The organism is Photorhabdus sp. RM323S, from assembly GCF_042879375.1.
In the GTDB taxonomy this organism is placed as follows: Bacteria; Pseudomonadota; Gammaproteobacteria; order Enterobacterales; family Enterobacteriaceae; genus Photorhabdus; species Photorhabdus tasmaniensis.
On sequence record NZ_JBHFKZ010000023.1, the window covers coordinates 1 to 57671 of the forward strand.

The 57671-nt window shown below is 44.1% G+C and carries 49 protein-coding genes and 2 pseudogenes (1 of these 51 running past the window's edge); 35 read left to right on the forward strand and 16 right to left on the reverse strand.

Annotated elements, in window-relative coordinates; translation table 11 throughout:
- The 3 genes from ACGF7G_RS11430 to tssI all read right to left on the reverse strand — a co-directional run.
- Positions 1 to 183, reverse strand: a 183-nt coding sequence (locus ACGF7G_RS11430; RefSeq protein WP_387465571.1) for a hypothetical protein, incomplete at its 3' end; no start/stop codon positions are given.
- A gap of 35 nt (positions 184 to 218) precedes the next feature.
- Positions 219 to 1052 carry a DUF4123 domain-containing protein gene (locus tag ACGF7G_RS11435; protein WP_387465573.1) on the reverse strand — a complete coding sequence of 278 codons (834 nt, stop codon included), beginning with the start codon at positions 1050 to 1052 and terminating at the stop codon, positions 219 to 221.
- A complete protein-coding gene (gene tssI, locus ACGF7G_RS11440; RefSeq protein WP_387465575.1) occupies positions 1045 to 3018 on the reverse strand; it encodes a type VI secretion system tip protein TssI/VgrG in 1974 nt (657 codons plus the stop codon). Before tssI ends, ACGF7G_RS11435 begins: the two co-directional genes overlap by 8 nt.
- Positions 3019 to 3494: 476 nt before the next feature.
- Here tssI and ACGF7G_RS11445 point away from each other — a divergent pair.
- Positions 3495 to 3818, forward strand: a pseudogene (locus ACGF7G_RS11445) (transposase); the annotation flags it as partial.
- 176 nt (positions 3819 to 3994) lie between these two features.
- Here ACGF7G_RS11445 and ACGF7G_RS11450 read toward each other — a convergent pair.
- From ACGF7G_RS11450 to ACGF7G_RS11505, 12 genes are all read right to left on the reverse strand, one after another.
- Complete coding sequence (locus ACGF7G_RS11450) at positions 3995 to 5110, reverse strand: ATPase, T2SS/T4P/T4SS family (protein WP_387465577.1); 1116 nt, start codon at positions 5108 to 5110, stop codon at positions 3995 to 3997.
- A gap of 14 nt (positions 5111 to 5124) precedes the next feature.
- On the reverse strand, positions 5125 to 6222 hold the full coding sequence (locus ACGF7G_RS11455) for a type II secretion system F family protein (RefSeq protein WP_387465579.1): 1098 nt from the start codon (positions 6220 to 6222) through the stop codon (positions 5125 to 5127).
- A 6-nt stretch (positions 6223 to 6228) separates the two neighbouring features.
- Positions 6229 to 7791, reverse strand: coding sequence for a GspE/PulE family protein (locus ACGF7G_RS11460; protein ID WP_133814593.1), 1563 nt, complete (start codon positions 7789 to 7791; stop codon positions 6229 to 6231).
- Between the two features lie 22 nt (positions 7792 to 7813).
- Positions 7814 to 8353 (reverse strand): type IV pilus biogenesis protein PilP, encoded by a 540-nt coding sequence (gene pilP, locus ACGF7G_RS11465; protein WP_387465581.1) that lies wholly within the window; start codon positions 8351 to 8353, stop codon positions 7814 to 7816.
- The gene (pilO2, locus tag ACGF7G_RS11470) at positions 8340 to 9602 is read right to left on the reverse strand and encodes a type 4b pilus protein PilO2 (RefSeq protein WP_387465583.1); all 1263 of its coding nucleotides are present in this window, start codon (positions 9600 to 9602) and stop codon (positions 8340 to 8342) included. The genes pilP and pilO2 overlap by 14 nt, the downstream gene beginning before the upstream one ends.
- Before the next feature lie 36 nt (positions 9603 to 9638).
- A complete protein-coding gene (locus tag ACGF7G_RS11475) occupies positions 9639 to 11240 on the reverse strand; it encodes a PilN family type IVB pilus formation outer membrane protein (protein ID WP_387465585.1) in 1602 nt (533 codons plus the stop codon).
- A gap of 4 nt (positions 11241 to 11244) precedes the next feature.
- Positions 11245 to 11586 carry a toxin co-regulated pilus biosynthesis Q family protein gene (locus tag ACGF7G_RS11480; RefSeq protein ID WP_387465587.1) on the reverse strand — a complete coding sequence of 114 codons (342 nt, stop codon included), beginning with the start codon at positions 11584 to 11586 and terminating at the stop codon, positions 11245 to 11247.
- Between the two features lie 82 nt (positions 11587 to 11668).
- Positions 11669 to 12193: a hypothetical protein gene (locus tag ACGF7G_RS11485; RefSeq protein ID WP_387465589.1), complete on the reverse strand. Its 525-nt coding sequence runs from the start codon at positions 12191 to 12193 to the stop codon at positions 11669 to 11671.
- A gap of 66 nt (positions 12194 to 12259) precedes the next feature.
- Positions 12260 to 13879 carry a shufflon system plasmid conjugative transfer pilus tip adhesin PilV gene (pilV, locus tag ACGF7G_RS11490; protein ID WP_387465591.1) on the reverse strand — a complete coding sequence of 540 codons (1620 nt, stop codon included), beginning with the start codon at positions 13877 to 13879 and terminating at the stop codon, positions 12260 to 12262.
- A 99-nt stretch (positions 13880 to 13978) separates the two neighbouring features.
- The gene (locus ACGF7G_RS11495) at positions 13979 to 14776 is read right to left on the reverse strand and encodes a prepilin peptidase (protein ID WP_387465593.1); all 798 of its coding nucleotides are present in this window, start codon (positions 14774 to 14776) and stop codon (positions 13979 to 13981) included.
- 177 nt (positions 14777 to 14953) lie between these two features.
- Entirely contained in the window at positions 14954 to 15529 is a 576-nt protein-coding gene (locus ACGF7G_RS11500) for a type 4 pilus major pilin (RefSeq protein WP_387465595.1), read from the reverse strand.
- Positions 15530 to 16141: 612 nt separating this feature from the next.
- Entirely contained in the window at positions 16142 to 16399 is a 258-nt protein-coding gene (locus tag ACGF7G_RS11505) for a hypothetical protein (RefSeq protein WP_387465596.1), read from the reverse strand.
- Positions 16400 to 16671: 272 nt separating this feature from the next.
- Between ACGF7G_RS11505 and ACGF7G_RS11510 the strand changes: the two genes are divergently transcribed.
- Positions 16672 to 17883 (forward strand): hypothetical protein, encoded by a 1212-nt coding sequence (locus ACGF7G_RS11510; RefSeq protein WP_387465598.1) that lies wholly within the window; start codon positions 16672 to 16674, stop codon positions 17881 to 17883.
- Positions 17884 to 18495: 612 nt separating this feature from the next.
- Positions 18496 to 19398 carry an Rpn family recombination-promoting nuclease/putative transposase gene (locus tag ACGF7G_RS11515; RefSeq protein ID WP_387465600.1) on the forward strand — a complete coding sequence of 301 codons (903 nt, stop codon included), beginning with the start codon at positions 18496 to 18498 and terminating at the stop codon, positions 19396 to 19398.
- Positions 19399 to 19671: 273 nt separating this feature from the next.
- On the opposite strand, the gene ACGF7G_RS11520 is transcribed toward ACGF7G_RS11515, so the two are convergent.
- The gene (locus ACGF7G_RS11520) at positions 19672 to 19839 is read right to left on the reverse strand and encodes a hypothetical protein (protein ID WP_387465602.1); all 168 of its coding nucleotides are present in this window, start codon (positions 19837 to 19839) and stop codon (positions 19672 to 19674) included.
- A gap of 307 nt (positions 19840 to 20146) precedes the next feature.
- On the opposite strand from ACGF7G_RS11520, the gene ACGF7G_RS11525 reads away from it, so the two are divergent.
- The 32 genes and pseudogenes from ACGF7G_RS11525 to ACGF7G_RS11680 form a co-directional block, all read left to right on the forward strand.
- Entirely contained in the window at positions 20147 to 20596 is a 450-nt protein-coding gene (locus ACGF7G_RS11525) for a phage tail protein (protein WP_387465604.1), read from the forward strand.
- Positions 20597 to 20658: 62 nt separating this feature from the next.
- Positions 20659 to 21750, forward strand: coding sequence for a phage tail sheath family protein (locus ACGF7G_RS11530; protein ID WP_387465606.1), 1092 nt, complete (start codon positions 20659 to 20661; stop codon positions 21748 to 21750).
- Between the two features lie 11 nt (positions 21751 to 21761).
- Complete coding sequence (locus tag ACGF7G_RS11535) at positions 21762 to 23171, forward strand: phage tail sheath family protein (RefSeq protein WP_387465608.1); 1410 nt, start codon at positions 21762 to 21764, stop codon at positions 23169 to 23171.
- Positions 23172 to 23225: 54 nt separating this feature from the next.
- Entirely contained in the window at positions 23226 to 24434 is a 1209-nt protein-coding gene (locus tag ACGF7G_RS11540; protein WP_387465609.1) for a phage tail sheath C-terminal domain-containing protein, read from the forward strand.
- A gap of 18 nt (positions 24435 to 24452) precedes the next feature.
- Entirely contained in the window at positions 24453 to 24911 is a 459-nt protein-coding gene (locus ACGF7G_RS11545; protein ID WP_133814579.1) for a phage tail protein, read from the forward strand.
- Positions 24908 to 25087, forward strand: a complete 180-nt coding sequence (locus ACGF7G_RS11550; protein ID WP_133814578.1) for a DUF5908 family protein — start codon at positions 24908 to 24910, stop codon at positions 25085 to 25087. Before ACGF7G_RS11545 ends, ACGF7G_RS11550 begins: the two co-directional genes overlap by 4 nt.
- Complete coding sequence (locus ACGF7G_RS11555) at positions 25074 to 25757, forward strand: hypothetical protein (protein ID WP_387465612.1); 684 nt, start codon at positions 25074 to 25076, stop codon at positions 25755 to 25757. The genes ACGF7G_RS11550 and ACGF7G_RS11555 overlap by 14 nt, the downstream gene beginning before the upstream one ends.
- Positions 25754 to 27355, forward strand: a complete 1602-nt coding sequence (locus ACGF7G_RS11560; RefSeq protein ID WP_387465614.1) for a phage baseplate assembly protein V — start codon at positions 25754 to 25756, stop codon at positions 27353 to 27355. Before ACGF7G_RS11555 ends, ACGF7G_RS11560 begins: the two co-directional genes overlap by 4 nt.
- A gap of 12 nt (positions 27356 to 27367) precedes the next feature.
- On the forward strand, positions 27368 to 27814 hold the full coding sequence (locus ACGF7G_RS11565) for a GPW/gp25 family protein (protein ID WP_133814575.1): 447 nt from the start codon (positions 27368 to 27370) through the stop codon (positions 27812 to 27814).
- Entirely contained in the window at positions 27811 to 28227 is a 417-nt protein-coding gene (locus ACGF7G_RS11570; RefSeq protein WP_133814574.1) for a hypothetical protein, read from the forward strand. Before ACGF7G_RS11565 ends, ACGF7G_RS11570 begins: the two co-directional genes overlap by 4 nt.
- 83 nt (positions 28228 to 28310) lie before the next feature.
- Positions 28311 to 30167 carry a hypothetical protein gene (locus ACGF7G_RS11575; protein WP_387465617.1) on the forward strand — a complete coding sequence of 619 codons (1857 nt, stop codon included), beginning with the start codon at positions 28311 to 28313 and terminating at the stop codon, positions 30165 to 30167.
- On the forward strand, positions 30160 to 33519 hold the full coding sequence (locus ACGF7G_RS11580) for a hypothetical protein (protein WP_387465619.1): 3360 nt from the start codon (positions 30160 to 30162) through the stop codon (positions 33517 to 33519). The genes ACGF7G_RS11575 and ACGF7G_RS11580 overlap by 8 nt, the downstream gene beginning before the upstream one ends.
- A 101-nt stretch (positions 33520 to 33620) precedes the next feature.
- On the forward strand, positions 33621 to 34844 hold the full coding sequence (locus tag ACGF7G_RS11585; RefSeq protein WP_387465620.1) for a tail fiber protein: 1224 nt from the start codon (positions 33621 to 33623) through the stop codon (positions 34842 to 34844).
- A 56-nt stretch (positions 34845 to 34900) separates the two neighbouring features.
- Entirely contained in the window at positions 34901 to 36556 is a 1656-nt protein-coding gene (locus tag ACGF7G_RS11590) for a contractile injection system tape measure protein (protein WP_387465622.1), read from the forward strand.
- A gap of 9 nt (positions 36557 to 36565) precedes the next feature.
- Positions 36566 to 38650, forward strand: a complete 2085-nt coding sequence (locus tag ACGF7G_RS11595) for an ATP-binding protein (protein ID WP_387465623.1) — start codon at positions 36566 to 36568, stop codon at positions 38648 to 38650.
- A gap of 24 nt (positions 38651 to 38674) precedes the next feature.
- Positions 38675 to 39346 (forward strand): annotated as a pseudogene (locus ACGF7G_RS11600) (DUF4255 domain-containing protein); the annotation flags it as partial.
- Positions 39347 to 39451: 105 nt separating this feature from the next.
- Positions 39452 to 40465: a cytotoxic necrotizing factor Rho-activating domain-containing protein gene (locus tag ACGF7G_RS11605; protein WP_387465625.1), complete on the forward strand. Its 1014-nt coding sequence runs from the start codon at positions 39452 to 39454 to the stop codon at positions 40463 to 40465.
- Positions 40466 to 40555: 90 nt separating this feature from the next.
- Positions 40556 to 41551, forward strand: coding sequence for a hypothetical protein (locus ACGF7G_RS11610; protein ID WP_387465627.1), 996 nt, complete (start codon positions 40556 to 40558; stop codon positions 41549 to 41551).
- 407 nt (positions 41552 to 41958) lie between these two features.
- The gene (locus tag ACGF7G_RS11615; RefSeq protein WP_387465629.1) at positions 41959 to 42852 is read left to right on the forward strand and encodes a hypothetical protein; all 894 of its coding nucleotides are present in this window, start codon (positions 41959 to 41961) and stop codon (positions 42850 to 42852) included.
- A 613-nt stretch (positions 42853 to 43465) separates the two neighbouring features.
- Complete coding sequence (locus ACGF7G_RS11620; protein ID WP_021326062.1) at positions 43466 to 43915, forward strand: phage tail protein; 450 nt, start codon at positions 43466 to 43468, stop codon at positions 43913 to 43915.
- 173 nt (positions 43916 to 44088) lie between these two features.
- Positions 44089 to 45171, forward strand: coding sequence for a phage tail sheath family protein (locus ACGF7G_RS11625; RefSeq protein ID WP_387465631.1), 1083 nt, complete (start codon positions 44089 to 44091; stop codon positions 45169 to 45171).
- A gap of 11 nt (positions 45172 to 45182) precedes the next feature.
- Positions 45183 to 46571, forward strand: a complete 1389-nt coding sequence (locus ACGF7G_RS11630) for a phage tail sheath family protein (RefSeq protein ID WP_387465633.1) — start codon at positions 45183 to 45185, stop codon at positions 46569 to 46571.
- A 54-nt stretch (positions 46572 to 46625) separates the two neighbouring features.
- A complete protein-coding gene (locus ACGF7G_RS11635; RefSeq protein ID WP_387465635.1) occupies positions 46626 to 47795 on the forward strand; it encodes a phage tail sheath family protein in 1170 nt (389 codons plus the stop codon).
- A gap of 18 nt (positions 47796 to 47813) precedes the next feature.
- A complete protein-coding gene (locus tag ACGF7G_RS11640; RefSeq protein ID WP_387465637.1) occupies positions 47814 to 48272 on the forward strand; it encodes a phage tail protein in 459 nt (152 codons plus the stop codon).
- Complete coding sequence (locus ACGF7G_RS11645; protein WP_036848631.1) at positions 48269 to 48448, forward strand: DUF5908 family protein; 180 nt, start codon at positions 48269 to 48271, stop codon at positions 48446 to 48448. Before ACGF7G_RS11640 ends, ACGF7G_RS11645 begins: the two co-directional genes overlap by 4 nt.
- A complete protein-coding gene (locus tag ACGF7G_RS11650) occupies positions 48435 to 49118 on the forward strand; it encodes a hypothetical protein (RefSeq protein ID WP_036840752.1) in 684 nt (227 codons plus the stop codon). The genes ACGF7G_RS11645 and ACGF7G_RS11650 overlap by 14 nt, the downstream gene beginning before the upstream one ends.
- A complete protein-coding gene (locus ACGF7G_RS11655) occupies positions 49115 to 50716 on the forward strand; it encodes a phage baseplate assembly protein V (protein WP_387465640.1) in 1602 nt (533 codons plus the stop codon). Before ACGF7G_RS11650 ends, ACGF7G_RS11655 begins: the two co-directional genes overlap by 4 nt.
- A gap of 12 nt (positions 50717 to 50728) precedes the next feature.
- The gene (locus ACGF7G_RS11660) at positions 50729 to 51175 is read left to right on the forward strand and encodes a GPW/gp25 family protein (protein WP_387465642.1); all 447 of its coding nucleotides are present in this window, start codon (positions 50729 to 50731) and stop codon (positions 51173 to 51175) included.
- Positions 51172 to 51588: a hypothetical protein gene (locus tag ACGF7G_RS11665; RefSeq protein ID WP_132352037.1), complete on the forward strand. Its 417-nt coding sequence runs from the start codon at positions 51172 to 51174 to the stop codon at positions 51586 to 51588. Before ACGF7G_RS11660 ends, ACGF7G_RS11665 begins: the two co-directional genes overlap by 4 nt.
- 100 nt (positions 51589 to 51688) lie before the next feature.
- A complete protein-coding gene (locus tag ACGF7G_RS11670) occupies positions 51689 to 54394 on the forward strand; it encodes a hypothetical protein (protein WP_387465644.1) in 2706 nt (901 codons plus the stop codon).
- Positions 54387 to 57287, forward strand: a complete 2901-nt coding sequence (locus tag ACGF7G_RS11675; RefSeq protein ID WP_387465646.1) for a hypothetical protein — start codon at positions 54387 to 54389, stop codon at positions 57285 to 57287. The genes ACGF7G_RS11670 and ACGF7G_RS11675 overlap by 8 nt, the downstream gene beginning before the upstream one ends.
- Before the next feature lie 150 nt (positions 57288 to 57437).
- Positions 57438 to 57671, forward strand: partial view of a hypothetical protein gene (locus tag ACGF7G_RS11680; RefSeq protein ID WP_387465648.1) — the 5' end (the start) only. It continues 1053 nt past the right edge of the window; only the first 234 of its 1287 coding nucleotides appear in the window; the start codon lies at positions 57438 to 57440; its stop codon lies beyond the right edge, outside the window.

Consider the following 57671-nt stretch of genomic DNA (forward strand, 5'->3'; position numbering starts at 1 on the left):
AAAAACGGTGTTGGAGCCACCGGCAATTATTCGTGAATGGGACGAATGAGACGCCAAAATATCCCCCTGACGAGCCAGAGGAATACCATCGGCTTTTACACTGGCAGCGCCCGAAATAATTGGCGTTGCTTGACAATCATCATGCGCCGTACCGATATCACCTATTTTTACCGCATTACCCATATTCTCCTCCTCATATTTCACCAGGTTAAAAATAATTAGTCCTTAAACTGGAACCAAGGTGACGATGATCTCTTTAACTCCTGAAATAACAGTTTCTCAGCCCGAATATGCCCCGGCTCACCGATATTATTCAATATACGTTTATAGCGGACAGGCGATTCTTCAACAGATCGGTATCTTTGTGAAAAGAATAATTTTAAGATCCCCCGGATACTGTGATCATCCGTGATACCGATATTTTTTAATTCGGTAATCAGGGCTCGGATATAACCAACGTAATCAAATCCCTCAATAACTTCCCATTCGATAATTAATGCCACTAATGTCTGTACATAACGCTCAGCAAAAGCAGCATCAATTTTTTCCAATTGTTCTGGCGTAATCGACAATAGCTTTCTTTTATTACTGGCACCTTGTGGGTATTGTTCTCTGGCCGCGAGAAAATCATGGCATTGAATATTGCCCTGATAATCAGTGGCAATTTTATCTATCGGCCCCATAAAGCAGTGAATTTCCCAGTCACTGAGTACGTTGAGAAAATCCCAGATATTACGCGGATCATAAAACCGGAAGAAGACCGGTTTATCCTGACCGGGTAATAATACTTGTAAATGCTTACGCAGATGCCGACGTAATGTTTTCATGTCCGCCTGAGTACTCAAGTAAATTCCCCAGGGGGTTTTCCACTCTTCCAAGTAGAGTTTAAATTTTTCTGTTACCTCCACTAAATAAGGCGCAACCTTAAGTAATTCAGGCGATAAAGATTCATCGTAAAGACAAGTGTAAGGGGGCTTAAAATGCCCCAATATAAGCAGCAACTTCGATTCTGTTGCAGCGTCAACGACAGCATAAAGTTTTTCTTTAACCATTGTGACTTTTCTCCATCGGACAATGTGCAACAAACATTGAACCGGCATGAGCGGCACTTTGCAAAATAGCCGGATTAACCGGTTGTAATAAGACGCCGGGATTACCCCCCGAATTCAGGTTAATAGACGACCCCTTAATATCCACACCACCCGCATGAATGACAATAAAATTACTGCCCACTTTCAGGGTGATTTTGCCGCCGCTTGTTACGGTGATGTCATCACTGGTATCGATACTGAATACGCCCTGTATTTTCTGTATCACATCGCCTTTAACCTGCAAGGCTTTGTCACCGTCAACCTGAGCAATATAATCACCGGTGGTTTTATGTTCCTGTTGTCCCTCAACGGTCACTTTGCGGTTATTGGCAATTACCAGTTCGTCATCATGTCCAATCGTGGTGGTGCGGTTGTAATTAATTTTCTCATCCCGGGAATTGCGCACCTGGATCGCCAGATTTTTCTGCGCATGAATAAACACCTCTTCCCGGTCTTTTTCATCCTCAAACCGCAGTTCATTAAACCCCTCGCCTTTATGGGTTTTTGAACGAATTGACATCTGGGTTTTTGCTATCGGCAACCGGTTCGGCACAATATTGCTGGCATGATAGGTGCGCCCAATAATAATCGGCTGGTCCGGGTCACCATGTAAAAAATCCACCAGCACTTCCTGACCCACACGCGGAATGGCAATCATGCCCCAGCGCTGGCCAGCCCATGCCTGGCTGACTCTGATCCAGCAGGAGCTGTTATCATTAAATTTGCCGTATTCGTCCCAGGCAAACTGCACCCGTACCCGCCCATACTCATCACAAAAGATCTCTTCCCCTTCCGGGCCAACCACCGTCGCAATTTGCAAGCCGTCAATGCGCGGTTTCGGGTAAGGTGACGGACGCCATACCCGATTACAATCACCAAAGGTGAAGCTGTTGGTTAACGTGGTCCCTGTCTCACCAAAACGGGATTCATCGGCCTGCGGTTGCCTGCCATGGTGACTGATTTCAATCACTTGCCAGAGAACATTAAATTTCTCTTTCGGGTGATCGGTAAGCGTAAACCCCGAAGCCGCCGAAAGGGCAAAACAGTCACTTTGCCCGTGACCGAGCATGGCGTCACGGCGAAGAGCTTCCAGACGATATTGACTGATCCGCTGTCCTGATTCGTCTTTATAGCGCCCGGGAAAATCGTAGTAATAGTAACTGTGCAGATCTGAGCGTTGATGGTTAAGCTGACGTTCGTGATAGAAATATTCAGCCGCCCAAACGGGATTTTTAAAGGTACGATCGCGCAAAAAAACACGGGCAATGCCAACCTGTTCACGCCAGCGAAATTGATTGATACTGCATTGGCTTCCTGTCGCATCCCATCCGGGATGATAAGGCAGTGAATGGTTGCCGTTTGTTCGATAGGAATCAAAAAAAACCACTAACGGTTCATCCGGCTCCTGGTTGAACGCAAAGTAATAAAATATCCCTTCATCCGCCAATAAGCGCTGGAGAAACACCAGGTCGCTTTCATCATACTGAACACAAAATTCCCGCTCAGGATGGTCATATCGCAGGTTACACACGAAGTTCCTGACACCATTTTCTTTCAGCAATTTTCCAACAATATCGGTCACCGACTGGCGCTGAAAAATACGGGAATTAACCCGTAATCCCGCACGCCATAAACCCGGATGCAGGGTCAGGGAATAATGACTGCGATGACGACCGGTCGTGCTTTGTTCAAACAGCGTCACAATGCCGGTCACACTGCGCTCCGGTTGTCCGTCGCGATAAACGGTCAGTGTGGCGAAATTATCCAGCACATCAGCAAAGTCAATATCCGGGTCAGCGCTGGTTAACGTGGCTTCCAGGCAGAATAACGTTGACAGTGCTTCATTCAGGGTAAATTCAACCACAGCAAAAGTTTGCGCCGGGAGATTACCTACGGTGAGGGTAAAAACCCGTCCTGGATCTGCCATTATTGACCTCCTAACTGAGCGAGGTTGACGCTCAGGAAATGAAAGAAATTATTAACCGCCATCGGTTTAGTTAATAACCATATAAATGGGAGAATAGAAAAGGGAAGAAATAAAACACTTATTTTGTTTTAATAACAGAATTTTATTCTGTAAAAATGAGTTTTTTTGCGAGATGTGACAAATAACGATAAGAAATTTAATGGGTTAGAATTAACTGCCTCAATGTGATTAAGCAGGATCGCTGACCTGAACCCGCGATAAAACACAGTAGCAGACCTTTAGCACTTCTACATATATCGCACCTTACCAATACCACATAACGCTATTTAATCTGAGATTTTCTTAGATAATGTCGTCATAAACGCAAAAAATAAAGCTAACTAACCCGAATTCTGGATAAGAAATTGACGTGAAGCCTGTTCCTGGAGCAATGTTTTGGTGCACACCTAAACAGCTCCGGGGAGGAACAGGCCATGGTTTACGCCGACAAGGATTATCTCAGCCAGGAACTCGCTGACGATTTAGCCAAAACCGGGATCACCTTTATCACTAAAAAACGCCGTAATATGAAAGCCCACCGCCTTGCTGAATGGGATAAGATAATGTTATCAAAACGATTTATCATCGAGACGAGCAATGGGCAATTAAAAACCCTTTCTCAAATAGAGCATTCGCGCCACCGAAGTATAAAAGGATTTATGTTGACCGTGTTAAGCGGTTTGATTGTTTACTGTCTTAAATGGAAGAAGCCATCACCGAATGTTTTCTATTCGGAAGACGATTTTTCAGTGACGGCTTAAACAGAATTCGGGTTAACTAAATGCACATACCATTTATTACGCTAAAATAGCCATTTAAATGAAGACAAAACAAAAAACTATTAACCTATTAACCCGTAAAACAAATCTCTTTTTAAAAAGTAAAAACTTTTTATTTAAAACTGTGCTTTGAGAAATCTGTAACATCAAATCCAACCTCAAATACGTGGCTTGAATTCACAATGACCATTACTCTGCAAGCACAAGACATTCATGTTGTAACGATCATTCATAAACCCAGAAACTTCACAAATTTCCGTCACCACTCGTCCCGGTTCCGCCACTATCTTTTCTATCACTATCACCAGATTCACACTCTTGGCGATCATCCAACCGATCGTCTCAGACGTGAAACTCTGCGCGGCTTCATCTTCATAAATGTAATGCGAAAGTTTTTGCAGCCCCTCCTCAGATGAGTTGGCATGTATTGTTGTTACACCTCCAGGGTGCCCGGAGTTCCAACTCTTGAGCAATGTATAGGCTTCACCACCGCGAATTTCGCCTACCACGATGCGGTCCGGACGCAAACGCATCGTCGTCCGCAGTAAGCGGCGCATATCCACATCCTTACTGGTTTGTAACAGTGCACGATTAGCATTGTTAAGCTGCAATTCCATCGTATCCTCAATCGCCACGATACGGTCACTCGGGCATTGCAGACTAATCTCATGCAAAATAGTATTTGTCAGCGTCGTTTTCCCGCTACCGGTACCGCCAACGATCAAGATATTCTTGCGCATAACTACAGCTTCACGAATTGCCTCAATCGGGTGCTCAAAGCTGCGTTTGTGGATCGCTAGCCCGGAAGTCTGCCGCATGGCGGTAGCGCCTATCGGCTTAATAATGCCGCTTTTCCGGTAATCAGACAGCAATAATACAACGGGAGAGTGTTTGCGAATGGCGATAGCAGGCGCATTTGCCAACGGAGGCAGTACGCCGGCAATGCGGGCGCGGCCCAACGGGAATTCACCTTCAATCAGGCCCATATCGGTACCAATAGCCGATTTTTGCAATGAAGCAGAAATAAGCAAAATCCGCTTCGCCGCCTCTGACGGAAAATCGGATTGAGCTTCATTCATGCTCTGGTTATGCAATTCAATCCACAGTTTTCCATCAGGATTAATAATGATTTCTATCACATTCTTGTCATCAAGCGCTTGAAGGATAATCGGTCCGCAAGCCTGTCTAAGCTCATCCAGCATTTCCTTACGGCATGTACCATCCGCTCCCTGACCTTCACGGGTTTCAGTTTCAATGTCCTGTCTGATTTTCATCGTTAATCCCAATATTAGGCAGATGGTAAAGATAGCGACTGTTCAATGGCATTTTCAATGCCAGACACCGCCGTGACGACCAGCATCAACATGCCACCAATCATCAGGATCGAAGCCAGCAGGAATCCACGGGTGACTATCTGAACCTTGACTATCGTTTCATCCAGCCAGTGCCGGGCAAACTTCGCCATCGACTGATCAAAACCCTGCAACCGTGACAATAGCCTCAGATAACTGATCGCCTCGTTATCGGGAAAACGATAACCCGTATCGCGCAACGCCTCGCCAAAACCAGCCCCCATTGAAATATGTTCAAGCGTGGCAGCAATACGTACATACAACCAACGCGAACCCGCCTGTTCCAACAGCAATTCCAGCGCCGATTGCAACATCATCCCTGAGCGGATTAGCAACGATACATTCAGTATGAACATGCTGCCATGAATAGTTCTGTACAGTGACCACGGTGGAAACCGGTCAAGGACTGTTCGCAACCGCCCGCCCAAAAAAGACATTGATAATGACAATAGCACTATCAATATCACCAGAAATATCAGCGAATACAGCCCATAGTCATTGACAAATGTTCCCATCACATAAAGGGTATAAGCGGCACCATCCCAAGTTTCCGGCTTAGAAACAGCCGCCAGTTTGGGAACCAAACTACCCGCCACAATGTGCAACAAGGCGCATATCATCCCAATCAGCACCGCCGGATAAATAGAGGCACCGATAACCGCATTGCGGATCTTACTACCCGCTTCGATCATGGCGATCGCATCCATGAAAGCACTATGTATGTCGCCGGAGCGCTCGCCCGCAGCAATCACCGCGACTTCATTAGGTCCAATCCATTGCTGCAAGCTCTCTGCCAAAGTGCTGCCCTGGCTCACAGATTCATAGCAACTACTCAAGACCAACGCATAACCACTGTTGGGTTTCTGGCCTTCATCGCTGGCGATGTTATACATCTCGTGTAACGCATCAATCAGCATGACACGATTTTCCAGCATCATAATAAGATGCCCATAGAAACGAACCCGCGCTTTTTTACCGAACTGTATCTTCACCATTCGATAGTTCAGTCTTTCAACAAAATCGGTCAGGAACATGGTGTTTTACTCCATTTGATGGATCGTGGGGATAATCGGCCCCATTACGCGTTCTCCAGCACGAGGATCGATGATTCCGTCATTTATTTTGCGAATAAGCGCGTCAATCTTGCTTAAGCCATCCATCTCCGTAATCCAATACCGGGTTGCTGCGTGATGATGACCGGTTCGATAGGCTTGCATTAAGCCCGGAGAAGTGTGTACCACTTCAGCGACTACCGTTCGCCCCATAATGCCGCTCTGCTTGCAATAATCACAGCCTTCCCCCTGTAAGCAAACCGATTCCGGCCGGCAATAAAGATTCAGCCGTTTTAACAGACGCTCGGAGACTTCCTGTTCATGCCCTTGTAAGGAAACTTTGCAATGAGGACATAACACCTGAACCAATGATTGACTGACTAAACCAATCACCAATCGCGGATCCATCAACAGTGATTCCATTACCGCCTCATCCTGCAAACGGGGCAGGATCGCTAAAGCATCGTTTGCATGTATCGTGGTCCAAATGAGATGGCCTGTCATTGCGGCGCGGAACGTCATCTTTGCGGTAACCGCATCACGTATCTCGCCGACCATGATCACATCGGGATCGAGCCGCATAGCATCAGCGATTGCCATTGCCCATTCTTGTTCAACAACCACGCTATCACCACGATCGCCGGTTATGGGCGACTGGTTAGCGCCTTCAATCTCATATTCAGGTGGATCTTCAAGCGTGAGCAAATGAATCCCCGCTTGTTCAGCTATCAACTTCTGCATCACAACTTTCAGGGTAGTGCTCTTGCCGCTGCCAGTCGCACCGGACAAAAGGACAACCCCGGCCCGATGGTCCATCAGCTCTTCCAATATCTGACACTGTTCCGGCAAATAGCCAAGATCGCTCAAGGTGCACACCGTACCGGGACTATCCGCATACAGCAACCTCAGTACCATTAACATGCCACGATCAAGCGGACGGGTATTAATCCGCGCCCCAGAAAGCCCGCATTCGGTAAGAAATTCATCCTTCATGCGCGCACGCTGTGCCTGCATCGGCTTAAAAGTCGGCTCTGCCACGTCACACATACTTTGGTAAATCGTCGCACACAGTCGTAATCCTTCTTCCGGACGCAACTGCTCCACCGGCCGCAAATAACCATCAATACGACACCGGATCTCACAATAATTATGGCGAGCGACGATATGTAAATCCGATGCTCGCTCCTGCGTGGCTTCACTGATTAAGCGAATGATATAACGCTGAACATCGGACTCAGTGCCTCCCAACCCATGGCTATGGTGATGACTCTTGCTGAGACGGTACAACTCCAATATGTTCCCCATCCCACAGGTGACTATCTGATAAATGAAACCGTGTCTTTTAACCGTTTCCTCATAAGCCAGTACATGGGGATCGAGCCGGTGAGAGGCGGACACAGCAAGCACGCATTGCCCCTGTTGCTGAGGTAACTCAATAAGACATATCAAACTGCGATTCGCCAACTCTATTTCAAGTGCGCCGCTCAAGGCGGATAACACTTTCGCCCCCTGCCTGACCATACACAGCAGATCGGAACTTGTTATTACCATAGGAATTTCCACCTATCAGCAATTAACGACTTAACGGCAACGGCGGTGCAACCATTAAATCCAGACTATCCAATAACGATGCATCATTCGTCGCAGTTAGTCCCACATCATAAAATCGCCCCTGTTTGGTAAAAGTGACCACTCCGTTATTAATGCGGATAACTTGGTAACCATTCGGTAACCGATCACCGGCTTTCACATCCATAATGCCTCCCGAACGAAACCGCAGCGTGGCAATCAGAGCATTGCTGCGCCCAAAGATTGACTTAACTAAAGGCAGATCATTATTAGCCGCACCGCTTTTATTCACGACGCTGGAAATTTTATCGAGTTCAGCCTGCGCATTTGCTCTAGCCGTCTCAGCTTTAAGTAGCATCACCTCGGTCTGTAACTTTGCCAATTGTTCAGCAACACTGTCAGTCGTTGCTGTCGGCAATGCCGGTTTCTGCACAACGGGTTTTGCCTGAACCGTCGAGATCTCAGCAGGTGATGTTTGTGCATATGCCAGGGAAAATACCGACACCACAAAGACACGGATCATAAACTGACTAATTTTTTGCATAGAAAACTCCACTAAGCTCCCACTGAGGAAAACCATCAGATAACACAATTCTGGCACTGGTGACCCTCAATCCAGGGAGTGGCTTACCTGAAAACAAAGCATCTGGCGGTAATTGAGAAGAGAGCGTCCAGCTATAAGTCTGCCAGTCAGGGTTAGCCCACACATGAGTCTCTCCTTCTACCGCAGGAGGAGGGGGTGGCAGAACAGAAGCGCTTTCAGTTAAAACCGGAGGCGGCAAACCCAATGCCTGGAAATAAGACATTAACCCAATCAGCGCCTGATCTGACGACGGCAATGCGTCGTCGTCGCCTTCCGGCAGATCCTCACTCTGCTGATTGAACGGTATTAATACTTGTGCCTGCTCTCCCCCATTGGAAATCACAGGGCCAGACCGGAATATATTGATAGCAGCAACCTGAAAAATATTGATCGGCATCCCTTCATGACGCTGGTAGCTCACGGAAACCGTATCCGTATCCAGGAGAATGGATTCAACCTGCCAACCAGCAAGGAATAAGGGAACCCTGGCTAAGGCTCTCTTCCATGCGGAGAACTGCCATTCCATTCGTGGCTGTGCAAGCCACGGATGCGGCGGTGGAATTTCCACTTCATTGGGTAAATCCGGGATGATCAATACCGTATTCTGCTCATAAATGTGCCACCCCCACCAGCCGCCGACCAGCAAAAGCACTAAACCTGTGATCATGCCAAAGAGCTTAATTTGATACTTCGACATTTCACCCGTTAAACTTTCTAACTGACCGACAGATTTCTTCAGTGCGGATTTCGGCAACAACTGTGCCAACGGCATCTCCGGCCACAACGATTCAAACTCTTTCGGCGCATAAATCGCATTCCATACCCCGTTAGCTCCCTCTACCAACTGGACCGTATCACGCAACTTCGCTTCGATCTCTTCGCGGGGTCCGATCAAGTCACGCCCAGCCATGATTGCGCCCTGATGTACCGCGACTAACGCATAATGCCCATCAGACAAACGAAACGCCCCTATCCAGTTAGGTTTATCTACCACTTTGGCAAGGGCCGCGGCCAATGAATAATCACCCGGCACCCCAGTCTCCTTTGGTATATAACCGACCTGAATACCTTGCCCGACACGATGCCGGACAACCAAGGTAAACCCCGCCGCAATCCCATTTCTGCGCATGTTAGAACGCGCTAACCCAGTTACCGGTGGTCGCCAGATGATGCCGGCCACCAGAGTCTTACCATATAACTTGATTTGCATGACGTGCTCCACGTCTGTCTCTGTCTTGGTCAACTTTCAATCTACCACTATAGGGGTAATCATGACCACGATCACATTATGATTTGTTTTACCCTCGCGACTCCCTCCCAGAATCTGATTATCCGGGCTGCCCAAACCACTGCGTTCACTGGTATCCGACTGTTGCTCGAATCCTGACAGCACCAGGGTTTCACCTGAATGCAGCCGCACCTTCTGACTGAATGCACGTAAATCTATTGTCGGCAATTGCACCTGACCGGTCTCTTCCTTGCCAAATTTCGCCAGCTTTTTCAAATCGCTCAAACTAATGTTGTATTGCAACAATATTTGCTTGTCGGCCATGGCATAAGGCAGCATCAACATATTAAAACCGGTCGTCACTGTCGCGGGTTCAATCCCCACCGAAGTACCGATTTGTGGTGTCAGCGTGCTAGAAATTGATGAAACATAACCGGTCTGGGTTGCCACCTGCATCGGTACCGCCTGCAAATTCAATGTGGTAACCGAGGGTTGCGTCACTATGGATACTTTGCCTTGAGCCGATAACGCCTTAATCAGCAAAGTGCTGTCACTGAATGGTCCTTTGAGAATGTGGATATTGGTATTGATACTTCCCTCATCAATCACACTCGAGTTCTTATCACCCAATCCTATGTGAGCGCTTTTATAAGCCAACGACCAATCGACACCATACTGATCATCCCGATCAAACGTCAGATTAAGGATCTTGACATTAAGCACCACCTGCGTAGTCAGCAATTTATTCTGCTGATCAATATAATCCTTAACTCTGTCGAGTATTTCAGGTGAGTCGGTTACTGCCAATGATGCTGTTGCCATAGACAAAGTTAGATTACCTCCATCCGGCGTTAGCATCCCTGACACTGTTTTTTGGATCTCATCCATCACTGAGCGTGTCAAAGAAGTCGCAAGGGTTTGAGTACTACCGCTGTTACCACTATCAGTCCCACCGGCTCCACCACCGAACGTCGCACTGGTCGTCGCGGTCACGCTGGAAGACAACGCATCTGTACCCGGCAATGCATATATTTGAAACACCCGCGTCTCTGTTTTGAAAATATACACTGCGCCATTATGTACTTTCCAATGCAACCCTGATGATAAAATGACTGAATCGAGCAAACCCGCCAGAGATCCATGCCAATTGACATTGATTTTCAACGCTTCCGGTTCACTACCTTCAGAGACTGACTGTGTACCTGAATTGACAACCACCACTCCCCGCTCACTTCCCTTTTCACCCGATGACGAACTGGGATACGCCGCAAGCCGTGCATCAGCACTGATCACGACCGATACACCGCAAATGCGTTTGACCTTGCCGGCAAATTCATTCAACGTCATCGGCTCTGCTTCCTGCAAGGTCAAGTTACAGGAGACAGTTTCACTCTCCTTCTTCGATGGGATCTCCTTGGTTGACACCCAATAACCATGCTCATGAACATGTACCGCAGTGGTGGCGGCACTATTGCGTAATCCCTTAATAATTTCGGTCGCATTCGCCATCTCAGTATCCGCCTGATGATCGACTTTGTTGATTGCCGCACAACCTGACAGACCCGCGGCTATGCAAGACAACAATATCAATCTGGGAAACGTCAAAAACTGGATATACATGTTATTACCCCTGAGCTTGTACATGAACAAGCCGCTGTTCCTGATAAATATCAACAGTAAAAGGACGGTTCGCCATCGTGTAAGCGTCGAATAGCTCACTCATCGCCTGAATAAATGTCCCCTTAAAATGCAGGCCAGCCCGGATCGGAAAATCATAAGAGGCATCCCATACCACTTCATAGCCGGACCTACTCGCCCATGCTTGCGTAACATCACGCAGAGTTTGCCCCGGAGTTGCTGTCCACTCCGCAGCCAAAGGAGCCCGCGTTGGCACAGGTGTTGCGTAAACGGCGACATTTGATAGACAAACAACAGCCGTAAAAACATATGCGATTATTTTGTTCATGAGATCTTTCCAAAGAAAAAGAAGCAGACAAAAAACTTACTAATCAGTCAGTTAGATGAAAAATCCATTTACCGAACAGCAATTACAGTATTTCCACCAGCGCGCCGTCAGACACAAATTTCCGGACACCATCGGGTAATTGTCTGGCAAGCAGGCTGCCTATTCGTTTTCCCCTGCCATCGATCAGCCTGGAACCGTTCTTGAAACCGATCTGATCGGGTTCCGCCCCCCATCTCAGCAATTCCGCAAAAGCGCCATGTAGCAACACATTGTCACCGTAGCTGATATTTTTACGGAAAATATAGACATGTGACCCTGAGATAAATGCTCCCCAGAGACACTTACCAGAAACGTTGTCACACCAAGCATCGGTGTTCACCCACTCCATGTGCATCGCAGTCAATACCTGCCGCATCTTCCGACGGCTGACCTCTCCCTGAGAATGATGATGAAGCAATTGCTCACTGGCTGAAGCATAACTACGAAACAACGCAGCCACATCCGTTCTGGCACGCACCGATTGCACACGGACTTCATACAATAACTCGCCAAAAATCAGTTGCATAAAAAATACGATGACGATCCCAACAATAGCTAATGACCACATTTTTGTTCTCCTGCAAGTTAAAGACAGCAGAAATTCACTAAACCAAATTCATTAATTCCAAATTCATCAATTCCAAATAACAAGGCGCACGGGATGCGCCTGATCATCCGTTAGCATTTCCCAAATAGGATCGCTGTTTTTAGAAGAGTGAAACACGCTGGTAATGTTATATTTGCGGTGCGGCCCGGCAATGAATGTCACAGCACAAGTCCCGGCATTCTGTAGGTTTATATTGGTACTGCCTTCCAGATAATCCGTCAATCCAGAACTCTGAGAAACTATAGGTAAATCAAATGGTTGACTATTGCCATTTTTATCCGCTTCATACACTGCTAATACGCAACGCATATGATAACCATCAGAAAGCGGTGGCGTGGAGGCGGTGACTGGCACCGAAGAATCCGAATTATTGAAGAAAGGCTGACTGTTTGCCTTACCCCCACTGCTAACATAAGAGGTCGCTATCTCCCCCGTCAATTCAGGTTTCACCCCCGCCGCAGACCAATAGCCGCTGCCGATGACCGTCTGTTTCGCAAACAACCTCCTGCCGCCTCCGGTAGCCTCTCTCCATTGCAAAGCCGGAATACGGGCGCTTATTTGCTGACACACCAACAAATCTCCCTGCTTACTCATGGATACACTACCCAACGCCGGACAATCACCACCGGCAACGCTTCCGGTTTTGGTGTTTATCACTAAATTGTTGCCGACAACCACATCCTTATCTGCATGAACATCACCAACGGCCAAGGTACCTTTCTTATTAGAACTGGCGTTACCATCCAGGATAAACAACGTACCATGCGCCGGATTGACAACCATTTCCCCATCATCACCTTGCGCGACATAAGATTGTTTTTCCTGAAAATGGGAAGAAAAAGCCATCTTATTCACACCATTAACAACACCAGCACCTTGCATCGACAGCGTATCCACCTGATCGAGTCTATTGCCGCCCATATTGATGCTGGTTTCCATCCGATTCCACTCAGGATGAGCGTCTATCTTTTGTCGGTGAAGCAAATCACCGGCTAATGTACCTGGCCCATAGGTTGACGCGTCCCGGATGAACGGAGCATAAAAAATGCGTCCGATTTCATTAGGTTGCTCATGGAAAAAACCGGCAAAAGATTCAGGCGCATTGACCTGACCATAGCTGTTCCAATAAGTAGCCGGATTATGGCTGTCACGATCCCTGTAATCCAGGTAGAGACCGCCAACACCAATCAACTGCGCGATTTTCATCGAATGACCCGCAACATCCGGCGGCTTGCCGTCAGCCATTGCCGGAACGGTGTAAATCAACGGATCAATGCGTTTCTTGCCATTAGGCAACATGACAACACGTAATACGCCATCATATTTCTGACCCAGCGGATTGACCGTATTTTGGTCCAGTCCCGGAGGTAAATAGGGGAGCATCTCTGCCCAATTGATAGATGCCGGAGTGGGCCCCTGACTTAAAGCGGTGTAATTATCATTCACATAATCCACCACTGCATCGCCTAGATGCTGGATCTGCCCGGCAACCACTTGATTAACCAACATATCACTCTGCCTGTTCAGATAAACCACACCAACCACCATCATTGACGCGAGCACCATCAGTGCAACCGTCACTTCCAGTAAAGTGAAACCGGCATTACGGCGACGTATTGTTAATATGGACACAGATTCATCATGCATAAATAGCCCTTCTTAAAAGTATGAACATTTATTTCATCCGATGAATTCTTTACCCAAAAGAGATCCCACCCAAGAGCGCTGCGCCGAGCTCATATCCGGCTATCTATGGAAAAACGCCACAATTAATCCAGCCATCGCCAAACCTGGCCCGAAAGGTATCTGTGGGACCGTTTTAATTTTGCGTCGCCAGCGGATCACCAGATAAGTTATCAGCGTAAACTCTGCCGCCAGCAAAACCACTGATGGAAGCGCTTCCACCCCCAACCAGGCACCCAGCGCCGCCAGGAATTTGGCATCCCCCATTCCCAATGCATCACGTTGAGTCAATTGCCGGGCGACCCACTCAACCAACCTGAAAAACAGATATCCACAAGCCGCGCCACTCACTGCCAAAGGCAGTGCCACAAATCCGGTAGATTGCAGATTGAACAGCAGCCCTAGCCACAACAAAGAAAGTGTCAGTTGATCAGGCAGCAACATATATTCGAAATCAATGACTGCCAATGCCACCAACAGCGAACTGAACACCAGCAACCCCAACAGCGAATAGCTCCAGCCCATATCTAAAGCCAGCAAGGAAAAAAGCACCGCTACCGTTCCCTCAACCAGCGGATAACGTATTGAAATCATCCCGTTACAATATCGACAACGCCCTTTCTGATATACATAGCTCAACAGCGGAATATTATCGCGGACCGCTAACGCATGACTGCAACGTGGACAATGCGAACCAGGAAAACAGAGGTTAAAGCCAACCGCCTCATGATTGATTTCAGAGAAAATCATGATCGGCAGACGGCAGATCACCACATTCAAAAAACTGCCGACACACAATCCCAGTAACCCCGACGCCAGGACCAAACACCCCACAGAAGATTGCAGCCACCCTATTACCATGATGATCTCCCGACACATTTAGCGCGAAACGCGCCCCATTCAGTAAGGAAAATAAGCAGTGAGGAAACACCAACAAAACCAAAGCAGACCGGTCATTTTCCTGCACCACAGCAAGTGTAGCTTGAGAAGTCTTCAATAAGACGACCAAGCTACACATCACATATAGACTTAATAGACCTAACTGGCAGAAACAAACGTCACCGTATTAGCATCATTGGCATTACATGCGGTATTAATCTGAGCCAAAGTTGAATCCGGCTTAATTTCCGTGGCCGACTGTTGCCCCTTCCCGCCACCACCACCACCGACGGTCATTTTCGACCAACCCGCCACGCGCAACTTCAACGAAAGTTGCTGGCAAGCCTCATCAGGCACATTCTGATACTCAATCTTAAACGTCTGAGCGGTAGCATCTCCCGGCGAAATAAGCACCTTGCCATTCCAGCTATTAAAAATAATCCCGCTGGTCCCATCCTGAGTCATATTGGCCGGAACAACCTTATAATGGATGGCAATCTTGTTATCCAAGCTGTCATAACCTTTAGCGCCGTTTTTAATTGATTTCAAATTTGCGGCCATCTGAGTAATATTCGACGACTCTGTTGAAATTTCCGACGCTCGGAACAACTTACCAATCCCCGCTGCGGCTGCGGCCAAAATCACAATGCCAACAATCATCACAACCAATGCTTCAATCAGCGTAAAGCCCGATTGATGCTTGGTTCTGAGTAACACACTGACTTTCTTATTCATGCTGATAACTCCAAAATCAAAATGATAGACGCGCTACAACGCGCGACTTCAGAACTGCCGCCTGAACTGAAAACTCACATGCTTACAAAAATAAATAAAACATATACGTTATAATCACATTAATCAAAATATTTATAAAATTTAAATATTTCGAATTGAAATAAATCTTATGCGTTATAATTTGAAAAATAAAATTGTTTAAAACGTTCAAAAATAATACTATCGATCGTTAAAAACTATCAAATATATTAATTTCCATCGTGAGTGTCGATTAAAATTAATGATATAGCTCATTAAAAAACCAAAGGATTTTATTCTGTCAATTAGTTAGAAATGATTATTTATAAATATTTTTAATTTATTTAGCGGTGTTGTTGTTAAGCGTTACTGTTGTGACGTATCTGTCACAGATCACATTTTGGTGAAAATGGGGGGTGAGATATTTTCCTATTATCGGCAGATAAAACCCACCAACTTAATGCAGGAAAAACCGTTGAGCAGGATTTTGAAGCCACCAGAAACTCGTCAACTGCCAAAAATGATGTTTGAAATTTTCTATGACTAAAAAACAACCCCTATCCTTTCAATAGGGGTTGTCAACAGTCTGAGATATCAATTTGCTATCGATACCTTTCTTTGCAGATTATTATCACCGACTAAAACGCCACCAGCAAAAAGCAAAGCATCTTCAGGTAACAATTCACTTTTATCATCTGTTTTTTCTAACACGAAATTATATACGTCTAACGGATCTGTGTTTCTCAATTTAACTGAGCTAAGAGTAGTTTGACCATCACGTGTATATATTGTATCACCAGCCTTAAGTTCATCGGCTTTGACTATTCCTCGTAATCTTTGCCTTACATGCACCACCAGTCTCACGTCCAATCAACGACAAATCCGCGCCTATTGATAACCTATTGGTTCCCTTAGGCTTTTTATTCTCATCAATCAGAAAGTGGATCTAATAACAGAGCCAGATACAGAAAATAAAGGGTGCTTATAAGGGATTCAGAAAATCAAGTCTTTTAAAAAAAGGAGTTCAGGTACAAAATGATGCTATTGATTTGTTGGAATCAGACGTCATTAGATATAGTAAGTTGCCCGATAAATGGAAAGTTCCCGATCAGGGATTTGAACTAATGACGGAAGGAACCAGTGATGGTCGGTTTGAAAACATTTATAAGTTACGTACTGATAATGCCGGTGTCAATATGCAGACAAACTATTATATTAAACAATACGGAGATTTCTGGCAGGTACGTTGGGATAATGATAACCGAACATGGAGGATAATGAACCCGGCCAATCCTGGTAGATTTAATTATGCAATTCCCGTTAAACGAGATAATAACGGGCTCTGGATTAAACATTCAGATGTTGGTTTAAGAGGTGGTGCTCTGCGGAGCAAATCGGCACCAAAACATATACAGAATATCGAGAAATCCCAAGCTAAAAGTATTAGAAATTTAATGTCGGATGCAAAAAGTAAGGCAATAAGAACATTAGAAAATAGTATAGAGACAATTGGGAAGAAGGAGCCAGAAACGATAAAAAAAGTGAACCGTGTGTTTGATATATTCCTTGGTGATCATTCTGATGGAGTTAAAAATAAAATAATGGAAAAATTAGAAGATCAAATCTCCTTTTTAAAAAAATTAAGCACAAATGATAATACTTTATATTCAGGGGGCTATGATAGTGATAAACCTATTACGATTCTTCAAACTACAGATAATTCTGCCGCATCTTCATATTTCCAAAAAAGAGAACCCATATTGACAGTTTATGCAAATGCTCTCGTTGATGGAAATAGACGGCTGGGTTATTTTGAGGATAAATTTAAAAATTTTATGTCTACTGCATTAATACATGAAAGTTATCATGCAATTAATCAATATGCGCCAGATATTGCTTACGCTAGAGTAAAAGATTCCTCACTGGATATATCTGATATTGTAAAATTATCAGAGCCTAAGCTTAGAGGAAGAGAAAATAATGAAATTATGTTAAAAGAAGGATTAACAAAGGAAGAACTTAGCAATAAATTAGAATTTTCAAATAAGAGAGTGCTAGAAAATCCCGATAACACCTCATATATGACAACTCTTATCAGCTATATCGACAATAATGATCCTCTGTATTTCGACTTTATTAAAAACTACGAAAAATGGAAAGAAAATACAGAATTGCCATTATTATGGAATTTTGAAGGGAATACAGCAGGTAAACCGTTAGTACTTAAAAATACCGATCTTGGTGAGTTAAGACACGGTAATATAGCACCTTTGATAGAAAAAGGTTATTATCAGGAAATAAGATCCATAATATTGGCCTTAATTTTGATTATATAAGAAATGACAAGGTTGTAAGTGCCATGGAGACTGCTAATCGTTTTTCAATGGATGATATTACTCACGTTACAGATAATTTACACGGAGTTTTAAGTACACGGAAGCACTAATAACCCAAGATTAGGGCTAGCTTATGCTCTCATCACAAAAGATGCTGGTGAAATTAAAATAAAATCTTATTCAGAAGATCTGTCATTTCCACCTAATAAAAAATTTTATAAACTAAGTGGAGCAGAAGTTTTGTTGCTGCCTAAATAACATTTAAAAATAATAGATCATCTGAATGGAACTCAGTCCAATTTTTGCGTTCTGAACATCCAAGATTAACAAAAATATAAGTAATCGATATTTTGACGAGGAGGGATTATTATTATGCAAATGCAAGTTAAAAACTGATTTAAATGAATGGCTTTCATAAAGTAATTATTGTAAATATAATGTTTTTTCTCGTTTTTCCTTTTCTGATATTTTATTCTTTAGGCTCTTCTATATAATGCATTCAGTAAAGATTTGCCTGAGGAAATCTGAGACAATGTTTTTTGTAACTTGGTAGAAATACTATACCTTGGCAATGAGTAGTAATAACTACCTGATAAGACAGAGAAACAGATTGTGGCAAAGAAAGAAAAACGGCCTCACCATGACGCGCTATTCAAGCATTTTTTAACGCAACCCGAAACGGCCAGGGAATTTTTATCCCTTTATCTGCCCGAAGAGATCCAGTTGTTGTGTGATTTAGCCACATTGAAACTGGAGCCCGGCAGTTTTGTGGATCGGCATTTACGTCAACTGCACAGTGATGTGCTCTACTCGGTTGAAACGGCCCGGGGACAAGGTTATATTTATTGCTTGATTGAACATCAGTCCACCCCTGACCCGTTGATGGCCTGGCGGCTGATGTATTATGCCATGTCAGCTATGGCGGCCCACCTGAAAAAAGGCCATACTGAACTCCCTTTGGTGGTGCCTCTGCTGTTTTATCATGGGGAAGTTCAGCCATATCCTTACACAAACCGGTGGCTGGATTGTTTTACGCTCCCTGAACAGGCTGCCCGCTTATACCGTCAGGCGTTTCCGTTGGTGGACGTCAGTGTGCTCAGCGATGAAGAGATCCTGACGCATAAAGGGGTTGCCCTGATGGAACTGGTGCAAAAACATATTCGTTGCCGGGATATGCTGGAATGGGTCCCCCAATTAGTGAAACTCCTGAATGCAGGGTATAATACAACCGAGCAGCGCAATGTGGTGTTACGCTATATTTTACTGAATGGACATACGCTGGATCTCTCCCAATTTGTCCATCAACTGATTGAACAATCTCCGGAGCATGAAACGATGTTGATGACTATTGCAGAACAGCTTGAACAAAAAGGGCTTGAGCGAGGTATTGAACTAGGCCGAGAGAAAGGTAAAGTGGAAACGGCTCGAGCCCTATTACGGCATGGCGTGAGTTTGGACATTATTGTCACCAGTACCGGACTGAGCCGGGATAAAATTGAAGCGTTAAAGCATTAAATTAATCTTCTCTTTTACAATAAAATGCCGATTTCAAAATCGGCATTTTTGTTCTTATTTATACCCTATGGATTTCAAGATGCATCGCAACGGCAAGGGAGTGAATCCCCAGGAGCATAGCAAACTATGTGACCGGGGTGAGCAAGCGCAGCCAACAAAGAGGCAACTTGAAAGATAACGGGTATATAATAGATGTATTATCTGTCGCCCTAAAGAAACAATCCAACTTCAAACATGATTTCATTTTATCTATTTGTTACCACCGTAAAAAATCTATTTTACTAGCACCGCAATAAAACTATCTTTTCTTTTACTAACCGGAAGAGATACTTTCCCTCTTATATCATCAAGCTTACTTCTCCTATAGCGATTTGTATAATCATACTTACCTATCGATTTTTTATCATCAATTGATCGATAAAATATAAAATAATTATCCATTCATAATTTTCCTATCACTAAAACCAAATAAAACTGCGTTAATACCTAAAATGGGTAACCCCTGCCATACCAATTAATAATTATCACCCATTAATAATTAATATTCCCCTTAAAGATTCATTAATTATAATCATGACGCTTTATTAAGAACGATTTAAATAATCGCCAAGTAAACTTTTTCAGCACAAATAATAACCTCTACGTCAGGTTGCTGCGGTAGCTATACCCATAGCTCAATGCCAGAAAAAACAAAGCAATAACACTCTGTTTATCTTTTCAACGTAAATAACTAATCAAGGAAAAAATTATGGCTACAACTCCAGAACAAATCGCTGTTGATTATCCGATTCCTGTTTACCGGTTTGTTGTCTCAATCGGTGATGAAAAAATCCCTTTTAACAACGTTTCCGGACTCGATATTAATTATGATGTCATCGAATATAAGGACGGCACCGGTAATTACTATAAGATGCCGGGTCAACGTCAGGCGATCAATATTACCCTGCGTAAAGGTGTCTTCTCCGGTGATACAAAACTGTTCGACTGGCTTAATTCCATCCAGCTTAATCAGGTTGAGAAAAAAGATATTTCAATCAGCCTGACTAACGAAGCCGGTACTGAAATTTTAATGACCTGGAACGTGGCAAATGCTTTCCCAACCTCTTTAACCTCTCCTGCTTTTGATGCCACCAGCAATGAAGTTGCTGTTCAGGAAATTAGCCTGACAGCCGATCGAGTTACTATTCAAGCGTCTTAAGTTTTTAAGGTTCGCTTTATAAAGCTGTTTACTCAAAATATTGCACAATAATTGGAGGCAATATGCCAACAACACCAACTTATCCCGGCGTCTATATTGAAGAAGATGCCTCACCCGCACTCTCTGTCCGTTCCGGTGCAACAGCCGTGCCTGTTTTTGCCGTTGCCGTCAGCGACGATAAAAATTCATTTGTATCAGATGATGCACCCGCCCGTATTAATAGCTGGTTAGACTATCTGGCACTCACAAATAGGCAATTTGATCCTACCAATACACTTGATATTGCACTGCGCGCCTATTTTATTAACGGCGGCGGATATTGCTATCTCATCAGAACCGAAAATTTAGCAAAACAAGTTCCAAAACTCGACGATGTCACATTGCTGGTGGCTGCCGGAGAGGAGATCAATGAGGTTGCGGGGCAACTCTGTAAACCGGGCAAAGGCTTATTCGCCATTTTTGATGGTCCAAAAGATCAAATAACTTCGGACAAAAAACCAGATGATGTCCTCAAATCTTATACTGCCACTGCTTATGGCGCAGTTTATTACCCTTACCTGACCGCTGAATGGGGAGAGAAGAAAGCCTCCGTTGATATTCCACCCAGCGCAGTGATGGCCGGTATTTATGCCAGTGTCGATAACAGCCGGGGAGTCTGGCAAGCACCGGCCAATGTGGCGATTCAAGGAGGATTGCAACCTAAATACCCGGTAACCGATGATCTGCAAGCACAATATAACCAAGGTAAGGCGCTGAATATGATCCGTACCTTTCCTAAAAGCGGCACGTTGGTTTGGGGAGCCAGAACCCTTGAGGACACAGATAACTGGCGTTATATCCCGGTTCGCCGTCTGTTTAACAGCGCAGAGCGGGATATTAAAAACGCCATGAACTTCGCGGTGTTTGAGCCCAACAGCCAACCCACCTGGCAAGCCGTCCACCGGGCTATCGATAACTATCTCTATGCCCTCTGGCAACAAGGCGGGTTAATGGGCAATAAAGCCGAACAAGCTTACTTTGTTCAAATCGGTAAAGGCGTCACCATGACCGATGATGATATCAAGCAGGGCAAAATGATCGTCAAAGTGGGCCTGGCCGCTGTTCGCCCAGCCGAGTTTATTATCTTGCAGTTCACACAGAACATCGCTCAATAATCGGAGGCAATATGCCAACAACACCAACTTATCCTGGCGTCTATATCGAAGAAGATGCCTCACTGGCGCTTTCTGTCAGTCATGGAAATACGGCAATCCCCGTTTTTATTGGCCGTTTCTCACCCCAAAAAACCAGTACCACGCCACAAGTAACTCGCGTTAGTAGCTGGCTGGATTTCACTCATCAGTTTCATGTGGGTTGTGTTACGTCAATAGTCATTAAATCAACCAAATCTACTGTAGAACCTGAAAAACCGGTAGAACCTGAAACAGCCGAAGGCAATGCAGAAGTCAAGAACGATACAGAAACAGAAGTTGCTGCTGCGGTAAAAGCCGCTCCCCATGCGGAAGATAAAGAACCCGGTTACACCTACGAGGTGACTGTCGGTACCTACACAACAAGCAGTGATGCTTTAAAACTTTATTTCCAAAATGGCGGCGGTCCTTGTTATATCCTGCCAATTGCCGATTTGGAAAAAGAGACTAAAACTCTGGCTTTAATCCCTGAGTTAATTAAGCAGGCTTTGGACATTACATTGATCGTTTGCCCTGAACAGGATCCTTCTTACCAAAGTACGATATATAGCAACCTGACCCCTTTATTGGATGCCGGATATTTTCTTATCGCCGACAATCAGGATAAAACAACCGCAATCAGCGTTAACGTGCAATCACAAACCGCAACGTATTATCCCGCAGTGAAAGTTTCACAGCTTCTTCAAACGGAAGATAGTCTTGTCGCAGTTTCAGGCTATGAAGATGCAACAACACAACCAGACAAAATCACTAATCTGACACAACTCAAAGAGAAGAATCCGGGTGTCTATCAACAGGCTGTTGATGCAATACAGAACATAAGCAACATTATTCCTGTCAGCGTAGTCATGGCGGGCGTGTATTGCGCCACTGATGCCAGCCGTGGCGTCTGGAAAGCACCGGCGAATGTTGTTCTCAGCGGTATTAGTGATGTAGCGGATCGACTCACGGAAGATGAGCAAGGTACCATGAATCAAAAAGGTATCAATGCTATTCGCTATTTCAGCAACAAAGGTTTTGTCGTCTGGGGTACGCGTACTCTGCAAGATGATGACAACTGGCGCTACATTCCGGTTCGGCGTTTATTTAATAGCGCAGAACGGGATATCAAGCAGGCAATGCGATTTTCTGTCTTTGAACCCAATAGCCAGCCCACTTGGGAACGGGTTCGGTCAGCCATTGACAACTATCTCTATCAACTCTGGCAACAAGGCGCGCTGGCCGGTAATAACCCGCAGGAAGCCTATTTTGTTCAGATTGGTCAGGGTATCACCATGTCCGATACTGACATTAAACAAGGGAAAATGATCGTCAAAGTGGGGATGGCGGCGGTACGTCCGGCAGAATTTATTATCCTGCAATTTTCACAAAATGTAGCACAGTAACCGTACTGAGACGCGGTTAAACACCGCGTCTATTCAGTCATTGAGGAGACGATAATGGACATAAAACCGCCTGGCGTCACAATAACGGAGAGCCTGATATCCCAGAAACAAGATAATGCATTTATCGGTGTACCGGTTTTTATTGGTCATACCCAACCGGCCAAAAATAGCCGTGTCAGCGATAAAACTGCCGTCAAGCTCACCAGCCTGGCCGATTTTACCTTGTCATTTGAGGGATCAGGATTGATGTACTATTCAGTGCGTCACTTCTTTGAAAATGGGGGTCAGCAAGCCTATGTATTGCCACTGGGAACAGATAAACCACTAAACGATTTTCAATCGTTGACCACCACACTGCAACAGGATTGGGTTAAACAAGCGATTACCGCAGAGAGTGCAATCACGCTGATTGTCGTCCCTGATCTTGTCTACCTTAATCAGATGGATGATCCCGATTCAGACATCGTTCAACACGACAAAATTCAATTCTGGCTGGGATCCTGGCAATCGGTACTCGATCTTTGCAAAAGCCGGCGCGGCATGATGGGATTGCTGGATGCCCCGGATAATCCTGAATTGGCCAAGAAATGTTTAGCGCAGTTTTCTTCACGTGATCGACAATGGGGCACCGTATACTGGCCAAGGCTAAACAGTGCCTATCAGGATAACGCGCAAAATACTGTCGTGCTTTCACCTACCGCAGCGGTTGCTGCCGTTATCCAGCGTAACGATACCCAAATGGCTATCTGGCATGCACCCGCTAATGTCGCGTTAGCCAAAGTGATAAGCCCGATACGCGCTTATATTGAAGCCGATGGCCTCTTTAATCCCAATGGCACTTCGTTGAATCTGGTTCGCAGCTTCCCCGGCAAAGGGATTAAAATCTGGGGATGCCGCACCCTGGACAACACACCCGGCTCCCCCTGGCGCTATATTCAAACCCGCCGTCTGGTTTCCTATATCGAAGCGCATATGACCCAACTGGGCCGCGCTTTTGTTTTTGAACCCAATAACGCCATCACCTGGATGAAATTCAAAGGTCAGGCTTATAACTGGCTGCGTCAGTTATGGTTAAAAGGCGGACTGCGAGGCACACAGGAAGATCAAGCATTTGAAGTGTTACTGGGCCTTGATGAATCAATGAGCGAAACCGATCTGCGAGCCGGGAAAATGATCATGAAAATCAGGCTATCAGTATTAATTCCAGCGGAATTTATCGAGTTGAGCCTGACATTTGATACCCGTTCCGGAATCACCCATTAAATCAAGCAGGGGCAAAATATGAACAATTTATACACCCCGTCGGTGTCACACCGTTTTATCGCCAGTTTTCTTTTTAATAATATCCCCAGCCCACTGGATATCGCCTTCCAGCGTATATCGGGCCTCAGCCGTGAGCTGCAAACCAGCCAACACAGCCAGGGCGGTGAAAACGCCAGAAATACCTGGCTGGCTGAGAAGATCCAGCACGGCAGTCTGGTGCTGGAGCGCGGTGTGATGACAGTGACGCCACTCACGTTGGTGTTTGATCGCGTCCTGCGCGGTGAAAAAGCGGTTTATGCCGATGTCGTCATTATGCTGCTGAATGAAAATTCAATCCCCGTGGCAAGCTGGACGTTAAGTAATGCCCTGCCGGTTCGCTGGTCCACCGGCGACTTTGATGCCAATAGCAACACCGTTTTAGTGAACTCTCTGGAATTACGTTATCAGGATATGCGCTGGTTAGGAGTGAAAGTATGACTGTCGAAATTAAGGAACTGATTATTCAGGCCAAAGTCATCGACTCAACGAATGACCCTGTCGCTCCACGGACATTAGCGCAGGAAACGTTGGATAACGCCCGTCTGATTGAGAGGGTGAAACGGGAAGTACTGGACGCATTGCGTGAAACAGGAGGCCATTATGAGCTTAATTGAACGTAATCTGTCCAGACTTACCCTCACCGCCTTCAAAGACCGGGAAGGGAAAACCGCCGTGGGCAGTTTACAGGCGATGTACAACCCCGATGCCATCCAGCTTGATTATCAAACCCGCTATCATCAGGATGAAAGCGTTAACAGTGCCAGCCAGAGCAGCCGTTATGTGTTATCCCAACCTGCGGGCCTGTCGTTAATCCTGCTGTTTGATGCCACGATGCCCGGCAACAACACGCCGGTAGAAAAACAACTGGCGACGTTGAAAGCCCTGTGTGCCGTGGATGCCAGTACCAAAGTGCCCCACTTTCTGAAAATCAAATGGGGCAAAATGCGCTGGGAAAACAAAGGCTATTTCGCTGGCCGGGCCAGCGGCCTCAGCATTGATTACACCCTGTTTGACCGGGACGCCACACCACTGCGGGCCAGCGCCACTTTATCTCTGGTGGCGGACGAAAGTTTCGTTATTCAGGCCACCGAGCAGCAATTAAAATCGCCGCCGGTCACCGCGGTCAGCGTCACCGATATGCTCTCTCTGCCGTTGATCGCCTTAGGCGCCGGCGCTTCTCTGGCCGGCGGTATTGATTATCTCTCTCTGGCCTGGCAAAACGGACTGGATAATCTTGACGATTTCACTCCCGGACAAACGCTGCAAGCCAAGGGGGATGTATGAAAATACCGGCGATAACCATCAAGATAGGCGGCAAAGCACTCAATCAACTTACTGTTATCAGCCTGACAGTAAACCATCATATCAATGGCATTCCCTCGGTTAACATCACACTGGGTATCGCCGGTGATGCCAGCCATATTTTTGACGCTAAAGCTCAGGCTGAACTGGCAAGTTGCCGCCCAAATCATGAACTTATCGTGCAGATGCAAAAAACCGTGTTGTTTAAGGGGATCATCGTTCGGCAAGCGCTTGGGCTTAAAGGTCAGGACAGCATCATCACCCTGACAGCCAAACATCCGTTGCAAAAATTAACGCACAACTTCCACTCACAACTTTTCAGCCAACAGAGTGATGAAACGATTATCAGAAAGCTATTCAGCCAAGCAGGAGTTCCGCTAACGATAAAACAAGCGCCTCAGTTGAAAACGGTGCATGAACAAATGGTGCAGTTCCGCTGTCATGACTGGGCCTTCTTAAAAAGCCGACTGGCCGCCACCAATATCTGGCTGCTGCCCGGCAATGACACCGTGACGCTGATTACCCCTGAATCGCTGAATCAGTCAACCGTGCATACGATCCACCCGCGAGCCAACACTCAAGATGTGGTGCTATTTGAGGCGAATCTGCAATGGGATAACCAGCGCAGCCCGAAAACAGTGAGTGTGCAATCCTGGGATATCACCCAACAAAAATTATCGCAGGCAAATCAGGCAAAAAGCAGTGGCCTTGGCCGCGGTCAACTCGCCGCAGATAATCTGCCACCACTGACCAGTCAGGAGTGGCAATGGGTTCTCAGCTATCCGCTGGATAACGGACAAGCCAAACATCTTGCTCAGGGCATCCTGAATAACCGGCGAAATCATAATGTCTCCGGCAATTTTGAAGTCGAAGGCCATGATCGTTATCAACCGGGCCATCTCCTGGCGTTAAGCGGCTTTGGTCAAGGAATGGATGGTCAGGGAATTATCACCGGCGTGAGTCAGACAATTAATCAGCGGCAAGGCTGGCGCACCCGGCTAACGCTGGGCCTGCTGCCAGAAACCGAGCAAGTTGTACCGCCGGTTAAAGAGCTGCATGTGGGTATCGTGGAAAAATACCAAAAAGATAACCAGTCGCTGGGACGTATTCCGGTCAGGATCCCCGCCTTAAGCTTAACCAACGGTGTGCTTTTTGCCCGCTTAGGTAAACCTTATGCCAGCCACGAAAGCGGATTCTGCTTTTATCCTGAACCGGGGGATGAGGTGATTATCGGTTTCTTTGAATGCGACCCCCGATTCCCGGTGATATTAGGCGCCATGCACAACCCGAAAAATAAAGCACCGATAGAACCCAGTGAAACAAATCAAACGAAAACCCTGGTCATCAAACAAGGAGATAATCAACAGGAATTAATCTTCGACCATAAAGATAAAACTCTCACACTCAATAGCGGAAAAAACACGTTATCGCTGCAACAGGATAAAGATATCACGCTTAATTCCACTCAGAATCTCATTATTAATGCCCAGGAAATTAACCTACAGGCCGAAAAATCTCTATCAGCCACGGGAAAATCCGGTGTCGATATTAAAGGTACGAAAATTAACTTAACACAATAATAAGGCAATACGATGACAGACAAAATATTAGCCGATATTTATGGCCGGGGCTGGGCATTTCCGCCACAGTTTTCGATAAAAGATAATGCTTATCCTGAAATACCCACCGGCGTCACCATCGCGGAAGGCGCAGAGAATGTTCGCCAGAATATGAAAATCCTTTTTCTCACCGAACCCGGCGAACGGATTATGCGGGAAAATTACGGCTGTGGCCTGAATGATTATCTGTTTGCCAATATCAGTGACGAATTGATGGCAGAGATTCAAACCCGGATTGAAGAGCGGGTACTGCGCTATGAACCGCGCGCAAATATTACCGAGATCCAAGTGAACCAGAGAATAGATTTACCTAATACCTTGCATATTCAGGTCAGTTACGCCCTGAGAGGCAGCGAAATCAGCCAGCAACTTGAAGGTGTCCTTGAAGTTAGCGAGGGCCAGTTACGGGTGAACCTATGAGCAAACAACTGGTGGTGGATGGCGACAATTTGCTGTTCGAACCGTTATTCGGTAACCGGCAGGTCACTATTCTGGGACCAGCAACCATCCGGGGCAGCGGACACGCCCAAATTCAGGGCAAAAAGATCGCCATTGTCGGCGATGAAAAAAAGGTCCAACTCCAGGCGCAATATATTACCCCCAGCCACCCGGTACCCGGCATGGGGATGGTCACCATTGCTCAGTTGGATGCCAGCCAGCAAGCAAACTTTTGCCGCAGCCCTGCCACGGTGATTGTTGTCGGCCAGCAATTTATCGCCCGTTTTACTCCGTCACAACCGGCAAATAATCCATCAAGTGGCCCGGATGTCACAACGCCAAGTATGGGCAAAGGCCGTTTTATTGCCAGTCAATATATTGTCAGTGCCGGGTAAATAGTCCCCTTCAATCTTATTTTTAAATAACAACGCTCTCCTGAAAATCTATCAGGAATATTCGAATAACAGGTGGTATAAATATGGGACAGGCCGGGTTAGATAATAAACTCTCTGCTATTGTGCCGGATACTGCGTTTAAACTTGATGAAAGAAGTACGCTGGATATTTTAAACTGGCTTAAAACCTACGCTGAAAACATCCCTTTCGATCAAGCCAAAAATCAGTTCTGGGACAGTTTCTATTTTATTCAGGAAAATCATCCTCAGCAATTAGCGGATATTTACCAAAACATTAATCAAACGGATGGATCTTTACCGGCACATCAAGCTTTTGTATTGGCTTTTTTAACGCTATTAGAAACAACCAACCGATTATTAAATACCTTCCCGGCACGGCATCGTGATCTTTATTACCGGGAATTATTGGGGCTGAAACCTAAAAGCGCGCAAGCGGATAAAGTGGCTATCGGTATTACGCTGAATACGGATAACCCAGAATTTCTGGTAGCCCAAGGAACGCGGTTTGATGCGGGGCAAGACAATGCCGGTAATCCGTTACAATATGCATCTGATACGGATTTACTGGCGAATCAGGGAAAGTTAACCGATCTGCGTTGGTATCGAAAAGTGGGCAATGTCTGGAAATCAGCAATACTATTAAGTGACTCAGACAACATTGAATTCCCCAAAAACGGTATTCAACTTTTTAGCGAAACATCTCATGATCTTGAGGTCCAATCTGACCACCTGAATTGGGGCGAAGCAAATATATCGTCATTAACCCATGACACATTCTACTTAGGCTTTACCAATGTATTACCGGGACAAACTTTATCTTTATATTGGCAGTCAGAAGGTGTTAAAGCACTTAATTTATCCTGGTCTTATCTAAATCAGAAAAATATCTGGCAGCCAATCAATCAACTAGTCCACGACCAAACCCGTAACCTGTTTGACCGGGGGATCTGGCGCACACTATTGCCACAGGATGCTTCAAATCAGGCAGCCCTGATGCCAACGGGACGGTATTGGCTGAAAGCCGAGATAACCAATAAGATTGAAGCCCAAGATTACCCACGAATTAAAGGCATCCTGTATAACGCCACCACCGCCAAGTTAATCAACGTAGAAACCATTGAGCAGGAGCACTTTATCAACGGATTAGCCGCAGAAAGCATTAAACAGCCGGTCAATACATCCGTTGCCATCAGTGGTGTGACTCAACCCTGGGTCTCCTGGGATGGTCACCCACAAGAAACTGAACAAACCTTCCTGACGCGGATCCCAGCCCGGTTATCTCACCGTAACCGGGTATTGAGCTGGGGAAACATTGTCACCTTACTAAAAGAGCAGTTTGTCAGTTTATTTGATGTCAAATACCCTTCTGCCAGTGAGTTAACTAAAATCCCAGCGCCGAAAGAACAACAACTGATTGTGATCCCCGACAGCCGCTACAAAGATAACGATGATGCGCTGCGCCCAACGTTAAATCCGGCCCGACTGACAGAGATGGTCAAGTGGATCAGCCAATTAAGCAGCCCTTGGACAACGATTAAGATCAAGAACCCAAAATACATTAGCGTCAATGTCAATTATCAAGTGAAATTTATTTCAGGTATTAACCCCGCCTATGGTCATCATCAGCTACAGCAGGAACTCAGCCGAAAATATATGCCGTGGGGAGAAAATGCCGCTATCGGCGTGACGACAGGTAACCACATTGATTATTACCAATTATTCGCCACCATCCAACAATCCCCTCTGGTTGAACGGGTCACGGATTTAACGTTGGAAAAAGTTATCCCGTCGGAGAGCCATATCAGCGCCACTAAAGATGACCTATCCACCCCTGCCGTAGGTAACAGTATCGGGGCCGCCGATGATCAAGTGCTGATTTTAGTCTGGTCAGATTCAAGCCAAGGAGTTAACAATGAATAATCAGGACGCCCTGTTTCCCATCGTCAAAGACGACATTACCTTTGATGCCTTACTCACTCAGGCCAAAACGGTGATTGAACAGCAATCCGGCCAAGGCTGGAGCAATACCAGTGAAAATGATCCCGGCATCACCTTATTAGAAGCGTGTTGTTATGGTGCCTCCGATCTGGCTTACCGTCACTCATTACCGCTCAAAGATCTGCTTACGCCTAAAAAAGAAGACCAGACATCCGGCGACGGTATTTTTCCTAAAGAGTTCGGCCCGCAACAAATACTGACGTGTGGCCCAATCACTGCGGAAGATTATCGCCGGGCTTTACTGGACTTACATAGCAGCGACACAGTCAATGAAACAAGTGAAGGTTATTTTTTCTTTAACGATGTACAGCTCATTCGTGAACCTGACAATCAACGCTATGAATATTGGTACAACAAAGAAAAACGTGAATACAGCTTTAAAAATTCCGGATCAGATAGCCCATTAGCACTCAGAGGAAACTACTGGCTTTATTTACTCCCCAACCGAGAAACGGAAGATAATAAAACACCGGCTCAAGAGCGGCTGAAAGCTTTCCTAAAGGATAATCGAAATCTGGGGGAATCCGTCAGTAACATTATCTGGCTAAAACCAACGGATTTCTTATTACAGATTGATATTGAGCTGGACGATGATGTTAAAGATATTGCCGATATCTTCGCCAAAGTCTATATGACAGCGGAACAAATGGTACTGGCAAAACCATTACGCTATACCACCCAAGTCATGAAAGAACAGGGTTACAGTAATGAAGAGATATTTTCCGGCCCTTATTTACATCACGGTTGGATACCGGAATTACCTCAAGCCAAAGATTACACCGGCTCGACTCTATTAAATCTCAGCCACCTGGTTAATCAGTTACTGGCAATCACAGGGATACAAAGTATTACCCGATTTACATTAGGTGAGCACGATGGCAATATTTCTCCATGTCAGAAAGATAACTGGTCCTGGAAAATTGCTCAGGGGTATTACCCCAGACTCTGGAAAAAAGATCCATTAACATTAATTACCTCACCAACCAGCCCACTCACTATTACCGCCAAAGGTGGGGTTAAAGTTGTCGTATCTAAGCAACAAGTGGAAGAAAAAATAATTGCAAAGCCTCTGATTGATACCCAGCCTGAATTACTGGGCTGGGGGAAACATCGTAAAGTCCTGGATTACTACCCGGTGAGCAATAAATTACCCGCCTGCTATGGATTACAAGCCTACGCCAGTACCCCACAACAAATACAGTTGCACCAATTTATGCTGCCTTTTGAACAAATGCTGGCTAACGGCTGCGCTGAACTCGCTCTGTTGCCGAAACTCTTGGCGTTCAAACAACGGGGAGAAGCCGTATACGGTGTGCAATGGCCTTTTAAAGATAATATGGTCAGCCAGAACGTTCATCAAAATATCATGCCTGATTTAATGACCAGGCTAAGTCATGATTCACAAATCTATATTGATGATATTCAGCAACAAGACTATGCAAACTATGCAAAAGAGCTGACAATTCTGGATTATCTGTTGGGTTATTTTGGCACTCAGCGTGCAGCCAGACCATTGACACTAGACACACGAGATTTTCTGGACACCCAACGCGGTTATCTGGCTCAACAACCGGAACTCACCTATCAACGTAATAATATTCGTATTGATAAAGTATCAGCACTGCAAAAACGGATTGCAGCCCGGTTGGGTTTAGGTGGGGAATGTTTCAGCGAAACCCCCGATCTGGCTGAACTGCCTTTCTACTTAATTGAGCATCGCCAGTTATTACCGGTAAAACCCGACACAACATTCGATATAAAGCAAAAGCCTGATGCTCTGGAAATTGAAGATGATCAATTAAGGATCACACAGAAAAATTCAGCCGGCCGGTTACTGCAAGGTCAGGTAATTAACCTGATTATCCTTGAAGATGACAGAGAATTTCCGTTACGGGGCCAAATGATCACCGAAGTGACAGGAGATACATTCTCGCTTGGAATTGGTAACAGCACGGATCTGGAGCACAATCTACACCGGGTGCAACAGGCATTTGATGATGGTAAGTTGCGTTGGCAAAATAGCCCGGTGTGGCTGGAAGATATGGATTATCAACTGGTTTATGCCGATGAGACGTATAAAAATGTTACCGAAGATGAACGTTGGATTACCTCCAGCACCCAAAGCCCCTTCCCTGCAATGATCAAAGTGGATGACGAAATCACCCTAAAATATGTCATTACACCCGCGGGACCATCCCAAAAAATATCAGCCCGTGCAGTACGTACTGAACCTCGATCCGAATATGAACTCAAAGCGCGTGTCATTAAATTTGATCGCATTAAGGGTAAGATATTAATTAAACGCAACAAAGATTCACAAAATAACTTTCCATTAGCAGCAGAAGCCTGGCGTTATCGCTGGTATTTCTCCAGCAAAGAATATGCTGCGGCTGATCGCTTTTCATTTGTAGTGAGTGTCGTAATTAACCGTCAACTCATTGAAAATGAGCGTGTTGATCCTTATAAACTGGAATCTTGGGTGAAAACTGAGATTTTAGCTGAATTCCCCGCGCATATTTCGATGATTATTCACTGGCTTTCAGAGGAACATTTTGAAGATTTTGCCAGCACCTATAAACGCTGGCAAAACAATGACGCGCCTTTAGGAGATGAAGCATACCATATATTAGAAACCTTAACTCTGGGAAGACTACCTTCTGCCGCAACGGGTATTGGCAGTATGCGAATCGCCACCGAACAGCAGCGTATTGAGGTGGTTGGTGAATCTGACGATAAATGGAACGAAGACGTCATAAAATCCAATCAGCTCCTGTATGTGCCTTATACTAAAAGGGTAATACGGGTAGATATTGACCTTAATAAAGAGAGTGATAAAGCCACTGTTGTCTCAGAATTTCTATATCAACCTGTAGATAATAAAGGAAAACTGGTTTTCTTAACCGATGATAATAAAATAGGGCCTGAATATGCAATATTGGAATCAGCTAATGCATGGACAGATTACTATGTCAAAGTTAAGAAAAACAAAAATGGTGTTATTACCGATGAGATATTGCATATTAAAGGAAGAAAAAAAGTAGGGCTTAACTCATCATGGAAAGCAATGAGTTTATATGATCTCCCGGCAGGAAATAGCTGGTCATTCTATTACGGATTTGTATTAGGCGATAATCAGGATCTTTCTGGCGCATTATTCCATACCGAAAAACCCCTGATGTTATCATTGAATTACCTATCTGATTCTAATGACCTTAAAGGAGAAACACGGACAAAATTTGGTTTTCACTTTATTTATGATGGAAACAAAATATAAAATAGGCTCCTCATTTATTTCCACATCATAATATTTTAAAAACTTCTCTATTATTTAAATATATCTTAGTGTAATAACACACATAATATAAGGTGATAAAAATGGTAAAAAAATATAATCTGTACAGTGCAGAACTCACTCTGGAAAATATTAATCTTAAATCAAATCTCCCATCAGCAGATGATTTAAAAAAGCGTTTTAAAGAAGGCAGTATTCCATTACAAACCGATTATGCCGACTTGATTAATATTGCTGATATGGGCCGCAAAGCCTGTGGTCAGGCACCACAACAAAATGGCCCAGGAAAAGGATTGAAACTGGGTGATGACGGTACACTCAATTTAAAAATTGGGGAGATTTCCAGCCAAGACTTTTCTCCATTAATACTCGAAAAAGATATTTTATCTGTAGACCTTGGTAGTGGACTGGTTAATAAAACCAATGGAATATGCGTTGGCACGGGTAATGGAATTGTTGTAAATAACGATAATGTAACCGTTAAACCTGCTAACGGTATTACCGTTGATAGCAACGGTGTTTCAGTCAAACCCAACAATGGCATCAATGTTGATACTAACGGAGTCTCTGTAAAGGTTAAAGATAAAACGATCAATGTCGAGTCCACAGGGATATCTGTCAGGCTTGGTTGGGGGATAAAAATAGGTGATGGATTAGATGTTAAGGCCAGTAATGGTATTAACGTTGATAGCAATGGTGTTTCAGTCAAAGCAGGTAACGGTATCACGGTTAATTCAAACGGCGTCAGTATTGATCCCAACAAAGTACTTCCCAGAGGAATGATTGTGATGTTTTCTGGCAGTAGTGCTCCTACTGGATGGGCATTATGTGATGGTAAGAATGGTACACCAGATTTACTCGATCGGTTTATTTTAGGTGGAAATTTTTCTGGTATTAATGGAAAAAGTAGTGACAAAGCTTCAGGTAATGCCAATGCTAAGGAGTTCAAAATAAGCACAACAAATAAAAAACTCACGGTCACAATAAAAGGCACAAAACTTTCTTTGAATCAAATGCCAAAACATAATCATCTAGGGGGAATGGCTTATTATGACGGCACAGGCTCAAGATACGGTGATATTAAAGAGACAAAAGAAAGCAAACAAATTGATAATAACCCCGGCAAACTTGACTTTATGAGCTCTACATCAGGTGAAAAAAGAAATCTTTTTTCAGGAAATGATGTTAGCCCTCATTACCTTTACACATCTGAAACTGGGAATGGAGAAGAGCACACCCATGCGGTTGATGCGAATGCTAATATTATCCCCCCTTATTACATTCTTGCTTTCATCATGAAAACCTAACATTTATTAAACAATTGAAATTTTAATTATCTATTAATCACAAAGGACATATCAATATGACTTCGGAGCCAAATCTGTTAAATCGGATTACCATTACGATTGAGGCTAATAATCAACAGGTAGCTAAAAAAGTATTGCATGGCTCCCTACTTAATCAAGCTAATATAAACAACTTATTTAATACATTCTTTACTCAACGCTCTATTAATCAAGATATCTATTTAGAAACATTAACCCTGGATCTTGGCGAAATAAGCTTACATGACTTTAATTCACTGTTTCCAATCCGGCTGAATTCTGCTTTAAATAAAGCACTAAGCCAATATCAGATAAACAATAAGGAAGAAATTCGCCTAAATGCACCAATGCTAAATAAAATCACCCATAATCCTTCTTTATCTGGCGATAATAATTTCATTGATGCGGAGAATTTCATTCACGCCTTATATCAAAAAGCTCCCCAATTAAATCCAGCGGAGGCAATATCAAATAATAAAAATAGTGATATCAAGATTAAGCAATTAATAAATCAATTAACACGGATAGAAAACAAATCAGCGTTATTATTAGCAAAAATCTGTTTATCTGAACATAGCCTACAACAGCTTTTAGCTATCAAACAGCCTGCTTTATTGAGCGCTATTAATCACAGATTATCCGAAAGGGTAAATAAACCACATCATCAGGAAGCGATTACCACCTCCGGGCAATTGATACTCAATGCACTGGAATATATACAGCGGCATAATGCACAGGAAATACTTAAACCCGATGCAAAAATCATCTCGCGTATTACAACTGAACTCAGTAACGGTACACTTAATACTGCGTCTGTTATTACGTTATTTCGTCAGACTATGACCCACAATATCCCATTAAATAATTGGCTAAAACAACTCTGGCAAACAGCTGCTGTTTCACGGCTTTGCCAAAAGCACCTGTCGGTTGAAGAACACCAATATCTATTGGAATGCTTTATACCAAACCACACGGGTAAAAATAGATCTGAGATAAAACCATTCATGAGTAGCGCTAACTCGTCAAGCGTTCAGAAATATCAACATTCGATAAATCAAAAAGTAACCGACAAAGATCGGCAAGCATTATCAATATCAGATAACCCATCGGTTATCAGAGGAAATAACCATAACCCACTTCAAACCATCAACAAACCACACGCTGAGCAGACTTTATTACCTGAACACCCCCTTACACGCCAAGTAAATAATGCCGGGATATTAATTCTGTGGCCGATGCTACCCGCGCTGTTTAATCAACTTGGCCTGCTTGAAGCACAGAAATTTATCCATCGTCAGGCTCAGTTCAATGCCATTAATTTACTTGACTACCTGATTTGGGGCACCGAAGAGAGACCAGCAGAAAGAAAAGTACTGAATTACGTGCTGTGTGGGCTAATAGCCGATAAAGATATTAAATCAATCCCTATCGAGCCGGAAAAACAATTGATAACAGATCAATGGCTGGATGCGGTTATCAGCCAACTTCCCGGCTGGAAAAAATTAAGCCGTAATGATGTCCGTCAACTGTTTTTACAACGACCGGGGGAATTACTGGCAGACGAGCAAGCAATCAAAATCACTATCCAGCATCAACCATTTGATGCGCTGTTGGCTGATTGGCCGTGGCCATTAAATATCGCCAAACTTCCCTGGTTGGATCACCCTTTACGCATCGACTGGCAAAATATTTAGAAGGTTTATATGGATTACTCACTGACAATTAACCACGATATAGCGGCAAAATCACACTGGATTTATCCCCATTTGGAACGTATCGATCTATGGTTACAGCATTACTATTACCAAAAGTGTGACAAATACGACTCCTTACCGGAAAGTTTTTTACTCGCCGAAGATGAATTAGAACAACGTCTGACAAAACCACAGGGCATTCCCCATTGGCTAACTAAAACGGAAGATATTATTAGCTCCCCAGAAACAGAGAAAAACCCTACCCTTGATCCATTATCACTATTAGTTGAGCGTTTTGAACTCACTGAATTTGAACGGGATGCCTTACTATTGGGTTTATTGCCGCATTTTGACAGCCGGTATCATGCACTATTTGCTGCTCTCAATGGTAACAGTAAAAAACAGTGGCCGAGTTTTGCTTTAGCGATTGAACTATTTAGCCAACGCCAAAGTGATCGGCAATTACTGCAAAACAATTTTTTACCGCAAACACCGTTAATCAGTAACCAACTATTACGAATCAATCACCACGAAGAACCTATTTGGCTACAGACACAATTTTTAACTCATAGCGCTGTCTGGCATTTTCTATCCGGACAACAGGTTATTTTACCGCCTCTGACAACCTGTGTTTATTGGTGTACTCCAGACTCAGAGAGTTGGTATCCACAAACCCTTTATCATTCACTCGAAAAAATATTACTGAATAAAACAGACGATATTCACCCACTGGTTATACTTAGAGGAAAACAGGACAGCGCCAGAGAAATAGCGGTCAGTCATATTATGGCGTCCCATAATATTAATACCTTAACTCTCGATTTAGCTCTCCTGCCTGACGAAGAGAGCCAAACCACAATATCTAACTTACTGACAAACGCCGTACGGGAAGCCCGGCTACACGATGCCTGCTTATTAATCCGTAACTTTTCTTTACTCACAGATGAAAAGAAAATATCGCATAGCAAATTATCCACTTTATTGAATCAGCCAAAATTAAAAACAATTTGTCTGGCAGAGCCGGGAGAGGCGTTAGTCTGGCTTAAACAGCTGCCAATAGTGCAAATTGATATGCCAGCCCTCACACTGGCGGATAAAAAAACGATGTTGGAAGCAAACTTGCCGAATAATATAATCCAGGAAATGAGCATCACTCAATTGTGTCAGCGTTTTTCATTTACAGCGGAAACATTACCACTGATTATTGAAGAAGCATACCAATATCAAATACTGCGAAAATCAGAAGTCCAATTAACAGAAACCGATCTGCATAAGGCATTAAGTTTTCGCGCTCAACAAAATTTCGGTAAATTAGCTCAACGAATAACCCCCAAACGCAACTTTAATGATCTGGTCATCTCAGATGTATTAACTCAACAATTACAAGAAATTATCGCGGCTATTCATTACCGTGAACAAATTCTGGCTGCCGGATTTCGGGAAAAAATAGGCTACGGCACCGGCATTAGTGCGCTATTTTATGGCGAATCCGGGACCGGCAAAACCATGGCCGCAGAGGTGATTGCCGGATATCTTGGTGTTGATTTGATTAAAGTCGATCTTTCTACTGTGGTGAATAAATACATCGGTGAAACGGAAAAAAATATCTCCCGGATTTTCGACCTGGCCGAAGCCGATTCCGGCGTACTGTTTTTCGATGAAGCCGACGCTTTATTTGGTAAACGCAGTGAAACCAAAGACGCCCAAGACAGACATGCTAATATTGAAGTTTCTTATTTATTACAACGGCTGGAAAATTATCCCGGATTAGTCATTCTGGCTACCAATAATCGCAGTCATTTGGACAGTGCATTTAACCGCCGTTTCACCTTTATTACTCGTTTCACTTATCCCGATGAAGCATTACGTAAAAAAATGTGGCAAACCATTTGGCCTGACCAGCTTAAACTGGCCGATGAACTTGATTTTGAACATCTGGCTAAACGGGCTGATTTAACCGGCGCTAATATCAGAAATATTGCTTTATTAGCATCCATGTTCGCAAAACATGATCACTGTGAACAAATCGAAAATAAACATATAGATCGGGCAGTTACTCTCGAATTAAATAAAACTGGCCGGCTGGTTTTCTAATAAACTCATAAAATTGGAGTCAATATGACAACGATAGTTGCTTCCGACAATGCGATTGTTGAAGTTAATAACGCATTAAATAATATTTTATCCCAATATTTAAATACCAATGGAAATAAGATTGATATACGTTTTGATCTACCCGAAATTAACTCCATTCAATCGGAACCAACGGTAAGTGTATTTCTTTATGATATCAATGAAGATTTACAATTACGTACTGCCGAACCAAGACGTTATAACCCGATGACCAGCACATTATTACCGGGATGGATAAACATCAATTGTCACTATTTAATTACTTACTGGGATGCCAGTAAGCCATCAAGCGACAGTTCCAGCCCGGATAGTCAGCCCAATAATCAAGCCGCACAAGTGATGACACGAGTTTTAAGTGCCTTAATTAATAACCGTCAATTAACCGGCATTCCCGGTGCCTATACTCGAGTGATTCCACAACAGGAAAACTTAAACAGCTTGGGTAATTTTTGGCAAGCTCTTGGTAATCGTCCACGCCTCTCTTTGATGTATTCCATTACCGTACCAATGAAACTGCAAAATATTGAAGAGAGTGTGACCCCCATCAGCAAAATCTCCGCTTCTGTGGATCAAAAACCCAATCTTGACAGTTTACAAATAAATCAAGTTCTAAAAGATAAATTATGTGCCGATTTAGGTGATACAGAAGATGTTCAATTCAGAAAGTAATTTCTTATCAGCATTATCTCGATATAAAACATCACAAGAATCGCCAATATAAAACGGTATTTGATTAAATAATTGACTTAAGAGGGCTTATTCATGTTCAAACGTGCTAATTCTCAGACAACATCCAGACGACGTTCTAAAAATACCGCTAAGATATCACCATTATCAGACTTTTCTGATGGAAATGAGCCTCTTACCCTCCAACCTGTGAAAAAAGAGCATGAAAACAAGCGACCTAAAGGATTAAAACAATTTCTCACGGATAGAGAGCTTAACAAAGGGCATATTTCCCCGCTGAAAAATAAGGGGCTATTAGTGGGCAGCGAGGATGCGCCAATTAACCTACCGGTCATAGCTCATCGCTATGACCGTCACCATAAGCTTGCACAGGCGATGCCGCTGAAAGATAACCACGCCAATCATAAAAATCCTTTTCATGGTGTTATTGCTGGATTTAACGGCGATCAGGTCACCTCTTCCGAATCAGGTTCGGCAACAATAGGCGTGCATTGGGGAGAAAATACCTTGGATCCCAATATCATCGGTATAAATGTGGTCAATGGCGCATCGGGAACCGTAGGGATAAAAATTGCTTTGGAGGATATACAACCTGAATGCCCGGTCATTATCACGTCCGGCGCATTGAGCGGTTGTACCATGATGTATGCGGTGAAGGATAACGATTTCTTTGCCTATCATACGGGGCAGAAACCGGGTGATGATGAATGGAAAACAGGGCGGCAGGGTGTTGTCACGACCAATCAGAGCCATCAAGCCCTTTTACCGGATAGCGAGCCGGTTACAGTTGGGGAACATAATAATGATTTAGTGAATATTTTCGCCAAGTATGATCAAAGTGTCATTACCTATATGGGAAAACCGGGAGTTGTCATTGATAACACAGCAGAAAATGTCAGCATTTTTAACTATGACGAAATCAAACCTGAAAAGCTGGCTATCAGAGCGGGTTACAGCTATGCGCTGCTGGCCCGGGATGATAAAGGCAAGGTGAACGTCAAAGTATTATCGGAGGATGCTATTGTTTCGCCGGGCAAGAAAGGCAATACCATTAAGGTTATTAATTCACTCAAAAAACGGTTGTTATAATCTGCCCAAAATAATGGGGCTGGAAAAATTTCACACGCCAATAATATCTTAATTTATGAACTTACCCTGGATAAATAAAAAGGTGGTAATATGCCAAACAAAAAACACAGTGAAAATGCCAAACATTCAGAGAATAATATTAAAAGATCTTCAATACAGACTGAACATGATGAGAGTAATATAGGCAGCACGTCGCTAGGTATGGGATTAGATTTAAATCACATGAGGGGAAATAATTCTGTTAGTTCAGACCAAATTAATGAATATACATTTTGGAAAGAGAACATTTCCGAATATTACAAATGGATGGTTGTGGTTAAAGGTCATTTAAAACAATTAGACTGGACCTTAAAATCAATGGACTCCCCTGAATCTGCCGGAAGTAATATGGCTAAAAATATAGGGACGACTGCATTAAAAACCCTATTAAATACCGGAGGCAGTATAGCCGGCGGCGCTATTGGCGGAGCCATAGGCAGTGCTATAGCACCGGGTATTGGCACTCTGGCAGGCATGGGTATTGGCGCATTAGCCGGAACAGGATTAAATTATCTTAATGACACAGCGATTGAAAAATTAAATGAGAAATTGGAAATCGCACACCCTTATCCTAAAACAAGAAACATGATATTTGATATCAATAATTACAATAAAAACCCTATCTTGAAAGCAATAAAGAAAAAGATCGGTAATAAAGACAATCTAAAAGTGACTACTGGTGGTTTAATAACGTCACAAATTGTCGGTAGAATATCCCCGGCAAAAATTCCTGCCTATAAACTTGCTGAACTGGCCATATCACACCATAAAGCATTAGCAGGATTGAACGATGATAAAGCCAGACATATATTAGATTTCACCAATAGTATCCGTGAAGTTCTCCATGAAAGCCATTCTGATGCAGTCACATTTATACGTAAAAACTATGGAGATGATGGAATGAGTCTTTCAGGGATTTCTGCTAAAATAAAGGGAGAGAAATTAACCTTAGATACATTAGCAAGGGCAAGAAATAAAATAGAAATCAGAATTAATAGCATTAATAAACAAGTATTAAAACTTTCATCAGAGAATAGAGATAGTTAATTATGCAAGGATAATGAAAACCGTTTAAAATACAAAAACATCACCATTTAACCACAAGCACTTCATCCTACCAAATCAGGGAAAATATCTGGGACGTAGCAATGCTGCACCCTATTTTCCCATTCCCAATCATAATTTATTTTTTAAATCCATCTATTTTATTATTTTTCTGATTAATCAGATTATTATTGTGACAAGATGTTTATTGAAAAATAAGACATATCTGAAAATACATTTCAATCAAAATAGCTATTTTGTGATTCACCTATTAAATACAGGCAGTTAAATAAAAAATGAAAATATACAACATTGCGCTGTAGAGTAAGACTATTGAATTAAATACAGGCTATTAATATAATTATTTACTCACAAATGTCATTCTTACTCAGAACAAGATAGGTGATAATATGGAAAACGAATCTAACAAAGATGAAAAGCAAAAAGAAAGCTCATCACAAACTGATAATTTTGAGCGTAAACTAACAATAAGTGAACGTATAAAGATGTTGAGTGAAAGAGGACTCTCCGACACCAAAAAATCCTCTTCCCAATTTGCGATGCCCTCTTCATCAAGCAGTTCTTCTGTAAATATGAATAAACCAGAGCCAAAACCAAAGCCAAAATCATTACAGGGAAAAAAACTGCCTGCTATTACAACTGCGGAAAGTTCAACATCAGCAGCTAATCAATCAACCTCTTCCACTATAGATTCTGAAACATTATTAACATCAAGCTTTAATGACATAACATCTTCAACTTTATCCGTTGGCAAACATGAATTAGAACTGACAGATCAAAAAGATGTCATTATTTTTAGAGGGGATAATCGGGATCCTGAAAAAATTGTAGCCGCAGGTGGATTTTATCCATGGTCAAAAAAGCATGTTACCGAGATTAAGAGCGCATTGACGGATGCATTTATTAGCGATGGGCCATCAGCGCATATGGTAGGACATGTCAGGAGTCCAAATCAGAACTACGTATCCACAGGAATAAATACAGATTGTGGTGGATATGGGGGACACGCTGCCTACCTGTACAAGATGGAAATTCCTGGACTAAGACCGCAGGAGATGAGTAGAGAAACTATTGGTCAGGAAATCAGACAAGATAAAAGAGGAATTAATTATCCCGAATTTTTGATGAGCCATCAAACTCTTCAACAATCAGAATTCGTCGCAATGATGCCCGCGCGTACGGAAGAGCTGACATTTATTACCCCTATTCCCCTAGGTTATATCACTTCATATAAAAAGAAAGGCACAAACACCTGGCATAAAATGCCTGGTCCAAAGGAATAAAAGAGATTAACTCGTCTTTATATGTCGTATTTCGTATAATATTTTTTCGTATTAATAATACCCAACCAATGGGTAGCCAATAATAATACAACATCAAGCCAGACCAAATAATTTTGCGCCACCTGTGGCGCACTCTCGCATAAAACTCATCCCCTTGTACTCCAATAATAATTTTCACCTATTCCGTTAATAATCATTGGCGTGATTAAGTTTTTTATGATTATTAATTTGTCATCAAAACCATTCCACCATGACAATAAAACACGCCATGAACATACAATATTATTAAAAATTAAATATCACAGATGTAATTTATCTCCTTGTTTATAGAAACCATAGGAAAATGTTGACACATAAAATTATTAACACCTACTACATTAATTAAAAATCACCATTATCATTAATTGATATTCCTCATAAGAATTCATTCTCTATAATCATTTTGTTTTATCAAAGGTGATCTAAATAATCATTGAATAATTTTCCAAATACGAATAACAACCTATCTAAACCAGGTTGTTGCGGTAGCTATACCCAATAGTCAAGTACTAGGAAAAACAAAATAATAGACGTTTTTCTTATATTTCAAATGTAAATAATAAAGGAAAAAACCATGGCTACAACTCCAGAACAAATCGCGGTTGACTATCCCATTCCTACTTATCGGTTTGTTGTCTCAGTTGGTGACGAGCAAATCCCCTTTAACAACGTTTCCGGGCTAGATATTTCTCATGAAGTTATCGAATATAAAGATGGCACCGGTAATTACTACAAAATGCCGGGCCAACGTCAATCAATCAATATCACCCTGCGTAAAGGGGTATTCCCTGGCGACACTAAACTTTTTGACTGGATTAACTCTATTCAACTTAATCAGGTTGAGAAGAAAGATATTGCAATTAGCCTGACCAATGAAGCCGGCACCGAAATTTTAATGACCTGGAATGTGGCAAATGCTTTCCCAACGTCATTCACCTCCCCCTCTTTTGATGCCACCAGCAATGATATTGCCGTTCAGGAAATCACGTTGACCGCAGATCGCGTCACCATTCAGGCTGCTTAATACATCCACAATAACAAGCCATCCCGGTGTTTATATTGAAAAGATAATCGCCTGACACGTTCAATCGCCAATGCACCAACAAATAATGATCAACATGGGCATGGCTCATCGGTCCAACTGAATTCATCATCATTCAGTTCATGCAAAATATCGCACTATAACTTGGAGGCAATATGCCAATAACCCCAACTTATCCCGGCGTTTATATTGAAGAGGACGCCTCTCCGGCCCTCTCTGTTCGTTCGGGTGCAACGGCGGTGCCTGTTTTTGCCGTCGCAAATGACAATTCATTAATACCCGACAATTCCAATGTTCGTATTAGTAGCTGGTTGGAATATTTAACGCTAAAAGGTGGGCCATTCGATCCCGCTAATAAGCTTGATGTCGCACTGCGCGCCTATTTTATTAACGGCGGTGGGTATGGCTATCTTATCAAAACTGCAAATTTAGAAAGTCAGGTCCCAAAGCTTGACGATGTGACACTACTGGTTGCTGCCGGAGAAGACATTACAACCGCCGTTGGAACACTCTGTCAATTAGGCAAAGGATTATTCGCCATTTTTGATGGCCCAATAACTCAAATAACCTCGGGCCTAAAACCAGACGATGTACTTAAGCCTTATCCAGCAACTCAATATGGTGCGGTTTATTATCCCTGGCTGACCGCTGCATGGGGAAAAAATAAAGCCAGTATTGATATTCCGCCCAGCGCCGTGATGGCCGGTATTTATGCCAGTGTCGATAACAGCCGGGGTGTTTGGCAAGCTCCCGCTAATGTCCCTATTCAGGGAGGATTACAACCTAAATACCCGATGACTGACGACCTGCAAGGGAAATATAACCAAGGTAAGGCGCTGAATATGATCCGTACCTTTCCCAGGAGCGGTACGCTGGTCTGGGGAGCCAGAACCCTTGATGACAGCGATAACTGGCGTTATATCCCGGTTCGCCGCCTATTCAACAGCGCAGAGCGGGACATTAAAAACGCCATGAGTTTTGCGATGTTTGAGCCCAACAGCCAACCGACCTGGAAAGCCGTGCAACGGGCTATCGATAACTACCTCTATGCCCTCTGGCAACAAGGCGGGTTAATGGGCAACAAAGCCGAACAGGCTTACTTTGTTCAAATTGGTAAAGGCATCACCATGACCGATGACGATATCAAACAAGGCAAAATGATCGTCAAAATCGGGATGGCGGCTGTCCGTCCCGCCGAATTTATTATCTTGCAGTTCACGCAGAATATCGCTCAATAATGGGAGGCAACATGCCAACAACACCGACTTATCCGGGCGTCTATATTGAAGAAGATGCGTCATTATCGCTCTCTGTTAGTCATGGGAACACCGCTATACCCGTTTTTATTGGCCGTTTCTTGCCTAAAAAGACCAACGCAACCCCGCAAGCGGTACGGGTTAGTAACTGGCTGGATTTTACTAATCAATTTAATTTAGGTTGTATTACGTCAATCGCTATTACATCGACAAAACCAACTCCACCATCTCCCCCTCCGCTTTCCGAGAACGTTGAAGGCGATACAGCAACTGCCGATATTGCTCTTGACGCAGACAATACAAACACAGATTACACTTACGCTATAAATACAGTGACCTCAACAACAAGCAACGATGCGCTAAAACTCTATTTCCAAAATGGCGGCGGACCTTGTTATATCCTGCCCATTGCCGATTCAGCAGATGCGAAAACTACGGCGTTAATTCCAGAGCTAATTGAGCAAGCTTTGGAGATTACGTTAATCGTCTGCCCTGAACAGGATCCTTCCTACCAGAGCGCGATATACAATAGCCTGACATCCGCATTATTGAATACCGGCTATTTCCTTATCGCTGACAGCCAAGATAAAACAAGCGCACCTAGCGTTAACGTGCAATCACAAACCGCGACTTATTATCCGGCGGTTAAAATTTCACACCCTATTCAAGCGGAAGAGGAAGATAGCCTAATCACAGTTTCAGGTTATGAAGATGCAAAAACAAAACCCGATGAAGTCAAAAATCTGGCGCAACTCAAAGAGAAAAACTTGGATGTCTACAAAAAAGCTGTCCAAGCAATACAGGACAAAACAAAATCCAACAGCGTCATTCCTGCCAGTGCTGTCATGGCGGGAGTTTATTGCGCTACTGACACTAGCCGTGGTGTCTGGAAAGCACCGGCAAATGTTGTACTTAGCGGGATAAGTGATATCACCGAACGGCTCACTGACGATGAGCAAGGTACCATGAACCAAAAAGGTATCAATGCCATCCGCTATTTCACCAACAAAGGTTTTGTCGTGTGGGGCGCACGCACTCTGCAAAATGATGACAACTGGCGCTACATTCCAGTTCGGCGTCTATTTAACAGCGCAGAGCGGGACATCAAGCAAGCAATGCAATCCGTCGTCTTTGAACCCAATAGCCAACCCACCTGGAAACGGGTGAAATCAGCCATTGACAACTATCTCTACGCCCTCTGGCAACAAGGGGCATTAGCGGGCAATAAACCGCAGGAAGCCTATTTTGTCCAGATTGGTAAAGGTATCACCATGTCCGACGACGACATTAAACAAGGGAAAATGATTGTCAAAGTGGGGATGGCGGCGGTACGTCCAGCTGAGTTTATTATCCTTCAGTTTTCACAAAATGTAGCACAGTAACCGCACTGAGACGCGGTTAAACACCGCGTCTATTCAGTCGTAAAGGAGACGATAATGGAGATAAAACAGCCGGGCGTCACCGTCACCGAAAACCTGATATCCCCAGAACAGGATGACGCATTCATCGGTATACCGGTTTTTATTGGTTATACCTCATCACTGGTCAATAAAACGGCTATCAAGCTTAACAGTTTGGCCGATTTTACCCGGTCATTTCCTGCGTCAGGATTAATGTACTATTCCGTACGCCACTTCTTTGAAAATGGCGGCCAACAAGCTTATGTGCTATCACTGGGTACGGAAAAACAATTAAGCGATTTTCCGTCATTGATCACCGCACTGCAACAAGAGTGGCTGACACAAACGATTTCCGCAGAGAACGACATTACTCTGATTATCACCCCAGATGCTATTCGCTTTAATCAGACAGAGGTTTTCTACACTCAAAGAGATCTTTGGTTACAATTTTGGCAATCGGCGCTCAATCTTTGCAAGAGCCGACGCGGTATCATGGGATTATTGGATGCCCCAGATAATCCCACATTAGCCGCTGAGTGTTTAAAACAGTTTTCTTCCACTGCTCGACAATGGGGCGCGGTATACTGGCCACAGCTAAAAAGCGCCTATTCCGATAATGCGCAAAACCCTATCATGCTTTCACCCACCGCCGCAGTAGCTGCCGTCATCCAGCGTAACGATAACCAACAAGGCGTATGGACCGCTCCAGCCAACATTGCCTTAGCCAAAGTAATTAGCCCGGTACGCTCTTATATTGAAGCGAATGCACTCTTCAACCCAGATGGCGCTTCACTGAATCTGGTGCGCAGCTTTCCCGGTAAAGGTATCAGGATCTGGGGATGCCGAACATTGGAAAATACCCCCGGTTCCCTTTGGCGCTATATCCAGATCCGCCGTCTGGTTTCCTATATCGAAGCGCATATGAGCCAACTGGGCCGTGCCTTTGTCTTTGAACCCAATAACGCCATCACCTGGATGAAGTTTAAAGGACAAGCTTATAACTGGCTGCGTCAGTTATGGTTAAACGGCGGGCTACGAGGCACCCAAGAAGATCAGGCGTTCAAGGTGTTATTGGGTGTGGGTGAATCAATGAGTGAAGCCGATATACGGGCAGGAAAAATGATCATGAAAATCAGCCTCGCAGTCTTAACTCCGGCAGAATTTATTGAGCTAAACCTGACATTTGATACCCGTACCACCCGCTAAGTTAAACAGAGGCAACATATGAACAACCTCTACACCCCGGCAGTGTCACACCGTTTTATCGCCAGTTTTCTTTTTAACAACATTCCCAGTCCACTGGATATCGCCTTTCAACGGATATCGGGCCTGAGCCGTGAGTTACAAACTAGCCAACACAGCCAAGGCGGGGAAAACGCCAGAAATACCTGGCTGGCCGAAAAAATCCAACATGGCAGTCTGATGTTGGAGCGTGGCGTGATGACGGTGACACCACTCACGCTGATGTTTGATCGTGTCCTGCGTGGTGAAAAAGCGGTCTATGCCGATGTCGTGATTATGTTACTGAATGAAAATTCGTTACCCGTGGCAAGTTGGACATTAAGCAACGCGCTACCAGTACGCTGGTCCACCGGCGACTTTGACGCCAATAGCAATACTGTTTTGGTGAATTCACTGGAGTTGCGTTATCAAGATATGCGCTGGTTAGGAGTAAAAGTATGACCGTCGAAATTAAGGAGCTGATTATTCGAGCTAAAGTGACTGATTCCGAGAGTAATCCCATCACATCACAGACATTAGCCCAAGAGACGCTAGATAACGCCCGTCTGATCGAGATTATCAAACGGGAAGTGTTAGAGGCATTGCGTGAAACAGGAGGCTATTATGAGCTTAATTGAACGCAGCCTGTCCAAGCTCACCCTTACCGCCTTTAAAGACCGGGAAGGGAAAATCTCCGTAGGCAGCTTACAGGCAATGTATAACCCTGATGGGATTCAGCTCGATTATCAAACCCACTACCAACAGGATGAAAGCGTTAACAATGCCAGCCAAAGCAGCCGCTATGTGCTATCACAACCCGCCGGTTTGACGTTAGTCCTGCTATTTGACGCGACCATGCCGGGCAACAACATCCCGGTAGAAACCCAACTAGCAACCTTGAAAGCTTTGTGTACGGTGGATGCCAGCACCAACGTGCCCCACTTCCTCAAAATCAAATGGGGCAAAATGCGTTGGGAAAACAAAGGTTATTTCGCCTGCCGGGCTAGTGATCTCACCATCAATTACACCCTATTTGACCGGGACGCTACTCCACTGCGAGCCAGCGCCACTTTATCGCTGATCGCGGACGAAAGCTTTGTTATTCAAGCCACTGAACAGCAGTTAAAATCACCGCCGATCACCGCAGTCAGCGTGACCGATATGCTCTCTCTGCCGTTAATCGCCTTAGGTGCCGGAGCTTCTCTGGCAGGCGGCATTGATTACCTCACCCTCGCTTGGCAAAACAATCTGGATAATCTTGATGATTTCACCCCGGGGCAAACACTACAGGCACAGGGGGATGCATGAAGATACCGGCGATAGACCTTAAAATAGCGGGAAAAACCCTCAGCCAGTTTTCTGTGATGAGTCTGACCGTAAACCACCAAATCAACGGTATCCCCACAGCCAATATCACTCTTAGCGTAGCCGGTGACGCCAACGCGATTTTTGCCGCTAAATCTCAAGCTGAACTCACAAGCTGTCGGCCCAATCAAGAACTGATCGTGCAACTGCAAAAAACCGTGTTGTTTAAGGGGATCATTGTTCGGCTGGCGCTTAAGTTCAAAGGTCAGGACAGTCTGGTTACCCTAACGGCGAAACATCCACTGCAAAAACTCACTGACAATTTCCATTCACAGTTATTCAGTCAACAAAGTGATGAAGCCATTATCAGAAAACTATTCAGTCAAGCAGGTATACCTGTCACGATAAAACAGGCACCTCAGCTTAAAACTGAACATGAGCAAATGGTCCAGTTTCGCTGCCATGACTGGAAATTCTTAAAAAACCGGCTGGTCGCCACCAATATCTGGTTATTACCCGGTAACGAGACGGTCACGCTAGTGACGCCAGAATCACTTAATCAATCGACCGTGCACACAATTAAACAACGTGCCGGTGATCAAGACATTGTGCTGTTTGAGGCAGATCTGCAATGGGATAACCGGCACAGCCCCAAAATGGTGAGCATACAATCCTGGGATATCGCCCAACAAAAACTATCTCAGGCCACTCAGGCAAAAAACAGTCGGCTTGGCAGTGGTCAACTCTCGCCAGACAGTTTGGCAACCTTATCCGATCAGACATGGCAATGGGTTTTTAGCTATCCGCAAGATAATGAACAAGCCAAATACCTTGCGCAAGGCATCCTGAATAACCTGCGAAGTGATAACGTCTCCGGCAATGTTGAAGTCGCAGGGGATAACCGCTATCAACCAGGCGATCTGCTGGCACTAAATGGCTTTGGTCAAGGAATAGATGGTAAAGGTGTTATCACCGGCGTCAGTCAGACCATCAATCAGCGGCAAGGCTGGCGCACCCGGCTAATTCTGGGCCTGTTGCCGGAGACAGAACCGGCGATCCCGCAAGTTAAAGAGCTGCATGTGGGGATTGTGGAAAAATACCAACAGGACAAGCAGTCACTGGACCGAATTCCGGTCAGGATACCGGCGTTAAACTTAACCAACAGTGTACTCTTTGCCCGACTAGGTAAACCTTATGCCAGTCATGAAAGCGGGTTCTGTTTCTACCCGGAACCGGGGGATGAGGTGATTATCGGTTTCTTTGAATGCGATCCGCGCTTCCCGGTGATATTAGGCGCTATGCACAACCCAAAAAATAAAGCGCCAATAGAACCCAGTGAAAAAAATCCAATAAAAACCCTGGTCATTAAACAAGGGGATAATCAACAAGCATTAGTGTTCAATCATCAAGACAAAATTACCGCCCTTAATAGCGGAAAACATTCATTATCACTGCAACAGGATAAAGATATCACGCTAGATTCGGCGAAAAATCTGATCACCAAAGCCCAAGAAATTAACCTACAGGCGGAAAAATCCTTGTCAGCCACTGGAAAGTCCGGCGTCGATATTAAAGGTGCGAAAATTAACTTAACACAATAATAGGACAGCAAAATGACAGACAACATATTAGCCGATATTTATGGCCGGGGTTGGGCTTTTCCGCCACAGTTTTTTATCCAAGAGAATATACAGTCAAAAATACCCACCGGTGTCCAAATGGCAGCAGGTGCGGAAAATGTTCGCCAAAGCATGAAAATTCTCTTTCTCACTGAACCCGGCGAAAGAATTATGCGTGAAGATTACGGTTGTGGCCTGAATGATTATCTGTTTGCCAATATCAATGATGCACTGATAGCAGAAATCCAAACTCGAATTGAAGAACGCGTACTGCGTTATGAACCGCGCGCGGAAATCACGGTGATTCAGGTCAATCAGAGAACGGACTTGCCAAATACCCTACATGTTCAAGTGACTTACGCCCTGAGAGGCAGCGAAATCAACCAACAAATTGATGGCATCCTTGAAGTCAGCGAAGGCCAGGTGTGGGTGAATCTATGAGTAAACAACTCGTGGTGGATGGTGACAATCTGCTATTTGAACCGCTATTCGGCAACCGGCAAGTCACCCTTCTGGGACCGGCAACCATTAGAGGCAGCGGGCACGCCCAGATCCAAGGCAAAAAGATCGCCATAGTGGGTGACGAAAAAAAGGTCCAGTTTCAGGCGCAATATATTACCCCTAGCCACCCGATACCCGGCATGGGGATGATCACCATTGCTCAATTGGATGCCAGCCAGCAGGCAAACTTTTGTCGCAGCACCGCCACGGTGATCGTGGTCGGGCAGCAATTTACCGCCCGTTTCACCCCGACACAACCGGCGAATAATCCATCGAGTGGCCCGGATGTGACAACGCCGAGTATGGGAAAAGGTCGTTTTATTGCCAGCCAATATATCGTCAGTGCCGGATAAATCCTCCCTTCAACCTTATTTCTAAATAACTATATTTCTAAATAACTATGATCTCCTGAGAATTGATCAGGGATATATTCAAATAATAGGTGGTGTAAATATGGGACAGGCCGAGTTAGATAATAAACTCTCTGCTATTGTGTCAAATACTGCTTTTAAACTTGATGAAAGAAGCACGCTGGATATTTTAAACTGGCTTAAAAAATACTCCGCAATCATCCCTTTCGATCAAGATAAAAAACAGTTCTGGGACAGTTTTTACTTTATTCAGAAAAATAGTCCTCAGCAATTAGCTAGTATTTACCAACAAGTTAATCAAGCCAATGGCCTTTTACCGCCACATCAGGCTTTTATATTGGCTTTTTTAAAACTATTAGAAACAACCAAACGCTTATTAAACACCTTCCCGGCACGACACCGTGATCTTTATTATCGAGAATTACTGGGACTGAACCCCAAAAATGCCCAGGCTGATAGCGTTGCTATCAGCGTTACCCTGAATACAGATAACGCGGAATTTCTGGTAGCACAAGGCACCCTGTTTGATGCCGGGCAAGATAGCGCCGGCAATTCGTTACAGTATGCGTCAGACGCGGATTTATTGGCGAATCAAGGGGCGCTGACCGACCTGCGTTGGTATCGGAAAGATGGCAACAATGGCTGGCAATCGGCAATACCTTTTAATCTTTCGGATAACATTGCATTACCTGAAAATGGTATCCGACTTTTTAGACCAACAGCTAATGACGTGTCGGTTCTATCCGGTTATCTGATTACCTCCTCTTTATTTGCTATGTCCGCCGGAGAACGCCATATCACATTGACGCTGGAAAACGATTGGGAAGGTCAAGCTGAACATCTCACCGCCAAAATTAGTGCAGAAGATCACTGGTTATCGTTGTCGGTAAAACTTATCGACAAAAAGAACATTGAACTTGGATTATCATCCACGGCTGATCCTATCAACCCGCCAGATAACCTTGATGGCATGACATTCGACGTACCGGTATTAAAATTAGGCACGACTCAGAAACCCATACTGCCCAAAATTACCGGTATTGAAATCAATATCAACGGCAACCGCAGTGTGCACTATGCCTCTGATGGCGGAACTGAACAAACAGATAAAACCAGTTTCCCCTTTGGTCAATATCCATCGTTGGGTTCCGGCTTTAATCTGGTTGCCCCTGAATGGTATGGTTCTGAAAACGCGACGCTTACCCTGATTCCGCAATGGGTTGGCTTGCCCACAAAGAGTTTTAAAGCGTGGTATAAAGGGTACACCCCTGAACCGGATAATAGCGCGTTTAAAGTCCAGGGCTATTTAGTCACGCCTCAGGAAAGAAAGAAACTCACTGAAACCCCATCGTTATTTGGCGGAACCGATGCACCACAAGGGCAAAGCCTGACATTTACCTTACCGGCAATGGATTATCCTGTTGCAGACAGCCCATCGCCCAATGACTGGCCTGCATCAGTGCGCATAGAATTGACGGGGCAGGATTTTATGCACACCCAATACTGGCAAGATCCAACCGGTAAAAATTTACCCTACACCCCACAAATCAGTGCATTGCAAATCGCATTCAGCGCTAAAGTAAAAACTGAGCAATACACCGTTTATCCCCTTACTCCTTTCGGTTGGGGCAACGCGAACGCTGAAACGCCTTCATTCGCTAATGACGCACTCTATTTGGGCTTCACCAATGTATCACCGGGACAAACCTTATCCCTATACTGGCAATTGGTCGGTGTTCAAGAACTTACGCTATTTTGGTCTTATCTGAATCAGCAAAACAGCTGGCAGCCATTAAATCAACGGGTTCACGATCAAACTCACAACCTGTTTGACCAGGGGATATGGAGTACGTTATTGCCACAAGACGCGTCAAATCAGGCAACCTTAATGCCGTCAGGACGATACTGGTTGAAAGCAGAGATCTCTCAACAAACCGCCCCTGAGAATTACCCCAAAATGCAAGGCATACTGTATAACGCCACCACCGCTACATTAATCAACCCAGAAACTGTTAAAAATGATCACTTTATCGATGGATTAGCCGCCGATAGCATCAAGCAAACCGTCAGCGCGTCCGTCGTCATTAGCCGTGTGAATCAACCCTGGACATCCTGGAACGGTCGTCCGAAAGAAACAGAATCCGCTTTTCTTACACGAATTCCGCCCCGGTTGTCCCATCGTAACCGTGCTTTAAGTTGGGATAATATCGTTACGCTACTGAAAGAGAATTTTATCAGCATATTTGATGTCAAATACCCTTCCGCCAATGAATTAACCAAAATCCCGGCTCCGGAAACGCAACAACTGATTGTGATCCCTAATAGCCGTTACAAAGATAACGACGATGCGCTACGCCCAATCCTGAATCCGGCCCGACTGGCGGAAATGGCCGACTGGATAAGCCAACTCAGCAGTCCCTGGACCACCCTCAAAATCAACAATCCCAGCTATGTTGACGTGCTGATCAGCTATCAACTGGTGTTTGCTACGGGGGTTAATCCCGACTATGGCCGCCATCAGTTACAGCAGGAACTCAGCCGAAAATATATGCCGTGGGCAGAAGATAGCGCTATCGGCGTCACAACCGGCAACCGCATTGATTACTACCCGTTATTAGCCACCATTCAGCAGTCACCTCTAGTGGAACGGGTCACCAACTTAACGTTGAAAAAATCGCCCCAAACCGCAGGAGCAGTCGGTGACAGTGTAGAAGCCGCTGATAATGAAGTACTGATTTTGGTTTGGTCAGAAAAGAGTTCCGCTAATAAAGGAGCAGACAATGGATAATCAGGATGCCCTGTTTCCCATCGTTAAAGACGATATCGCTTTTGAAACCTTACTCACTCAAGCCAAGACGGTAGTTGAGCAACAGTCTGGGCAACTCTGGAGCAATACAGCAGAAAATGATCCCGGTATTACCTTATTAGAAGCGGGTTGTTACGGTGCATCTGATCTAGCCTATCGCCATTCGCTGCCATTGAGGGATCTCCTCACGCCTAAAAAAGAGGAACAGACACCGGACGATGGCATTTTTCCACAGGAATTCGGCCCGCAACAAATGCTGACCTGTGGCCCAATTACCGCGGAAGATTATCGCCGCGCCTTACTGGATTTGCATAGCAGCGATAACATTAACGACAAAAGCACAGGTTATTTTTTCTTTAACGATGTACAGCTAGTTCGTGAACCTGAAAGTGAACGTTATCAGTACTGGTATAACAAACAGAAACGTGAATACAGTTTCATTCAGACGCCAGACAGCCAACAATTAACGCTGAGAGGCAATTACTGGCTTTATCTACTCCCTAGCCGGGAAACTGAGGCCGATAAGGTACTGGCACAGCAAAGTCTGGCGGCTTTCTTAAAAAACAACCGTAATCTAGGGGAATCCGTCAGTAAAATTATCTGGCTACAACCCACAGATTTCCTGTTGCAGCTTGCTATTGAACTGGATGATGATGTGAGAGATATTGCTGACATCTTCGCCAAAGTCTATATGACAACCACACAGACGGTCCTGGCAAAGCCGTTACGTTATACCACTCAAGCCATGAAAGAATTAGGCTACAGCAATGAAGAAATATTCGCGGGACCTTATTTACATCACGGCTGGATACCTGAACTACCTGCGGCCAAAGATTACACCACGGCGACAGAATTAAAGCTCAGCCATCTGGCTAATCGTTTATTGGCTATTCCCGGAATACAAAGTATTACCCAATTGGCATTAGGCAAACACGATGAAAACATTTCTCCGCTGGCGGACGATAATTGGTCCTGGACAATCGCTCAAAGATATTATCCCAGGCTATGGGGCAGTGATCCCTTAAGCTTAATTTCCTCGCCAGCAAGCCCGCTTATTATTACCGCCAAAGGTGGGGTAAAAGTCGCCGTATCTAAACAAGACATAGAAAACAAAATTATTATTGCACCATTAATTCAGACACAGCCTGAATTATTAAACTGGGGCAAACATCGTAAAGTCCTGGACTATTATCCGATCAGCAATAAATTACCCGCTTGCTATGGATTACAAACCTACGCCGAGACCCAACAACAAATACACTTGCACCAATTTATGTTGCCTTTTGAACAGATACTGGCTAACGGCTGCGCCGAACTCGCTATTTTGCCGAAACTGTTAGCCTTTAAACAACGGGGAAATGCGGTATATGGCGCACAGTGGCCTTTTAAAGACAATACTGTTGGTTATAAAGTCCATCAGCAAATCATGCCTGATTTAATCAAACAGCTAAATGATGATTCCCAAATCAATAATGATGACGGAATCCATCGGCAAAATTATGCAAAAGAATTATCAATCCTGAATGACTTATTGGAATATTTTGGCACTCATCGCGCGGCCAGACCACTCACTCTGGATTCATTAGATTTTCTCTCTACTCAGCGCGGTTATTTGGCTCAACAACCTGAATTGACCTACCAGCGTAATAATATTCGTATTGATAAAGTGTCAGCGCTGCAAAAACGGATTGCCGCCCGTATTGGCTTAGGTGGAGAATGCTTTAAAGACAATCCCAACTTGGCTAATTTGCCTTTTTATCTGATTGAACATCGTCAGCTATTACCGGTAAAGCCTGACAAAAAATTCGATAGTGAGCAAAAGCCCGATAATCTGGAAATAAAAAGTGAGCCCAATGCTAAAAATCATCAATTAATCATTACCCAGAAAGGAGCAGCGGATCAATTATTGCACGGGCAGGTAATTAATCTGATTATTATTGAGGACGACAGAAAATTCACATTACGGGGCCAAATGATCACCGATATTACAGGAGACGCCTTCTCTCTTAACACCCGTAATAGTACTGATCTAGAGCGTAATCTAGACCGCGTAAAAACCGCGTTTGAACAAGGTAATTTACGCTGGTGTAATAGCCCGGTATGGATGGAAGATATGGATTATCAACTGGTTTATGCCAGTGAGACATATCAAACGGGAACAGAAGACGAACGTTGGATCACCTCCAGCACCCAAAGTCCCTTCCCTGCTATGATCGAAGTAAAGGATGAAGTCACCCTGAAATATGTTGTTACCCCCGATGGACCGCCGACAGCAATATTAGCTCATAGTGATTCTCCCGCCGATTATGAACTTAAAGCACAAGTCGTAGAATTTGATCGCATTAAGGGCCGAATATTACTTAAAAAAATATCAGGCCAACAATACAACTTCCCGAAATCAGAAGACGCATGGCGCTATCATTGGTACTTTTCCAATGAAAAATACGCGTTGGCTGATCGTTTTTCATTTATAGTCAGTGTAGTGATTAATCGTCAGCTTATTGAGAATGATAAGGTCGATCCTTATAAACTGGAGGCGTGGGTAAAAACGGAGATCTTAGCTGAATTCCCAGCCCATCTTTCCATGATTTTCCACTGGCTATCACCGGAACAATTCAAGAATTTTGCTAACACTTATAAGCGTTGGCAAAATAATGGCGCGCCTCTGGGTGATGAAGCCTATAATATTTTAGAAACGCTAACGCTAGGGCGTTTACCTTCAGCAGCAACCGGTACAGGTAATATGCGAATCGCCACCGAACAGCAACGAATAGAGGTCATTGGTGAACATGGAGATCAATGGAATGAAAAGGTCATAGAAGATAATCAGTTATTATATGTACCGAAAATTCAAGCTAATATTCAACCTAAATAAAAATAGTCACAGAAATTAATATTGCACTATAAAAACAACCATCAATTTCATTACTAAATAAAATATCCTCCGATTACTCTCTTATGATCAAGAAATATTTACAGGATATTTAAAATAGAATAATTCAATATTATATATAAGGTCACTAAAATGGAAAAAGAACATAATCTGTCTACTTCGCAATCCAATACAGAAAATACCAATCCTGAATCAATAGGACCTTCATCAGATGAATTAAAGAATCGTTTTAAAGCGGGAAGTATTCCCCTACAAACTGATTATTCAGACCTGATTGATATTGCTGATATCGGTCGCCGGGCAGTGGGTAAAGCACCAGATCAGACAGATAATCCAAATTCAGGGCTGGAACTGGATAATAATCAT

Coding starts and splice junctions, on each gene's coding strand:
- ACGF7G_RS11435 (WP_387465573.1), bottom strand. CDS start 1,052: ATGGTTAAAGAAAAACTTTATGCTGTCGTTGACGCTGCAACAGAATCG.
- tssI (WP_387465575.1), bottom strand. CDS start 3,018: ATGGCAGATCCAGGACGGGTTTTTACCCTCACCGTAGGTAATCTCCCG.
- ACGF7G_RS11450 (WP_387465577.1), bottom strand. CDS start 5,110: ATGAAAATCAGACAGGACATTGAAACTGAAACCCGTGAAGGTCAGGGA.
- ACGF7G_RS11455 (WP_387465579.1), bottom strand. CDS start 6,222: ATGTTCCTGACCGATTTTGTTGAAAGACTGAACTATCGAATGGTGAAG.
- ACGF7G_RS11460 (WP_133814593.1), bottom strand. CDS start 7,791: ATGGTAATAACAAGTTCCGATCTGCTGTGTATGGTCAGGCAGGGGGCG.
- pilP (WP_387465581.1), bottom strand. CDS start 8,353: ATGCAAAAAATTAGTCAGTTTATGATCCGTGTCTTTGTGGTGTCGGTA.
- pilO2 (WP_387465583.1), bottom strand. CDS start 9,602: ATGCAAATCAAGTTATATGGTAAGACTCTGGTGGCCGGCATCATCTGG.
- ACGF7G_RS11475 (WP_387465585.1), bottom strand. CDS start 11,240: ATGTATATCCAGTTTTTGACGTTTCCCAGATTGATATTGTTGTCTTGC.
- ACGF7G_RS11480 (WP_387465587.1), bottom strand. CDS start 11,586: ATGAACAAAATAATCGCATATGTTTTTACGGCTGTTGTTTGTCTATCA.
- ACGF7G_RS11485 (WP_387465589.1), bottom strand. CDS start 12,193: ATGTGGTCATTAGCTATTGTTGGGATCGTCATCGTATTTTTTATGCAA.
- pilV (WP_387465591.1), bottom strand. CDS start 13,879: ATGCATGATGAATCTGTGTCCATATTAACAATACGTCGCCGTAATGCC.
- ACGF7G_RS11495 (WP_387465593.1), bottom strand. CDS start 14,776: ATGGTAATAGGGTGGCTGCAATCTTCTGTGGGGTGTTTGGTCCTGGCG.
- ACGF7G_RS11500 (WP_387465595.1), bottom strand. CDS start 15,529: ATGAATAAGAAAGTCAGTGTGTTACTCAGAACCAAGCATCAATCGGGC.
- ACGF7G_RS11510 (WP_387465598.1), top strand. CDS start 16,672: ATGACGGAAGGAACCAGTGATGGTCGGTTTGAAAACATTTATAAGTTA.
- ACGF7G_RS11520 (WP_387465602.1), bottom strand. CDS start 19,839: ATGGATAATTATTTTATATTTTATCGATCAATTGATGATAAAAAATCG.
- ACGF7G_RS11525 (WP_387465604.1), top strand. CDS start 20,147: ATGGCTACAACTCCAGAACAAATCGCTGTTGATTATCCGATTCCTGTT.
- ACGF7G_RS11530 (WP_387465606.1), top strand. CDS start 20,659: ATGCCAACAACACCAACTTATCCCGGCGTCTATATTGAAGAAGATGCC.
- ACGF7G_RS11535 (WP_387465608.1), top strand. CDS start 21,762: ATGCCAACAACACCAACTTATCCTGGCGTCTATATCGAAGAAGATGCC.
- ACGF7G_RS11540 (WP_387465609.1), top strand. CDS start 23,226: ATGGACATAAAACCGCCTGGCGTCACAATAACGGAGAGCCTGATATCC.
- ACGF7G_RS11545 (WP_133814579.1), top strand. CDS start 24,453: ATGAACAATTTATACACCCCGTCGGTGTCACACCGTTTTATCGCCAGT.
- ACGF7G_RS11550 (WP_133814578.1), top strand. CDS start 24,908: ATGACTGTCGAAATTAAGGAACTGATTATTCAGGCCAAAGTCATCGAC.
- ACGF7G_RS11555 (WP_387465612.1), top strand. CDS start 25,074: ATGAGCTTAATTGAACGTAATCTGTCCAGACTTACCCTCACCGCCTTC.
- ACGF7G_RS11560 (WP_387465614.1), top strand. CDS start 25,754: ATGAAAATACCGGCGATAACCATCAAGATAGGCGGCAAAGCACTCAAT.
- ACGF7G_RS11565 (WP_133814575.1), top strand. CDS start 27,368: ATGACAGACAAAATATTAGCCGATATTTATGGCCGGGGCTGGGCATTT.
- ACGF7G_RS11570 (WP_133814574.1), top strand. CDS start 27,811: ATGAGCAAACAACTGGTGGTGGATGGCGACAATTTGCTGTTCGAACCG.
- ACGF7G_RS11575 (WP_387465617.1), top strand. CDS start 28,311: ATGGGACAGGCCGGGTTAGATAATAAACTCTCTGCTATTGTGCCGGAT.
- ACGF7G_RS11580 (WP_387465619.1), top strand. CDS start 30,160: ATGAATAATCAGGACGCCCTGTTTCCCATCGTCAAAGACGACATTACC.
- ACGF7G_RS11585 (WP_387465620.1), top strand. CDS start 33,621: ATGGTAAAAAAATATAATCTGTACAGTGCAGAACTCACTCTGGAAAAT.
- ACGF7G_RS11590 (WP_387465622.1), top strand. CDS start 34,901: ATGACTTCGGAGCCAAATCTGTTAAATCGGATTACCATTACGATTGAG.
- ACGF7G_RS11595 (WP_387465623.1), top strand. CDS start 36,566: ATGGATTACTCACTGACAATTAACCACGATATAGCGGCAAAATCACAC.
- ACGF7G_RS11605 (WP_387465625.1), top strand. CDS start 39,452: ATGTTCAAACGTGCTAATTCTCAGACAACATCCAGACGACGTTCTAAA.
- ACGF7G_RS11610 (WP_387465627.1), top strand. CDS start 40,556: ATGCCAAACAAAAAACACAGTGAAAATGCCAAACATTCAGAGAATAAT.
- ACGF7G_RS11615 (WP_387465629.1), top strand. CDS start 41,959: ATGGAAAACGAATCTAACAAAGATGAAAAGCAAAAAGAAAGCTCATCA.
- ACGF7G_RS11620 (WP_021326062.1), top strand. CDS start 43,466: ATGGCTACAACTCCAGAACAAATCGCGGTTGACTATCCCATTCCTACT.
- ACGF7G_RS11625 (WP_387465631.1), top strand. CDS start 44,089: ATGCCAATAACCCCAACTTATCCCGGCGTTTATATTGAAGAGGACGCC.
- ACGF7G_RS11630 (WP_387465633.1), top strand. CDS start 45,183: ATGCCAACAACACCGACTTATCCGGGCGTCTATATTGAAGAAGATGCG.
- ACGF7G_RS11635 (WP_387465635.1), top strand. CDS start 46,626: ATGGAGATAAAACAGCCGGGCGTCACCGTCACCGAAAACCTGATATCC.
- ACGF7G_RS11640 (WP_387465637.1), top strand. CDS start 47,814: ATGAACAACCTCTACACCCCGGCAGTGTCACACCGTTTTATCGCCAGT.
- ACGF7G_RS11645 (WP_036848631.1), top strand. CDS start 48,269: ATGACCGTCGAAATTAAGGAGCTGATTATTCGAGCTAAAGTGACTGAT.
- ACGF7G_RS11650 (WP_036840752.1), top strand. CDS start 48,435: ATGAGCTTAATTGAACGCAGCCTGTCCAAGCTCACCCTTACCGCCTTT.
- ACGF7G_RS11655 (WP_387465640.1), top strand. CDS start 49,115: ATGAAGATACCGGCGATAGACCTTAAAATAGCGGGAAAAACCCTCAGC.
- ACGF7G_RS11660 (WP_387465642.1), top strand. CDS start 50,729: ATGACAGACAACATATTAGCCGATATTTATGGCCGGGGTTGGGCTTTT.
- ACGF7G_RS11665 (WP_132352037.1), top strand. CDS start 51,172: ATGAGTAAACAACTCGTGGTGGATGGTGACAATCTGCTATTTGAACCG.
- ACGF7G_RS11670 (WP_387465644.1), top strand. CDS start 51,689: ATGGGACAGGCCGAGTTAGATAATAAACTCTCTGCTATTGTGTCAAAT.
- ACGF7G_RS11675 (WP_387465646.1), top strand. CDS start 54,387: ATGGATAATCAGGATGCCCTGTTTCCCATCGTTAAAGACGATATCGCT.